The organism is Duganella sp. GW822-FHT06D06 (genome assembly GCF_058799615.1).
Genome location: NZ_JBXALQ010000022.1, coordinates 57,672 through 107,040 on the forward strand (window position 1 = coordinate 57,672; position 49,369 = coordinate 107,040).

The 49,369-nt window shown below is 63.9% G+C and carries 43 protein-coding genes and 1 pseudogene (1 of these 44 running past the window's edge); 19 read left to right on the forward strand and 25 right to left on the reverse strand.

The genetic code is table 11. From position 1 onward, the window contains the following. Window positions 1-741, forward strand: the 3' portion of a protein-coding gene (locus tag AC1RMD_RS27945) for a DNA cytosine methyltransferase (RefSeq protein WP_492931542.1). 570 nt of this gene lie to the left of the window's left edge; 741 of the gene's 1,311 nt are visible here — the last part of the coding sequence; its start codon lies beyond the left edge, outside the window; it ends in the stop codon at window positions 739-741. Between the two features lie 26 nt (window positions 742-767). On the opposite strand, the gene AC1RMD_RS27950 is transcribed toward AC1RMD_RS27945, so the two are convergent. The 4 genes from AC1RMD_RS27950 to dnaA all read right to left on the reverse strand — a co-directional run bounded on the left by AC1RMD_RS27950 (window position 768) and on the right by dnaA (window position 7,093). Further along, window positions 768-1,784: a NotI family restriction endonuclease gene (locus AC1RMD_RS27950; RefSeq protein WP_492931544.1), complete on the reverse strand. Its 1,017-nt coding sequence runs from the start codon at window positions 1,782-1,784 to the stop codon at window positions 768-770. Window positions 1,785-1,911: 127 nt separating this feature from the next. After that, on the reverse strand, window positions 1,912-4,416 hold the full coding sequence (gene gyrB / locus AC1RMD_RS27955) for a DNA topoisomerase (ATP-hydrolyzing) subunit B (RefSeq protein WP_492931546.1): 2,505 nt from the start codon (window positions 4,414-4,416) through the stop codon (window positions 1,912-1,914). Window positions 4,417-4,483: 67 nt separating this feature from the next. After that, window positions 4,484-5,590, reverse strand: a complete 1,107-nt coding sequence (dnaN, locus tag AC1RMD_RS27960) for a DNA polymerase III subunit beta (RefSeq protein ID WP_492931548.1) — start codon at window positions 5,588-5,590, stop codon at window positions 4,484-4,486. A gap of 105 nt (window positions 5,591-5,695) precedes the next feature. Further along, window positions 5,696-7,093, reverse strand: a complete 1,398-nt coding sequence (gene dnaA / locus AC1RMD_RS27965; RefSeq protein WP_492931550.1) for a chromosomal replication initiator protein DnaA — start codon at window positions 7,091-7,093, stop codon at window positions 5,696-5,698. A gap of 386 nt (window positions 7,094-7,479) precedes the next feature. Here dnaA and rpmH point away from each other — a divergent pair, with 386 nt between their 5' ends. From rpmH to AC1RMD_RS28005, 8 genes are all read left to right on the forward strand, one after another. Next, window positions 7,480-7,614 (forward strand): 50S ribosomal protein L34, encoded by a 135-nt coding sequence (gene rpmH / locus AC1RMD_RS27970; RefSeq protein ID WP_040378179.1) that lies wholly within the window; start codon window positions 7,480-7,482, stop codon window positions 7,612-7,614. A gap of 35 nt (window positions 7,615-7,649) precedes the next feature. Beyond that, a complete protein-coding gene (rnpA, locus tag AC1RMD_RS27975; RefSeq protein ID WP_116994020.1) occupies window positions 7,650-8,090 on the forward strand; it encodes a ribonuclease P protein component in 441 nt (146 codons plus the stop codon). After that, complete coding sequence (gene yidD / locus AC1RMD_RS27980) at window positions 8,087-8,350, forward strand: membrane protein insertion efficiency factor YidD (protein ID WP_492931552.1); 264 nt, start codon at window positions 8,087-8,089, stop codon at window positions 8,348-8,350. The genes rnpA and yidD overlap by 4 nt, the downstream gene beginning before the upstream one ends. An 11-nt stretch (window positions 8,351-8,361) precedes the next feature. Continuing rightward, window positions 8,362-10,053: a membrane protein insertase YidC gene (yidC, locus tag AC1RMD_RS27985; RefSeq protein WP_492931554.1), complete on the forward strand. Its 1,692-nt coding sequence runs from the start codon at window positions 8,362-8,364 to the stop codon at window positions 10,051-10,053. Between the two features lie 64 nt (window positions 10,054-10,117). Next, on the forward strand, window positions 10,118-11,497 hold the full coding sequence (mnmE, locus tag AC1RMD_RS27990) for a tRNA uridine-5-carboxymethylaminomethyl(34) synthesis GTPase MnmE (RefSeq protein WP_492931556.1): 1,380 nt from the start codon (window positions 10,118-10,120) through the stop codon (window positions 11,495-11,497). A 58-nt stretch (window positions 11,498-11,555) separates the two neighbouring features. Next, the gene (locus AC1RMD_RS27995) at window positions 11,556-12,203 is read left to right on the forward strand and encodes an AlbA family DNA-binding domain-containing protein (protein WP_492931558.1); all 648 of its coding nucleotides are present in this window, start codon (window positions 11,556-11,558) and stop codon (window positions 12,201-12,203) included. Then, on the forward strand, window positions 12,200-13,192 hold the full coding sequence (locus AC1RMD_RS28000) for an ATP-binding protein (RefSeq protein WP_492931560.1): 993 nt from the start codon (window positions 12,200-12,202) through the stop codon (window positions 13,190-13,192). The genes AC1RMD_RS27995 and AC1RMD_RS28000 overlap by 4 nt, the downstream gene beginning before the upstream one ends. Window positions 13,193-13,227: 35 nt before the next feature. Further along, window positions 13,228-13,893: a glutathione S-transferase family protein gene (locus tag AC1RMD_RS28005; protein WP_492931562.1), complete on the forward strand. Its 666-nt coding sequence runs from the start codon at window positions 13,228-13,230 to the stop codon at window positions 13,891-13,893. Window positions 13,894-13,904: 11 nt separating this feature from the next. On the opposite strand, the gene gcvA is transcribed toward AC1RMD_RS28005, so the two are convergent. Then, window positions 13,905-14,822: a transcriptional regulator GcvA gene (gene gcvA, locus AC1RMD_RS28010; RefSeq protein ID WP_492931564.1), complete on the reverse strand. Its 918-nt coding sequence runs from the start codon at window positions 14,820-14,822 to the stop codon at window positions 13,905-13,907. 100 nt (window positions 14,823-14,922) lie between these two features. Here gcvA and gcvPA point away from each other — a divergent pair, with 100 nt between their 5' ends. From gcvPA to ygjK, 5 genes are all read left to right on the forward strand, one after another. Continuing rightward, window positions 14,923-16,320 carry an aminomethyl-transferring glycine dehydrogenase subunit GcvPA gene (gcvPA, locus tag AC1RMD_RS28015; protein ID WP_492931566.1) on the forward strand — a complete coding sequence of 466 codons (1,398 nt, stop codon included), beginning with the start codon at window positions 14,923-14,925 and terminating at the stop codon, window positions 16,318-16,320. A 5-nt stretch (window positions 16,321-16,325) separates the two neighbouring features. Beyond that, complete coding sequence (gene gcvPB / locus AC1RMD_RS28020; protein ID WP_492931568.1) at window positions 16,326-17,903, forward strand: aminomethyl-transferring glycine dehydrogenase subunit GcvPB; 1,578 nt, start codon at window positions 16,326-16,328, stop codon at window positions 17,901-17,903. Continuing rightward, window positions 17,900-19,033: an ATP-NAD kinase family protein gene (locus tag AC1RMD_RS28025; protein WP_492931570.1), complete on the forward strand. Its 1,134-nt coding sequence runs from the start codon at window positions 17,900-17,902 to the stop codon at window positions 19,031-19,033. Before gcvPB ends, AC1RMD_RS28025 begins: the two co-directional genes overlap by 4 nt. 54 nt (window positions 19,034-19,087) lie before the next feature. Beyond that, entirely contained in the window at window positions 19,088-21,595 is a 2,508-nt protein-coding gene (locus AC1RMD_RS28030) for a TonB-dependent receptor (RefSeq protein WP_492931572.1), read from the forward strand. A 91-nt stretch (window positions 21,596-21,686) separates the two neighbouring features. Next, window positions 21,687-24,044 carry an alpha-glucosidase gene (ygjK, locus tag AC1RMD_RS28035; RefSeq protein WP_492931574.1) on the forward strand — a complete coding sequence of 786 codons (2,358 nt, stop codon included), beginning with the start codon at window positions 21,687-21,689 and terminating at the stop codon, window positions 24,042-24,044. Here ygjK and AC1RMD_RS28040 read toward each other — a convergent pair. From AC1RMD_RS28040 to AC1RMD_RS28055, 4 genes are read right to left on the reverse strand one after another with little or no spacing between them, the layout of a single operon-like run. Beyond that, window positions 23,986-25,431: an amino acid permease gene (locus tag AC1RMD_RS28040; RefSeq protein WP_492931576.1), complete on the reverse strand. Its 1,446-nt coding sequence runs from the start codon at window positions 25,429-25,431 to the stop codon at window positions 23,986-23,988. The two genes, ygjK and AC1RMD_RS28040, sit on opposite strands and share 59 nt — an antisense overlap. A gap of 6 nt (window positions 25,432-25,437) precedes the next feature. Beyond that, window positions 25,438-25,893 carry a beta-galactosidase subunit beta gene (locus tag AC1RMD_RS28045; RefSeq protein ID WP_492931578.1) on the reverse strand — a complete coding sequence of 152 codons (456 nt, stop codon included), beginning with the start codon at window positions 25,891-25,893 and terminating at the stop codon, window positions 25,438-25,440. Beyond that, window positions 25,890-28,868, reverse strand: a complete 2,979-nt coding sequence (gene ebgA / locus AC1RMD_RS28050; protein WP_492931580.1) for a beta-galactosidase subunit alpha — start codon at window positions 28,866-28,868, stop codon at window positions 25,890-25,892. The genes AC1RMD_RS28045 and ebgA overlap by 4 nt, the downstream gene beginning before the upstream one ends. 3 nt (window positions 28,869-28,871) lie before the next feature. Further along, complete coding sequence (locus AC1RMD_RS28055) at window positions 28,872-29,651, reverse strand: SDR family NAD(P)-dependent oxidoreductase (protein WP_492931582.1); 780 nt, start codon at window positions 29,649-29,651, stop codon at window positions 28,872-28,874. Between the two features lie 239 nt (window positions 29,652-29,890). Here AC1RMD_RS28055 and AC1RMD_RS28060 point away from each other — a divergent pair, with 239 nt between their 5' ends. Continuing rightward, window positions 29,891-31,861 (forward strand): S9 family peptidase, encoded by a 1,971-nt coding sequence (locus tag AC1RMD_RS28060; RefSeq protein ID WP_492931584.1) that lies wholly within the window; start codon window positions 29,891-29,893, stop codon window positions 31,859-31,861. A 6-nt stretch (window positions 31,862-31,867) separates the two neighbouring features. On the opposite strand, the gene AC1RMD_RS28065 is transcribed toward AC1RMD_RS28060, so the two are convergent. The 3 genes and pseudogenes from AC1RMD_RS28065 to AC1RMD_RS28075 all read right to left on the reverse strand — a co-directional run. Next, window positions 31,868-32,803 (reverse strand): SMP-30/gluconolactonase/LRE family protein, encoded by a 936-nt coding sequence (locus AC1RMD_RS28065; protein ID WP_492931586.1) that lies wholly within the window; start codon window positions 32,801-32,803, stop codon window positions 31,868-31,870. Continuing rightward, window positions 32,800-33,789 carry a diguanylate cyclase gene (locus tag AC1RMD_RS28070; protein WP_492931588.1) on the reverse strand — a complete coding sequence of 330 codons (990 nt, stop codon included), beginning with the start codon at window positions 33,787-33,789 and terminating at the stop codon, window positions 32,800-32,802. Before AC1RMD_RS28070 ends, AC1RMD_RS28065 begins: the two co-directional genes overlap by 4 nt. Window positions 33,790-33,895: 106 nt before the next feature. Beyond that, window positions 33,896-34,054 (reverse strand): annotated as a pseudogene (locus AC1RMD_RS28075) (ATP-binding protein); the annotation flags it as partial. 23 nt (window positions 34,055-34,077) lie between these two features. Here AC1RMD_RS28075 and AC1RMD_RS28080 point away from each other — a divergent pair. Further along, window positions 34,078-34,440 carry a hypothetical protein gene (locus tag AC1RMD_RS28080; protein ID WP_492931590.1) on the forward strand — a complete coding sequence of 121 codons (363 nt, stop codon included), beginning with the start codon at window positions 34,078-34,080 and terminating at the stop codon, window positions 34,438-34,440. Here the strand turns inward: AC1RMD_RS28080 and AC1RMD_RS28085 are convergent. Next, window positions 34,379-35,050 carry a cache domain-containing protein gene (locus AC1RMD_RS28085; protein ID WP_492931592.1) on the reverse strand — a complete coding sequence of 224 codons (672 nt, stop codon included), beginning with the start codon at window positions 35,048-35,050 and terminating at the stop codon, window positions 34,379-34,381. The two genes, AC1RMD_RS28080 and AC1RMD_RS28085, sit on opposite strands and share 62 nt — an antisense overlap. 336 nt (window positions 35,051-35,386) lie before the next feature. Between AC1RMD_RS28085 and AC1RMD_RS28090 the strand changes: the two genes are divergently transcribed. After that, window positions 35,387-35,593, forward strand: coding sequence for a hypothetical protein (locus AC1RMD_RS28090; protein WP_020706561.1), 207 nt, complete (start codon window positions 35,387-35,389; stop codon window positions 35,591-35,593). 10 nt (window positions 35,594-35,603) lie between these two features. Here AC1RMD_RS28090 and AC1RMD_RS28095 read toward each other — a convergent pair whose 3' ends face one another. Continuing rightward, a complete protein-coding gene (locus AC1RMD_RS28095; protein ID WP_492931594.1) occupies window positions 35,604-36,173 on the reverse strand; it encodes an Hpt domain-containing protein in 570 nt (189 codons plus the stop codon). Further along, window positions 36,170-37,141 carry a CAP domain-containing protein gene (locus tag AC1RMD_RS28100; RefSeq protein WP_492931596.1) on the reverse strand — a complete coding sequence of 324 codons (972 nt, stop codon included), beginning with the start codon at window positions 37,139-37,141 and terminating at the stop codon, window positions 36,170-36,172. The genes AC1RMD_RS28095 and AC1RMD_RS28100 overlap by 4 nt, the downstream gene beginning before the upstream one ends. A 186-nt stretch (window positions 37,142-37,327) precedes the next feature. Here AC1RMD_RS28100 and pssA point away from each other — a divergent pair, with 186 nt between their 5' ends. After that, window positions 37,328-38,083 carry a CDP-diacylglycerol--serine O-phosphatidyltransferase gene (gene pssA / locus AC1RMD_RS28105; RefSeq protein ID WP_492931628.1) on the forward strand — a complete coding sequence of 252 codons (756 nt, stop codon included), beginning with the start codon at window positions 37,328-37,330 and terminating at the stop codon, window positions 38,081-38,083. Window positions 38,084-38,093: 10 nt separating this feature from the next. On the opposite strand, the gene AC1RMD_RS28110 is transcribed toward pssA, so the two are convergent. Further along, a complete protein-coding gene (locus AC1RMD_RS28110) occupies window positions 38,094-39,020 on the reverse strand; it encodes an aldo/keto reductase (RefSeq protein ID WP_492931598.1) in 927 nt (308 codons plus the stop codon). A gap of 206 nt (window positions 39,021-39,226) precedes the next feature. On the opposite strand from AC1RMD_RS28110, the gene AC1RMD_RS28115 reads away from it, so the two are divergent. Beyond that, window positions 39,227-40,522 (forward strand): EAL and HDOD domain-containing protein, encoded by a 1,296-nt coding sequence (locus AC1RMD_RS28115; protein WP_492931600.1) that lies wholly within the window; start codon window positions 39,227-39,229, stop codon window positions 40,520-40,522. Between the two features lie 95 nt (window positions 40,523-40,617). Here AC1RMD_RS28115 and AC1RMD_RS28120 read toward each other — a convergent pair whose 3' ends face one another. From AC1RMD_RS28120 to AC1RMD_RS28160, 9 genes are all read right to left on the reverse strand, one after another. Next, complete coding sequence (locus AC1RMD_RS28120; RefSeq protein WP_492931602.1) at window positions 40,618-41,763, reverse strand: D-alanyl-D-alanine carboxypeptidase family protein; 1,146 nt, start codon at window positions 41,761-41,763, stop codon at window positions 40,618-40,620. Between the two features lie 48 nt (window positions 41,764-41,811). Then, entirely contained in the window at window positions 41,812-42,477 is a 666-nt protein-coding gene (locus tag AC1RMD_RS28125) for an alpha/beta hydrolase (protein ID WP_492931604.1), read from the reverse strand. Window positions 42,478-42,493: 16 nt separating this feature from the next. Then, window positions 42,494-42,811, reverse strand: a complete 318-nt coding sequence (locus AC1RMD_RS28130) for a (2Fe-2S) ferredoxin domain-containing protein (RefSeq protein WP_492931606.1) — start codon at window positions 42,809-42,811, stop codon at window positions 42,494-42,496. Between the two features lie 51 nt (window positions 42,812-42,862). After that, a complete protein-coding gene (locus AC1RMD_RS28135; protein WP_492931630.1) occupies window positions 42,863-44,017 on the reverse strand; it encodes a VanZ family protein in 1,155 nt (384 codons plus the stop codon). A gap of 2 nt (window positions 44,018-44,019) precedes the next feature. After that, the gene (locus AC1RMD_RS28140) at window positions 44,020-44,622 is read right to left on the reverse strand and encodes an ABC-type transport auxiliary lipoprotein family protein (RefSeq protein ID WP_492931608.1); all 603 of its coding nucleotides are present in this window, start codon (window positions 44,620-44,622) and stop codon (window positions 44,020-44,022) included. A gap of 11 nt (window positions 44,623-44,633) precedes the next feature. Next, window positions 44,634-45,572, reverse strand: a complete 939-nt coding sequence (locus AC1RMD_RS28145) for an MlaD family protein (protein ID WP_492931610.1) — start codon at window positions 45,570-45,572, stop codon at window positions 44,634-44,636. Then, window positions 45,572-46,429, reverse strand: coding sequence for an ABC transporter ATP-binding protein (locus AC1RMD_RS28150; protein WP_492931612.1), 858 nt, complete (start codon window positions 46,427-46,429; stop codon window positions 45,572-45,574). Before AC1RMD_RS28150 ends, AC1RMD_RS28145 begins: the two co-directional genes overlap by 1 nt. After that, window positions 46,429-47,556 (reverse strand): MlaE family ABC transporter permease, encoded by a 1,128-nt coding sequence (locus tag AC1RMD_RS28155; RefSeq protein ID WP_492931614.1) that lies wholly within the window; start codon window positions 47,554-47,556, stop codon window positions 46,429-46,431. Before AC1RMD_RS28155 ends, AC1RMD_RS28150 begins: the two co-directional genes overlap by 1 nt. Window positions 47,557-47,624: 68 nt before the next feature. Then, complete coding sequence (locus AC1RMD_RS28160; protein ID WP_492931616.1) at window positions 47,625-49,097, reverse strand: B12-binding domain-containing radical SAM protein; 1,473 nt, start codon at window positions 49,095-49,097, stop codon at window positions 47,625-47,627. Between the last annotated feature and the right edge of the window lie 272 nt (window positions 49,098-49,369).

The window sequence follows — 49,369 nt, forward strand, 5'->3', positions numbered from 1 at the left end:
CAGGCGTTATATCCTGTACCTTCGCATTCCATTAAGGGATTAGCTAATTTCACTACAAAATTACATGGTAAGCCGCTTATTTTTTCAGATAATTATATTGGAAAGAATGCTTCGTATTCTCACACCACCGTGTGGGACGCAATTGGCGATCTTCCTGAGATCGAAAATGGCGGGGGAGCATTAAGTTTCTCATATTCGGCCCCGGCCGAATCATCTTACCAAGATTATTTGCGACAAGAATCAAGCGAGATTGCAAATCATACGACTGCTAGACTTGGCGCAGTCAATATAGCCAGATTGCCATACATCCCACCAGGCGGGTCTTGGCGTGATATTCCGCATGATTTGCTACCAAAAGGCATGCAGCGAGCTCGTAGGTCTGATCATACGAAACGCTATGGGCGACTAACAAAGGAAGGCATTGCAAGTACTATTCTTACGAAATGCGATCCACATTGGGGGGCATATATCCACCCAACGCAGCATCGTGTATTAAGTGTACGTGAAGCCGCCCGATTGCAGTCATTCCCGGATAGAGTTACTTTTTTTGGTAGTGTGACTGAACAATATGAACAGGTAGGGAATGCTGTTCCGCCTCTGTTTGCTCGTGCGATAGGTGATCAAATCCAGGTTATTTTAACAAAAAAAGAAAAGGGCGAAGCTGTGGAAAATTCCTTTTATGGTGTCGGCGCGAGCGCTGAACGACCGATATTCGATTTGATGGACATAAAAAATATCTAAGATTTATTATGCAAAAAAAGTGGAGATCAAATTAGCTCAGTAATTTGATCTTCGAATAAGTCCTCCTGATCCGTCGGTTTGGCCTTGGCTTTGAGAATAGTTTCGCTTATTCTAGACTCGAAGGTTGTTCTTGAGACTGGACGTCCCCCGGTCAATCCCTCCACGGAACGCTCAAGGGTGGTGTAACGAACCGCTTCACGAACAAGACGGGATCGCTTTTCACCAGGCACTTCCTCAAATCGAACGACAAACCAAGCGATATCCGCGTTTGAGATATCCTCTACGTTATCCATTTCGCCTATTGAGTCAAAAAACGATTTATCGACGACAACGGCCATCTTCTTTCCCCAGCGTCGCAATGTTGGAACTTTTATTTGAAGCTGGGGCATTAATCTCTTTGGTCCACTGCTTCGGTAATCTGGCCGGCGTCGGCCAGCTGGGAAGGGAACCCATTCGAGCGAGCTGTCAGAGAAGGCTTTGAATTCGCCGGTCATTGCGTCGCCGGAAAAATAGACTGCCTGAATTTCAACTGCGCACCAATCCATCGGTGCACCTTTTGGAGTGGTGTTGTTTACAAGTACCATGTCGATTCGTCCGACATCATCGCCACCCTCATTGTCAGTTGTAGCGCTAGCTTCCAAGAATCCTACTTCGGCGACTAGTCGAGGATCGGAATCGCCTAGTATAGTCTCTCCAACCCACTTAAAAATGTCCAAGTCCTCATGGAAGCGCCAAGGGCAGGTGGCACGAAGTTGGGATTGTTTTCCTAGGACGGGGACTCCAGCCGCTCTTCCAGTCATCGCATGTTGCTGGTGAGAGTACTGAAGAAGAGAGCATACGCCTCCGCTCTTGCTACACTTTGCATCAGTTTTCTTTGATTGAAATGGGCAAGGCTGTGGAATGCGCTCTTTCTTGTCTTTCAAGACTTCGGTCGCGTAGTGGCGTCGTTCGTCAGGAGTCAATTGAGTTACCAGCTTACCGAACCATTCGCCGATACCAAATCGAGGAGTCAAGTCTTTGACTTTTGTAGATTTTTTTACCATAAGCAATACAGTAGCACAAAGCACCATTACCAGACAATGCACTAGCTTGCCGTATAGCTAATCTCACAATAACAAAAAAAAAGCCAACCGCAGATGGCTGGCTTTCTTGCAATGAGGGAGGCACTGATTAAACGTCAATATTCCCAGCCCGCAGAGCGTTGTTCTCGATGAACGCCCGGCGCGGCTCCACATCATCACCCATCAATGTAGTGAAGATCTGATCCGCAGCAATCGCATCCTCAATCTGCACCTTCAGCAAACGTCGCACGGTCGGATCCATCGTAGTCTCCCACAGCTGATCCGGATTCATCTCACCCAGACCTTTGTAGCGCTGCTTGGACACCACACGTTCCGCCTCGTCACGCAGCCACTGCATCGCCTGGTGGAAGTCGACCACGGCCGATTCCTTGGTGCGCTCGCCTTCGCCGCGGCGCACATACGCGCCTTCGCCGATCAAACCCTTGAACGTGGCTGCCGCGCTGGCCAGTACGTTGTAGTCCGCGCCCTGCACGAAGTCCGCGTCGATCGAGCTGACCTTGATGTTACCGTGATGCATACGCTCGATGCGCAGCGCGTGCTTCTCGGACAGCTCATCCGAAATCACCGTCACTTTAACCGCGATATCGTTGATCTCCGCCACCAGCGCGCGGGCCGACACATCCGCCAGCTCCTGGGTGCTCAGATCCAAGGTCACACCAGTCATGATGGCCGTCAGCGCCGCACGGTCGATCACGCGCGTCAGACGCGTCATGATGACGTTGGCCAGGTTGAACTGACGCACCAGCTCGCCCAGCGGTTCGCCGACGATAGGATCGGCGCCATCGCGCGGCACCAGCGCGGCGGTGTTCAGCGCCACGTTCATCATGTAGCTCGCTTCTTCCGCGTCATCCTTCAGATAACGCTCGTCGCGGCCGGCCTTGACCTTGTACAGCGGCGGTTGCGCGATGTAGATGTGGCCGCGTTCAACCAGCTGCGGCATCTGGCGATAGAATAGGGTCAGCAGCAGCGTGCGGATGTGGGCGCCGTCGACGTCCGCATCGGTCATGATGATGATGCGGTGGTAGCGCAGCTTCTCGACGTTGAATTCGTCCGGGCCGATCGACGTGCCCAGCGTGGCGATCAGCGTGGTGATCTGTTCCGACGACAGCATCTTTTCGAAGCGCGCCTTCTCCACGTTCAAGACTTTGCCTCGCAGAGGCAAAATGGCCTGGAACTTACGGTCGCGGCCCTGCTTGGCGGATCCGCCTGCGGAGTCACCCTCGACGATGTACAGTTCGCACAGCGCCGGATCTTTTTCCTGGCAGTCGGCCAGCTTGGCCGACAGGCCCAGGCCGTCCATGATGCCTTTGCGGCGGGTCAGGTCGCGGGCCTTGCGGGCCGCTTCGCGCGCGCGCGCCGCTTCGACGATCTTGCCGCAGATGATCTTGGCGTCGTTCGGTTTTTCCTGCAGGTAGTCCGACAGCGTCTTGGCGACGATCTCTTCGACCGGGCCGCGCACTTCGGACGACACCAGCTTGTCCTTGGTCTGCGACGAGAACTTCGGCTCAGGCACTTTGACCGACAGCACGCAGGTCAGGCCTTCGCGCATGTCGTCGCCGGAGATTTCCACCTTGGCCTTCTTGGCGAATTCCTGCTCTTCGATGTACTTGTTGATGACGCGGGTCATCGCGGCGCGCAGGCCGGTCAGGTGGGTGCCGCCGTCGCGCTGCGGGATGTTGTTGGTGAAGCACAGCACCTGTTCGTTGTAGGCGTCGTTCCACTGCATCGACACGTCCACCGAGATGTTGGTGCCCTGGTCCGACATGCGTTCGCCGGTGGCCTGGAACACGGTCGGGTGCAGCACGGTCTTGGCTTTGTTGATGTACTCGACGAAGCCGCGGGTGCCGCCTTCGAACGCGAAGATCTCTTCCTTGCCGTTGCGCTGGTCTGTGAGCTTGATGTTGACGCCGTTATTCAGGAACGACAGTTCGCGGATACGCTTGGCCAGGATCTCGTAGTGGAATTCGACGTGGTTGAAGATTTCCTCGTCGGCCCAGAAGTGCACGTCGGTGCCGCGCTTGTCGGTCTCGCCGATGACCTTGATCGGCGAGACGGCGAAGCCGTCCTTCTCCGCCAGTTCGCGGTTCTGCGGCACGCCACGGACGAACTCCATGTAGTGCACCTTGCCGTCGCGGCGGATGGTCAGCTTCAGCAGCTTCGACAGCGCGTTCACGCACGATACGCCCACGCCGTGCAGGCCGCCCGACACCTTGTACGAGTTCTGGTCGAACTTGCCGCCGGCGTGCAGTTCGGTCATGACGATCTCGGCGGCGGAGCGCTTCGGATCGTGCTTGTCGTCCATCTTCAGGCCGGTCGGTACGCCGCGGCCGTTGTCGGTGATCGAGATCGAGTTGTCCGAGTGGATGGTGACGTGGATTTCCGTGCAGTGGCCGGCCAGCGATTCGTCGATCGAGTTGTCCAGCACTTCGAACACCAGGTGGTGCAGGCCGGTGCCGTCCGAGGTGTCGCCGATGTACATGCCGGGTCGTTTGCGGACTGCTTCCAGACCTTCGAGGATCTGGATCGATGAGGCGCCGTATTCTTCGGTGTTGGCCGGTACTGGTACTGGATTCTCTTCTGGGATGGCGGACATGTGCTGCTTTCTCTGTTATCGATTACTGATGTTCTTACGGCGGCTGCAAAGGCTAAGCTGTGATGCGTTAGATACGCATCGGCATGACGACGTACTTGAAGTCGGCATTGTCCGGGATCGAGATCAGCGCGGACGAGTTCGAATCGCCCAGCGCGACGTTGACCTGGTCGCACTTCAGGTTGTTCAACACGTCCAGCAGATAGGTCACGTTGAAGCCGATGTCGACGCTGTCGCCGCCGTAGTCGATTTCCAGTTCCTCCACGGCCTCTTCCTGGTCCGCGTTGGTCGAGCTGATCTTCATGCTGCCCGGCGTGATGATGCAGCGCACGCCCTTGAACTTGTCGCTGGTCATGATGGCGGCGCGTTGCAGCGAACGCAGCAGCTCATCGCGGCCGATCGTGAATTCGTTCTTGTAGCCCTTCGGGATCACCCGCGTGTAGTCGGGGAACTTGCCCTCGACCAGCTTGGAGATCAGCTCGATGTCGGCGAAGGTCAGCTTGACCTGGTTGGCGGCGATGTCCAGCTGCACGGTCTCGTCGTTCTCTTCCAGCAGGCGCTGCAGTTCGATGATGGTCTTGCGCGGGATGATCACTTCCTGGCGCTCGAACGATTGCTCGGTCTCGACCTGGCAGAACGCCAGGCGGTGGCCGTCGGTGGCCACGGCGATCACGTTCTTGCCGTCCAGGACCAGCAGCAGGCCGTTCAGGTAGTAGCGGATGTCCTGCTGGGCCATCGAGAAGTGCACCATGTTGAACAGGTGCTTCAGCGTTTTCTGCGGCAGCGTGACGGAGGCGCTGTAGCTGTCGGCCTGCTGCACGGTCGGGAATTCTTCGGCGGCCAGGGTCTGCAGCGCGAAGCGCGATTTGCCGGTCTGCACCGTCAGGCGCTTGTTCAGCAAGGTCATCGTCACGTCGCCCGATTCAGGCAGCGCGCGCAGGATGTCGAGCAGCTTGCGCGCGGCCACGGTGGTGCCGGCCACTTCGCTGCCGGAACCGATCTCGGCGTTGGTGGTGATCTGGACTTCGGTGTCGGTCGACAGGAAGGATACGCTCTCGCCCTCTTTGCGGATGAGGATATTGGCCAGAATCGGCATAGTGTGCCGACGCTCGACAATACCGCTCACGATCTGCAGTGGCCGGAGAAGGGTATCTCGGGTGGTTTTGACCAATTGCATAGATTATCCTCAATAGTAAAGATTAAACGATATTTTTATAACAATGTTGCCTTGTGAGCAGACGTGCTTTTTTGCCTAGATCATAAGGCCAAACCCTGTGTCAGGCTAGCCCTTCAGCGTTTGCTCCAGCACGTGCAGCTCGTGGTTGCATTCCGGGTTCTTGGTGCGGTCCAGCGCGATCTTGCGCACCGCGTGCAACACGGTCGTGTGGTCGCGGCCGCCGAACAGCTCGCCGATCTCCGGCAGACTCTTCTGCGTCAGCTCCTTGGCCAGGTACATCGCGATCTGGCGCGGCCGCGCGATGTTGGCCGGGCGACGCTTGGAGTACATGTCGGCCACCTTGATGTTGAAGAAGTCCGCCACCGTCTTCTGGATGTTCTCCACCGAGATCTGGCGGTTCTGCACCGACAGCAAATCCTTCAGCGCTTCTTTCACGATGTCGATCGTGATGTCCTTGCCGTGGAAACGCGAGTACGCCAGGATCTTGCGCAGCGCGCCTTCCAGCTCGCGCACGTTGGAGCGCAGGTGCTTGGCCACGAAGAAGGCGACGTCGTCCGAGAAGGTGACCCCTTCCTGCTTGGCTTTCTTGAGCAAAATCGCCACGCGCATTTCCAGCTCCGGCGGCTCGATCGCCACCGTCAGGCCGGAATCGAAGCGCGAGATCAGGCGGTCGTCCATGCCGGTGATTTCCTTCGGATAGGTATCCGAGGTGATGATGATCTGCTTCTTGGCAGCGATCAACGCTTCGAACGCATAGAAGAACTCTTCCTGCGTGCGGCTCTTGCCGCCGAAGAATTGAATATCATCGATCAGCAGCATGTCGAGCGAATGATAGTAGTGCTTGAAGTCGTCGAAGCCCTTGCGCTGGTAGGCCGTCACCACGTCGCGCACGTACTGCTCGGCGTGGATGTAGCGGATCTTGGCGCCTGGCTGGTCGGCCATCACCTGGTTGCCGATCGCATGGATCAAGTGGGTCTTACCCAGGCCGACGCCGCCGTAGAAGAACAGCGGGTTGTACGACACGCCCGGATTGTTGGCCACCTGGATCGCGGCGGCGCGCGCCAGCTGGTTGGCCTTACCGGTGACGAAGCTGTCGAAGGTCAGGTCGGTGTTGATGCGGCTCTGCTCGCGGCGCGGCGCGGTAGAGGCCGGCAACTCCGGCACCGACGGCACCGGGTCGGCCGAACGCATGTGGCCGTTCGGGGCGCCGTCGTTGTAGTCGGGCGCGGGCACCACGGTGGCCGGCTTTTTCGGCAGCGACAGGCGCGGGTCGAGCACGAACTGCACCTCGGTCGGCGTTTCCCAGTACTGGCAGGCCAGCGCCGTGATGCGGCTGGCGAACTGGCTCTTGACCCAGTCCAGCTTGAACCGGTTGGGCGCGGCCACACGCAACTTGCCCGCCTCGTAGTCGAGGGGAATGAGCGGTTTTATCCACGCGCTGAATTGTTGCGGCGTCAGCTCCAGCTCCAGCTGGGCGGAGCAGGTCTGCCAGAAATTTTCCATGAATCTTTATCTATTCTCTACTGCTGATAAGGGTGTCGGCCAACCTGGGTTCGCCACACGTAACGCGCTATTCTACTCTCGCCGGCCCAAGTTATCCACAGGCACGACGCTTATTTTCGCACTTTGGCCGGCCCCCGAATGGCGGGCCGAGACCATCAGTTGTTGACAAGCGGGATCGAAATGCTGATAATTCAGGGTTCCCCGCCCGTATTCCTAGTTTATTCACATGAACGTCAATATGGAGTAAGCGTGGATTTAGCGGGCGATGAGATGGACCCAGCTTGTGCCGGTAGCGTTGGCATGGGTGCGCGAAGTGTCATTGGCACCAAAAACTGACGGGGCCACAACCCGATTTTGCATTTTTTTCTGCTTTTAGCGAGACCAACATGAAACGTACTTACCAACCTTCCGTTGTACGCCGTAAGCGTACCCACGGCTTCCGCGCTCGTATGGCCACCCGTGGCGGCCGCCAAGTGCTTAACGCACGTCGCGCCAAAGGCCGCAAGCGTCTGGCTGTATAAGCCATCGCTTGTTAGCTGATCGCGTGGAAAGCTGTATTTCAAGCGGCTCGACAGGCGAAGGTTCACACGACTTCGCGCGCGTTCGGCGTATCGTTAAAACGGATGAATTTTCATCCGTTTTTCGTTTGCGCCCTACCCAAAAAAGCGCGCACTTCGTGCTCTACACCCGTCTGAATGAATTGCCGCATGCGCGGCTGGGCGTCGTTGTGGCCAAGCGGTTCGCGCCGCGCGCCGTCACGCGCAACACGATCAAACGCGTGACCCGCGAACTGTTCCGCCAGACCGGCCTGCCGGCGATCGACTGCCTGGTGCGCCTGGCTAAGCCGGTCAACAGCAAGGACGGACCGGCCACCACTGCCAAGCTGAAAGCGGCTTTGCGGGTGGAACTGGCACGTCTGTTCGCGCAGGCCAAGGTGGCCAAGCTGCCGAAACCGGCCTTGCCTTCGACGCCGCCGCCTCCACCTGTGGCATCATGAAAAAACTGCTACGCTTACTGCTGCGTTTTTACCAGCTGGCCATCAGCCCGCTGATGACGCCGAGTTGCCGGTTCCATCCGAGCTGCTCGAACTATGCGCTGGAAGCGTTGCAGGTGCACGGCGCCGCCAAGGGCAGCCTGCTGGCGGCCAAACGCGTGTGCCGCTGCCATCCGTGGAATCCGGGCGGACACGATCCGGTGCCCCCCGCGGACGGCAAAACGAATTCCTCTACGACCGCTTGCGGTTGCAACCACTCCTGACAAATAGCCTAATGGATATCAATAAACGTACCATCCTGTGGATCGTGTTTGCCGTGTCGCTGGTAGTTCTTTGGAACAACTGGATGGTCTCGACAGGCAAGCCTTCCATGTTTGCTCCCGCCCCGGCGCAGACCGCCAAGGCCGCGGAAGCGAAGAAATCCGATCTGCCGGCCGGCACCGCCGCCGCAGGCGCCTCCGCATTGCCGGGCGCGCCCGCAGCGGCCGAGGCGTTCAAGAGTGAGCGCATCACCGTCACCACCGATCTGTTCCGTGTCGACGTCGACACCCTGGGCGGCACCATCAAGCGCCTGGAACTGCTGAAGTTCAAGGACGGCGTGGACACCAGCAAGAACCAGGTGCTGTTCGACGTCGACGCCGGCACCGGCAAGACCTACCTGGCCCAAACCGGCCTGATCGGCGCTGCCGGCCTGCCGAACCACCAGACCGGCTTCGTCGCCAAGCCTGGCCCGCGCATGCTGGGCGACGCCAACCAGGTGCAACTGGTGCTGGAAGCGGAATCGGCCGGCGTCAAGCTGACCAAGACCTACACCTTCAAGCGCGGCGACTACGCGATCGACGTGCGCCACGACGTGACCAACGTCGGCGCCGCCCCGGTCAAGCCTGAGCTGTACCTGCAACTGGTCCACGACGGCAACAAGCCGGCCGGCGAATCCTACTTCAACAGCAGCTACACCGGCCCGACGCTGTACACCGAAGCCGACAAGTATCACAAGCTGCAGTTCGAAACGCTGGAAAAAGAAGCCGTCGCCGCCGCCAAGACCGGCAAGGACGCGCTGCAGGATCACCCGACCAAGGCCGACAACGGCTGGTTCGCGATCTCGCAGCACTTCTTCGTCTCCGCCTTCGTCCCGCAGGACAAGCTGGCGCGCACCATCTTCACCAAGAAAGTGACGACCAACCAGTACGCGATCGGCACCATCCAGCAGCTGGGTACGCTGGCGCCGGGCGCCACCGTGACCAACGAGGCCAAGCTGTACTCCGGCCCGCAGGAAGCGAAGCTGCTGGAAAAAGTCAGCCCTGGCCTGGAGCTGGTCAAGGACTACGGTTTCCTGACCATCATCGCCAAGCCTATCTTCTGGGTCATGGACCAAATCCACCAGGTGCTGGGCAACTGGGGCTGGACCATCATCGCCTTCACCATCCTGATCAAGCTGGCGTTCTTCCCGCTGTCGGCCGCCGGTTACCGCAGCATGGCCAAGGTCAAGCTGGTCACGCCGAAGATGCAGGCGATCCGCGAGCGCTACAAGGGCGATCCGGCCAAGATGAACCAGGCCACCATGGAACTGTACAAGGCCGAGAAGATCAACCCGCTGGGCGGCTGCCTGCCTATCCTGGTGCAGATGCCGGTCTTCATCGCCCTGTACTGGGTGCTGCAGGCGTCGGTTGAAATCCGCGGCGCGCCGTGGATCGGCTGGATCACCAACCTGGCCGCGCCGGACCCATGGTTCATCCTGCCGGTGCTGTACGCGATCTCGATGTACATCACCACCAAGCTGAACCCGGCTCCTGCCGATCCGATGCAGGCGAAGATGATGCTGTTCATGCCGCTGGCGTTCTCGGTCATGTTCTTCTTCTTCCCGTCCGGCCTGGTGCTGTACTGGGTCGTGAACAACGTGCTGTCGATCGGTCAGCAGTACGTCATCTCCAAGAAGTTCGCGCCGCCAGCGGCCGCGAACTCCTGATAGCAAGCTTGTTGCAGAAAAGCCCGTGATAATCGCGGGCTTTTTTTTACTTTACAATTCCCCTATGAATATCGATTCTTCCCCCATCGCCGCCATCGCCACCGCACCCGGACGCGGCGGCATCGGCGTGGTACGCGCCTCCGGCAAGAACCTGCAAGCGCTGATCGCCGCGCTGTTTGGTACCACCGCCTTGCAGCCGCGCCACGCCACCTACATCCCGTTCAAGCAGGCCGACGGCGCGCTGATCGACCAGGGCATCGCCATCTGGTTCAAGGGGCCGCACTCCTACACCGGGGAAGACGTGCTGGAACTGCAAGGCCACGGCGGCCCCATCGTGCTGCAACTGCTGCTGGCGCGGGTGCTGGAAGCGGGCGCCGAGCTGGGCCTGCGGCTGGCCGAGCCGGGCGAATTCACCCGCCGCGCCTACCTCAACGACAAGCTCGACCTGGCGCAGGCCGAGGCCGTGGCCGATCTGATCGACGCCTCCACCGAAGCGGCGGCCAAGTCGGCGTCGCAATCGCTGTCGGGCGCGTTCTCGAAGACGGTCAACGCGCTGGTGGACGGCGTGACCGGGCTGCGCATGCTGGTCGAAGCCACGCTCGACTTCCCGGAAGAGGAAATCGACTTCCTGGAAAAATCCGACGCGCGCGGCCAGCTGGCCGGCATCGTCGCCGCGCTGGAGCTGGTGTTCAAGCAGGCGTCGCAAGGCGCGCTGCTGCGCGAGGGCTTGAACGTGGTGCTGGTCGGCCAGCCCAACGTCGGCAAGTCGTCGCTGCTGAACGCGCTGGCGGGCACGGACGTGGCCATCGTCACGCCGATCGCCGGCACCACGCGCGACAAGGTCACCGAGACGATCCAGATTGAAGGCATACCTCTAAACATCATCGACACCGCCGGCATCCGCGCGATCGACGACGGCGTGGACGTGGTCGAGCGCATCGGCATCGAGCGCACCTGGGGCGAGGTCGGCAAGGCCGACGTCATCCTGCACCTGCTGGACGCCGACCACGGCCCGTCGCGCGCGGACGAAGGCATCGTCGCCGCCTTCCCGCCTGGCGTGCCGGTGCTGCGGATCTGGAACAAGATCGATTTGTCGGGCCACAAGCCGGGCGTCGATCCGATGGAGGATGCGACGCATGTGTACCTGTCGGCGCACGAGCACATCGGCATCGACCTGCTGCGCGCCGAGTTGCTGCGCATCGCCGGCTGGCAGCAGACCGGCGAATCGCTGTACCTGGCGCGCGAACGCCATCTGATCGCGCTGAAGAACGCCGGCGCCCATCTGGAGCGCGCCGGCGAGCACGCGGCGCAGAACGATCAGTCGCTGGACCTGTTCGCAGAAGAGCTGCGGCTGGCGCAGGTGCAGCTGTCCAGCATCACCGGCGCGTTCTCGTCGGATGATTTGCTGGGGGTGATCTTCTCCCGGTTCTGTATCGGCAAGTGACCTCCTGCTCGCTCCGCGCGGTTCGACTCTGTATAAATTCAAAGAAGAGATGACAAGCATGATGGATTGGTCGGTCGAGGATTTGTGGCAACAATTGCTGGAATTGGATGAGCATCCAAGAATTGAGGCGAAGCGTGCTCAGTCGATTGGCGATTCGGTGATGGAGACTGTCTGTGCATTCGCCAACGAGCCTGGCTTGGGCGGTGGTTGGCTACTGCTCGGTGTCTGCGAACAGGACGCGGAGCACAATGGATATTGGTTACATGGCTTGGACAATCCAGATACATTGATTGGCGCTCTGAGTAGTAATTGTCGTGAACAATTTGATAACCCGATTCCGGTGCACAGCAAACACGCCCGCATCGATGGCAAACTGATCGTTGCAGTATTTGTTCCTGAGTTGCAGCCGGCTGCGAAGCCCTGTGGTTTTGTCGGGAAATTCGGCACGAAAGTAAAAAAGAAGACCGGTGTTTGGCGCCGTGGTATCAACGGTGACTATGAGTGTACGCAACAGGATCTCGCGCCGCTGCTGCTTGCTAAGGCGGGCGTGAGTTTTGAACAAACGTTACTTGATACTGCCGAATGGAACGACCTTGATCCGGCGGCTATTGAGCTATATCGGCAACTGCGTGGCAAGGTCAAACCGCATGCCGAAGAATTGCAGTCAAGTGACGAAGAAATGTTGTATTACGGGAAGCGGTGGTGAATGCGCTGATGCATCGCGACTATCAGGTCAATGAGGCGACTTTGGTGGTTCGATACAGCAATCGTCTTGAAATACGCAATGCGGGGTATTCGCTCAAGCCAGAAGATCAACTTGGGGAGATGGGTTCGCGCTTACGTAATCCAGCCATTGCCGCTGTTTTATATGACCTTCAGTTTGCGGAAACCAAGGGCTCGGGAATTCGTACCATGCGACGCTTGCTGGAGACGGCAGGCTTAACCGCCCCGGTCTTTGCGTCTGACCGTAGCGGAAATTTTTTCGCCGCGAGTTATTTATTACATCAGCTGATGGGCGAGCGGCAGCTTGCTTGGTTGCAACAATTCACGGGGCTGCAATTAAGTGACAATGAGGCCAAGGCTCTGGTGCTCGCTCATGAGACTGGTGCGATCGACAACGCCGCTTTACGTGCGGTGACAGGACTTGATACCTTGGGGGCGAGTCAAATTCTTCGTCGATTGACTGTCACACATAGGTTACTCGAAAAGGGGAGCGCCGGATCATCGACGCACTATACACTTGCTGCTTCGCTCGCTGGAGCAAGGATAGAGGGAGATTTATTTGCGAGTCACTTCGACGCAAATACGCATAACCTCGATTCAAATGCGAGTAACCTCGATGGAAATACGAATGACTTCGGCGCCAATGCGAGTGACCAGGATAGCAACGTCGATCAATTGCCATCATCGTTAGCAGATGAAATAGCCTTGCTGACAAGCAAGGCGCGCAAGGACAAACTCTGGCCTGTTTTACTCAAATTATGTGAGCTACGCCCTTTCTCTGCGGATCAGATGGCGGACGTCTTAAGGCGCAGCAACTCTTCCTCGTTAAAGGCTAACCATTTGAAACCTATGCGGGATGAGGGGCTGATTACTTATGTGCATCCGGAGGTGATCAATCATCCGGATCAAGCTTATGTGATCACAGAGGCAGGGTTGCAGCGGCTGCATGCGCTATCAACCAAGCTGCAATAATCCAGGTCCCGATTCTTCACGCACGAAGGCCCCTTATGATCCTCTACCACAGCATCGCCGCGCGTTCCTTCCGTCCATTGTGGATGTTGGAGGAATTGGGGCTGACATATGAGTTGCGCATGATGGCTTTCCCGCCGCGCGTGCACCACAAGTCCTACCTCGACATCAATCCCTGCGGCACAGTGCCGGCCTTCTTCGACGGCGATATGCGGATGACGGAATCGGTGGCGATATGCCAGTACCTGGCCGAGCGTCATCCGTCTGCAAGGTTGAACGTCGCACTGGACGAAGCGGACTACGGCGCGTGGTTGAACTACCTGCACTTCGGCGAAGCCACGCTGACCTTCCCACAAACGCTGGTGCTGCGCTACAGCCGCTTCGAATCGCCGGAGCGCTTGCAGCCGCAGGTGGTGGAGGATTATTCGCGCTGGTTTTTGTCGCGCTTGAAAACGCTGACGCCGCGCCTGGAGCAGAACGAGTTCCTGTGTGCCGGCCGCTTCACGGCGGCCGATGTCTCGGTCGGCTACGCGCTGCTGTTGGCCGAGCAGCTTGGATTGCACACATCCTTCACGCCGGCAGTGGCCGCCTATTGGCAGCGGCTGCGCCAGCGTCCCGCCTTCCAGCGCGCGCAGGCCGCCGAGCAGGCTGCCGCATCGGCGCAGGGCGTGTCGTCGCGGCCCGCAACAGAACTGCCGGCGTAGTAGCGCACGAGCTAGCGGTCAGCTTCCTGCTCCCGCGCCTCGTCACGCAAAAAATCCGAAAACCACGTCAGCGCCTCCTGCTCGGTACGGGTAGGGCGCCAGCACATGTAGTAGGCGCCTTGCGTGGATAGCGTCTGGCTGAACGGGCTGACCAGGGTGCCGCGCCGCAGGTCGTCGCGGATCAGTGCCATGCGGCCCAGCGCGATGCCCTGGCCGTTCAGCGCCGCCTGCATCAGCGCATTGCTGTCGTCGATCAGCGGCCCGCGCAGCGCCAGCGACGGCGCCAAACCCGCCTGCTCGAACCAGCGCTCCCAGTCGTCGCAGCTGTCCTCGTGCAGCAGCGTGTAATGCGCCAGATCGGACGGCTCCAGCAACGGCGGGCCGTCCTTCAACATCGCCGGTGAACACACCGGCAGCAGCTCGGTGCCGAACAGGCGTTCGCACTCCACGCCCGGCCACTTGCCGTCGCCCCAGCGTATCGCCAGGTCGATGCTGTCGCGCCCCAGGTCCGTATGCATCACCGTGTGCACCAGCCGCACCTCAAGCTGGCTATGCGCCGCCAGAAAACGATCCAGCCGATGCACCAGCCAGCGCGAGCTGAAGGCAGGCGTCACCGCCACCGTCAGCCGCTTGCGCGCGCGTCCCTCCCCCTGCGCCAATTGCGCCAGCACACGGTCGATGCGGCCGAAGGCGTCCACCAGGCTGCGTTGCAAAATCGCCCCCTCGCCGGTCAATGTGATGGCCCGCGTCATGCGCTTGAACAGCTTGATTTGCAGCGCGTCTTCCAGCGTCTTGATCTGGTGGCTGACCGCCGCCTGCGAGATGCACAACTCGTCGGCGGCACGGGTAAAACTCATGTGCCGCGCCGTGACTTCAAACGTTTTCAACTGCCGTAACAGACTGGAAGAATGAACCAAGGCGTTCTCCATGCATGAATTTTTCTAATGTATCGCATGCATACTGATCATTTGTCAATGTTATTTCGCTCCTACAAGATGGGGTATCCGCCCTCGATCAACAGGAAATGACATGGAACCTGGTAAGCCCTTCATCCACCCCTACATCCCCAACTCGGTCCCCGCCGTGCGTGACGCCATGTTGCGCGCCGTGGGCGCCACCAGCACCGAAGACTTCTTCGCCGACATCCCCGCCGCCCTGCGCATGCAGGCGCCGCTGGCGATCGCCGCGCCGCACCTGTCCGAGGCGCGCCTCAAGCGCCACGTGGACGGCCTGCTGCGCAAGAACAGCCACTGCGCCGGGCAGCTCAGCTTCCTGGGCGGCGGCTGCTACCAGCACCACGTGCCGGCCGTCTGCGACGAGATCAACGGCCGCAGCGAGTTCGCCACCGCCTACGCCGGCGAACCGTATGACGACCATGGCCGCTTCCAGTCGCTGTTCGAATACTGCAGCATGATGGGCGCGCTGCTGGAGATGGACGTGGTCAACGTGCCGGTCTACGACGGCATGCAGGCCGCCGCCACCGCCGTGCGCATGGCAGGCCGCCACACCGGCCGCCGCCGCGTCGTCGTGGCCGGCCACGTCAACCCGGACAAGCTGTCCATGATGAACACCTACGGCCGCGCCGATCTCGATTTCATCAGCGCGCCGTTCGATCCGAAAACCGGCCTGCTCGACCTGGCCACCGTGAAGCAGCTGCTCGATAAAGACACCGCCGCGCTGTACGTCGACATCCCATCCTTCCTCGGCACCATCGATGACGGCGCCGCGCTGGCTGCCGCCGCGCGTGCGGTGGGTGCGTTGTTCGTGGTCGGCGTCGATCCGGTGTCGCTGGGCGTGCTGGCGCCGCCGTCCAACTACGGCGCCGACATCGTCTGCGGCGACATCCAGCCGCTCGGCATGCACATGAACTACGGCGGCGGCCAGGGCGGCTTCATCGCCAGCCACGACGATCCCGCCATCGTCATGCAGTACCCATCGCGGCTGTTCGGCATCGTGCCGACCAGCGTGCCCGGCGAGTACGGCTTCGGCGACGTCGCCTACAGCCGCACCTCGTTCGACAAGCGCGAGAACGGCAATGAGTTCGTCGGCACCGCCGCCGCGCTGTGGGGTATCACGGCCGGCGTCTATCTCGCGCTGATGGGGCCACAAGGCATGACCGAACTGGCCACCGGCATCGCCCAGCGCACCGCCTACGCCAGGCAGCGCATGGCGCGCTTGCCCGGCGTGCGCGTCACGCACGCGGACAGCTGCCATTTCCGCGAGTTCGTCGTCAACTTCGACGGCACCGGCCTGCCGGTGGCCGCCGTCAACGCCGCCTTGCTGCAGCTGGGCGTGTTCGGCGGCCATGACCTGAGCGCCGCCTTCCCCGCGCTGGGGCAGTCGGCCCTGTACGCCTTTTCCGAAGTCCACACGCAGGAAGACATCGACCTGCTGTGCGCAACGCTAGAGAAAGTCCTCACCCAATGAACGCCATGGATAACATCGCCCACCACCGCAAACAGCAGATGCGCCGCTACCACCAGGCGCGCTGGGACGAACCCGTCATCTTTGAACTGAGCCAGCCCGGCGAACGCGGCATCCTGGTGCCGGAAGTGGAGCCGGACATCGTGCGCGCCGCCGGCCAGCCGCTGGCCGGACTGCCCGCCAGCATGCTGCGCCAGACCGCGCCGGCGCTGCCGGAGATGTCGCAGAACCGCGTGCTGCGCCACTACCTGCGCCTGTCGCAGGAGACGCTGGGCGCGGACCTCAACGTGGACGTGGGGCAGGGCACCTGCACCATGAAGTACAACCCGAAGATCAACGACCAGCTGGCGCGCCAGCCCGGCATGGCGGAGCTGCATCCGCGCCAGGCCGACAGCACCGTGCAAGGCATGCTGGAGGTAATGGACAAGCTGGAAGGCGTACTACGCGAAGTGTCCGGCATGGATGCCGTATCGTTGCAGGCGCGCGGCGGATCGCAAGCCATTTTCGCCAACATGGCGATGGTGCGCGCCTGGCACGAGAGCCGTGGCGAAGCGGGCCGGCGCGATGAAGTCATCACCACCATCTTTTCGCACCCGTCGGATGCCGCCTGCGCCAAGCTGGCCGGCTACAAGGTCATCACGCTCTACCCGGACGCCAACGGCTACCCGGACCTGGCGGCGCTGAAGGCGGCCGTGTCGCCGCGCACGGCGGCGCTGGTCATCACCAATCCTGAGGACACCGGCATCTTCAACGGCCGCATCCGCGAATTCGTCGACGTGGTGCACGCGGCCGGAGGCTTGTGCGTGTACGACCAGGCCAACGCCAACGGCCTGCTGGGCATCGCCCGCGCGCGCGAGGCGGGTTTCGACCTGTGCCACTTCAACCTGCACAAGACCTTCGCCACGCCGCATGCCTGCGGCGGTCCGGCGGTCGGCGCGGTGTGCTGCACGGCGGCGCTGGCGCCGTTCCTGCCCGGCCCCCTGGTGCGGCACAAGGACGGCCGCTACACCCTGGTGGACGGCGCGGTGCAATCGATCGGCAAGATCAGCAGCTTCACCGGCACCGCCTCCATCATGCTGCGCGCCTATGCGTGGATCATGAACCTGGGCGCCGAGGGCTTGCGCACCGTGTCCGAGATCGCGGTCCTGAACAACAACTACATGATGCACGAGCTGCTGAAGATCGACGGCATGTCCGCGCCCTACGCGGCAGGCAAGCGCCGCATCGAGCAGGTGCGCTACAGCTGGGCGGGCCTGACCGAGGCCACCGGCGTGACGTCGGAAGAAATCGGCCTGCGCGCCGCCGACTTCGGCGTGCATTACTGGACCAGCCACCATCCGTATGTGGTGCCGGAGCCGGCCACCATCGAGCCGACCGAATCCTACTCGCGCGCCGACCTCGATGAATTCATCGGCGTGATGCGCCACATCGCTGGCGAGGCGCACAGCGATCCGGACCTGGTCAAGACCGCGCCGCACAACTGTCCGGTGCACCGCGTGCAGGGCGAGATGCTGGACGATCCGGAACGTTGGTCCATCACCTGGCGCGCCTATCAACGCAAGCTGGACGAGCGCGGATTGGTATGAAGATCGGGCTGGTGGTCAATCCCTGGGCCGGCATCGGCGGTCCGGCGGGGCTGAAAGGCTCGGACGGCGCCGACAGCGTGCAGGCCGCGCTGGCGGCCGGCGTCCTGCCGCAAGTCGGCGCGCGCCTGGCCGCCATGTTCGGGGCCTGCGGCTGCGCGGCGCAGGCGGTCAGCTGGTACACGGCCGATGGCCACATGGGCCTGCACGCTTTGCACGCGGCGGGTTTGCAGGCCAGTGCCGTGGTGCCGGTTGCGTCCCCGTCGCAGGCGGTGGATACGCGCCGCGCCAGTTGCATCCTGGCCGGCATGGGGATAGACCTGCTGCTGTTCGCCGGCGGCGACGGCACCGCGCGCGATGTGCTGGATGGCCTGCGCGACGCCGGCGTAGTGGCCACCCTGCCGGTGCTGGGCGTGCCGGCCGGCGTGAAGATGCAGTCGGCGGTATTCGCCAACCATCCAACCGCAGCAGGGTTGCTGCTGCGCCAGTTGCAGCAGAACGGCCTGGCCATCTGCAGCGACGCCGAAGTGATGGACCTCGACGAAGACGCGCTGCGGCGCAACCAGATCGTGCCGCGCCTGTACGGCTACCTGCAACTGCCAATGGCGCCATCGCTGACGCAGGGCGGCAAGTCGCGCCATGCCAGCGGCAGCGGCGCGCAGCGCATGGCCATCGCCCGCAGCTTTGCGGAAGGCATGCAGGAGCGTTCGCTGTACCTGATCGGTCCCGGCTCGACCACGCAGGTCTTGCTGTCGCTGCTGGGTGTGGACGGCACCCTGCTGGGTGTGGACGCGGTACTGGGCGACGGCACGCTGCTGGCGCGCGACGCCTCGCGCCGCGAGCTGGAAGACCTGGCCGACAGCTGGCAGTCGGTCCTGCACCTGGTGCTGTCGCCGATCGGCGGACAAGGACTGGTGCTGGGACGCGGCAACCAACAGATCTCACCGCGCCTGCTGCGCGCGGCCGGCAAGCGCGGGCTGCATGTGCTGGCGCCGCAGGACAAGCTGATGTCGCTGCACGGCGGCGTGCTGCGCATCGACAGCGGCGACGCGGAACTTGACGCGCAATTCAATGGGTATTTGCCGGTGACGACCGGCTACCGGGAGCAGACCATGTGGCCGGTCTCGGTGTAGCGGCAGTAAAAGAGCAAAGCAGCAAACATAACGATAACTATCTGGAGACTCCAAATGATACAAAGAACCGGGTTGACCCTTTCGGTCGCCACCCTGGCCCAGCTGGCGGCCATGCACGGCGCGCAGGCGCAAACAGCGCCCGATGCGGGCGCCACCGACAAGGGGGCGCCCATTCAGGAGGTGGTCGTCACCGGCACCACCGCCAGGAATCGCACCAAGCTGGAATCCTCGGTCGCCATTACCACCGTGGACCTGGCCAAGCTGGAGAAGCTCGCGCCGCATAGCCTGGCCGATTCGCTGCAACAGGTTCCCGGCCTGTGGGTGGAAGCGTCCGGCGGCGAAGTGTCGAACAACGTCTCCCCGCGCGGCTTGAGCGGCGGCGCCGCGTTCCAGTTCATCAGCCTTCAGGAAGACGGCCTGCCGGTGATCTACGACGGCGAACTGGTGGACGTGCTGATGCGCGAGGACGTCACCATCAAGCGCTTCGAGGCGATCCGTGGCGGCACCTCGGCCATCCTGTCCACCAACGGCCCGGCGGCCATCGTCAACTTCATCAGCCAGAAGGGCACGCAAACGCCGCAGGGCGAGGCCAAGGTCACCATCGGCGACTACGGCATGGTGCGTACCGAGGGCGTGTATTCGGGCCCGATCAACGACGACTGGACCTATGCGATCGGCGGCTACTACCGCGAAGGCAAGGGTGTGCGCCCGATCGGCATCACCGCCGACCATGGCGGCCAGCTGCGCGCGAACCTGACGCGCAAGCTTGAACGCGGCGAGCTGACGCTGTCGGCCAAGTACGTCAACGACCACAACACCTTCTACCTGCCGATCCCGTTGACCAATCCCGGCAACCCGACCGGCGTGCCGGGCGTGAATCCGCACTACGGATCGCTGGACGGCCCGGACGTGGCGCGCATCAGCAACCAGACCAGCAATGGTCCCGTGACCACCGACCTCAATACCGGCTTCCACGTGCTGGCCAAGGTGATCGGCGCGGACCTGCAGCATGAACTGGGCGGCGACTGGTCGTTCCGCAACAACGCGCGCTACACCCGTTACGACGTGTCGCCGCAGTCGGTGTTCAATGGCCCGAACAGCTATCTGGTCCGCGCCAGCAACCGGCTCGATCCGGCGCAGTCCAGCGACGTCGCCGCGCTGCTCAAGCGTTTCGGCGGCACCGCCAAGCTGGCCTACGCCGGCACCGGTCAGCTGATCAACGACCCGTCCACCCTGAACGGCAACGGCTTCACCACCGACGCCGTGGCCGAGACGCGCTTCCGCTCACTGGGCCACTTCATCGACAAGCTGTCGGTGACGAACGAGAACGACAAGAACAGCTTCACCGCCGGCATCCTGTTCGCCGCGCAAAAGCTGTATGACGATTCCGACTACGGCGCCCGCATCATCACCGACGTGCGCGACCAACCGAGCCGGCTCGATATCGTCGCCGTCGATGGCAACAACAAGATCCTCGGCTACCTGTCGGACAAGGGCGTGCTGCGTAACAGCTACTTCTACGAACGCCACAAAGGCGATATGAAGTCGATGTCCTACTTCGTCAACGACGAGTGGAAGGTCAGTAGCAAGCTGCGCCTCGACGCCGGCGTGCGCTACGAAGTGGCGCGCTACGACGTGCAGGACGAAGGCGTGCTGGCGGCAGGCGACGATCTGCCGGGCGACAACCTGACCGAAGGCGCGATCATCCCCGGCGCCTTCAATGCGGACGGCACCGACAAGGACAACATCATCGCCAACAACTACATGCGCCGCGCCGGCACCGGCGTGTGGACCCGCAAGCAGAAGACGATCAAGGAAGCCTCGTACACGGCGGGCTTCAACTACGCCTTCAACGACCACGTCGCGACGTATGGACGTTACGCCAGCGGCACCAACATGCCGACCCTGTACAGTGGCGACAGCTTCGTCGACGGCGCCAGCCGGCTCAGTTTCACCGAGGCGGGCGTGCGCTACATCTCGCCGTTCTGGACCACGTCGGCCACGGTGTTCCGCACCAAGTTCGACAACCTGTCCTTCGGCGAAACCAACCAGGCCACGGGCGACTTCCGCCAGGTGTTCGTCAAGACGCTGTCGACCGGCATTGAGCTGGAGGGCGTCATCAATCCGTTCAAGCAGTTCTCGCTGGAGTACGTGGCGACCTTGCAGAAGGCCACCATCAACGGCATCGATCCGGGCGCTGAAGAGGCCAGGCAAAACGGCAACCAGGTGATGCGCACACCGAACACGCAGGTGCGACTGATCCCGACGCTGCATTTCGGCTTCGGCGATGTGTTCCTGGTCTACAGCCATGTCGGCAAACGCTTCGCCGATTTTGAAAACGCGCTGGCGCTGCCTGCCTACCATGTGATCGACATGGGCGCCGAGATCAAGATCGACAAAAAGTGGAAGCTGAACCTGAAAGTGAACAACGTGAGCAACTCGATCGGCCTGACCGAGGGCAATCCACGCAGCGGCTTTAACCAAAGCTCGAACGGCAGTCTGTTCTACGCGCGGCCTATCCTGGGGCGCAACGCCACGGCCTCGCTGTCCTATCGTTTCTGATCTATCGCTTCTGATGCACCGGGGCCGGGCGCCTTAAACGCCCGGCCTCATCGTGTTACCCTTCCTGACAACTCGTTCTCATTCCCCGCCTATGTCCTCATCTGTTCGCAACCTGCTGCTGATTGCGGCATGCACCGCCGCCTGGGCCGCGCACGCGCAATCGCCCTCCATCAACCGATACGGAACCCCGACCGCCGCGCGCGATTTCGACGCCGAGCAAAACCAGCGCTTCAATCCCATGTTCGACGCCGGCAGCTGGCACGGCTACCTGCTGCCCGATGCACCGGCGCTGGCCGGCGCCTTCAGCGGCCCGCTGGTGATCGCCGAGGAGTACAGCCTCTTTATCGCCTCCGCGCTGGAGCGGCTGGACCTGGCCGATCGCCGCTCCGGCCGCAACTTCCGGCCGGAGCAGGCCCGCTGGACCAGCTCCGCGCGCCCCGGTGTGTTGAGTCAGCGGCTGGTGTGGCCGGGCTTGCAGCTGGACGTGGATCTGCATTTCGTCAGTTCCAGTAGCGCGTTGGTGCGCTACCGTTTGCGCAACACGTCCGCCAAAGCGCTGTCGCTGAAGGCGCACTGGCAGGGCGACCTGATGGCGCAATGGGGCAAGGATGGTTCGGTGGCCGCGCACCAGCCGGCGTGGAAGCCGCAGCTGGTGCAGGATGCCGGCGGTATCAGCATCACCTTCGGCAAGGTGCGCGATGCCGGCAACGTGATGACCAGCGGCCGCTCGCGCTACCGCATCGAGCGCAGTGTGCGCGCGCGGGACAGCGTGAGCAGCCAGCACTACGACAGCAACGCCGACTTGCCGCTGCTGGCCGCCGGCCGGCAGCAAACGATCTATAGCGCCTACAGCTACCAGCTGGACGACACGGATGCTGCCGCTGCACATGCGGCCTCGTTGCTGTCCAGCCCCGCGCGCGCCGAGCAGGCGATTGCGGCGAACGAGCGCCGTTGGGCCGCGTGGCAAGCCAAGCTTCCCGCATCCACCCTCGGCACCAAGGCGTTGGAAACCCTGATCGGCAACTGGCGCGCGCCGCGTGGCGCCTTCCGCCATGATGCAATGGTGCCGTCCACCACGGCGCGCTGGTTCAACGGCGCCTGGACCTGGGACACATGGAAGCAGGCCTACGCGCTTGCGGCCATCGATCCCGCGCTGGCCGCGAACACGGTCCGCTCGCTGTTCGACTACCAGATACAGGCCAGCGATGCGGTGCGTCCCCAGGATGAGGGCATGGTGCCCGACAACGTCTTCTACAACCTGGACGCCGCGCGCGGCGGTGACGGCGACAACTGGAACGAGCGCGATACCAAACCACCGCTTGCCGCTTGGACGGTGTGGGAAATCTACCGCCAGTCCCGCGACCGCGCCTGGCTGCAAGAGATGCTACCCAAGTTGGAGGCCTACCATCGCTGGTGGTATCGCAACCGCGACCACGATCACAACGGCCTGGCCGAATACGGCGCAACCGTGCACCCGCTGCACAACGACGACGCTGGCCAATTGCGTTTCCGTGTCAAACCACTGTCGCCGGCGCCGCTCGACGGCTGCGGAGCGGAACAGGAAGGCATGCGCGATTGCCTCGGCCTGGCCGCCTACAGCCGCATCGTCGATACCGGACAGTACGCGGCCATCGAGCTGCCGGTGCAACAGGCCGCCGGCTACGAATCGGGCATGGACAACGCGGCGCGCTTCGGCTTCATCGAGTCAGCCGCCTTGCAGCGCTATGCCGACAAGGTCCATGGCGGCGATCTGGCCGCCGCGCGGCGCGACTGGCAGGTACGCGTGGTCGAGAACCGCGACAGCCAAGACAAGCTGCTGGGCTACTCCATCGACCAGGAATCGGTCGACCTGAACGCCTTCCTCTATCGCGAAAAGCTGATCCTGGCGGACATCGCGCGGGAGCTGGGCGACCAGGCCGCCGCGCGCACGTGGCGCGAGCAGGCGGTGCATCTGCGTGGGCTGATCAACACCAGCTTTTTCGATCCCGCCAGCGGCTTTTACTATGACCGCAAACTCGGCGGCACGCCGCTGGCCATGCGCGGACGCGGCCCCGAAGGCTGGACCGCGCTATGGGCCGGCGCCGCCGAACAGCGGCAGGCCGACGCGGTGATTGAGAAGATGCTCGACCCGGCCGAATTCGGCACACCCATCCCTATGCCGACGGCGGCCGTCTCCAATCCATCCTACGATCCGGAGATCTACTGGCGCGGCAGGGTATGGCTGGACCAGGTCTATTTCGGCGCGGCCGGCCTGCGCAACTACGGCCACGCCGCTGAAGCTGACGCCATCGCCAAGCGCTTCACGACTGGCGCGGAAGGCCTGCAAGGCGACGCGCCGATCCGGGAGAACTATCACCCCATCACCGGCCGCATGCAAGGCGCGACGAACTTCAGCTGGAGCGCCGCACACCTGCTGATGCTGGCGCGGGATGCAAAACCCCGGAAGTAATCGCAAGGCCGCGCTCATACAGGCGGTACTTCCACAACGCCCAACCCAGGAACAGGACCACGCCGCCCACGTTGTAACCCAGCGTGAGCAGCAGGTTCTGGCCGGCCGGGAAAATCGCGGCGATGAAGGCAATGCCAAAGAACGCCAGCAGCACGCTGGTGATCGCCAATCCTACGCGGCGCGATCCCATGCGGAAGTCGCGCGGCAGATGGTCCAGCCGCAGACGCAGGTGGAAGTAGGCGGCCATGATGATCAGCGGCGGCAGCAACGCGGTGGCCGCCGTCATGTTGATCACCACATTGAGCAGCTGGTTCACATTGGACGACCCCAGCGCAGGGATCACCAGCAGCGGCACCACCACGCAAAACTGTATCCACGCGGCGCGCTCCGGCATGTCATGACGGTTCAGGGCGATGGCGCGCTCGCCGAAGATTCCTTTCGGGATCTCCGAGAACAGCGCCTTGACCGGCGCGGCGGTCCACACCATCAGCGTGCCGAAGGAGCCGAGCAGCATTACCGCGCCGACCAAACGGTTCAGCAGCATCGGCGATACCTGATGGTGCGCGCCCAGCGCGCCGAACACCTGGAACACGCCGGAGGTGTAGCTCAACTTGGAAGCGGGCACGTACAGGTTCAGCACCAGCGCCGACACCGAATACAGCACGCCGATCAACAGGCCCGCGAAAACGATGGTGCGCACAAAGGTCCTGGCGCCGCCCCGCACGTCGTTCAAAAACACGCCCACCGATTCGGCGCCGCCGGCGGCAAACAGTATCCACGCCATCACGCCCATGAAACCCCAACTGAACGTCGGCGTCATCGCGGCGGCGGTGATAGGCGCGGCGGGCACCACGCCGCCCATCCAGTCTGCCAGGCTCAAGCCCACGAAGCCGAACGCCATCAACAACACCAGGGAGCTGCCGATGGACGTCACGCGGCCTACCCACGTCGCGCCCTTGGTGGAGACCCAGGTGGCAAAGGCAAACAGCACGATCGACAACAACACCGTCACCAGCGACGAGAACTGGTACTCGTAGCCGAGCCATGCATACGACGAATACACCAGGATATTGGGCAGCACCGACGTGAAGTAAAACAGGTTCACGAACCAGTAGCAGTAAGCGCCGACGAAGGCCCATTTGTCGCCCATCGACGAGCGTATCCACTGGTAGATGCCGGACTTGGCGTCCTTGTTCAAGCTGACGAATTCCGCGATGATCAGCACATAGGGAATGAAGAAGGTGGCCGTCGCGAAGAGGAAGGACGGCACCGCCACCATGCCGATGGCGATATTGCTATTGACGACATTGCGGATGTTGAAGATCGCCGCCACCGCCATCGACAGCAGCATGAAGCGGCCGATTTGCGCGTTACTCGAAATAGCCATGTCCACTCACTTATTGTGAAAAGTCGCACCTTCTATCGTCACCATCAGCACTATTTTGCGCAGATGATCGGAGCCCAGCGGCCGGTAGGCGTAGTCGTTGTCGAAGATGAGCAGCTGACCGGGACTGGCGGTGTGGCGATGGGCGGCATCGCCGCTGAAGGTCTCGCGGTCGGTTTCGTCGCTGTAGGGCGCAAGGCCGGCCAGCGACGGCTTGGCCGCATACGCGATGGTCTCGCTGCCGGACAGGTAGTAGTGCATCTCGACGTAGCGGCGGTTGCCGGTGAGGCTGGGCGCTGCGGCGGCAGGGCCGTCCACCAGCCGGTAGACCAGCGAATCGCCGATGGAATGGCACACGCCGGGCTTCAGCGCTGGCAGGTTGGCGATGGCCTCGAAGCAGCGTTGCCACTTGCGGGCGGAGTGGTAGCGCTGGCGGAATTCGTCCACGCTGTTCAGGATAATCACAGGCTGTCCTCCCCATTCAGCGGCGACAGGTCCACGCTGTAGCTGAACGCTTCCAGATAGACGCGGTACGAATCGAGCACCTCGGAACCCCAGGAGTTGGAACCGAGCCCGCTCATTCTGTGATCGAGATTGACGGTCCAGAAGTCTTCTTCACGCAGTTCGTTGTCATGCCGCGTGACGGCGATCTGCCCGGCGCTGTAGGGCCATACGCTGAAGTGGATGCCTTGCGGCGCCTGGATGAGCAGGCCCTTGCCCTGGCTGTCGCGCATCGATGCCCACGTGACGTCCTGGCGGTTGCCGTTGTCCTGCGGCTTGGGATAGTGCTCGAACATGTCGGCAGCGCTGCTGCGGTAACGGTCGATGATGCTGCATGCCTTGCTGTCCGGGTAGTTCTCGCCCGGGCCACGGCCGAAGTATGCAACCTGGTCCAGTTGGCGGTTCAGTCCCAGCGTCATGCCGATCTTGGGGATCATGTCGCGGAAGCCACCGTAGGGCGTGCCGGACAAGGTTAGCCGCAGCTTTCCCGAGCCGTCGACGTGATAGTGGTAGCGGCATCGCATGCCGTAGCCGAGCACCGGTGGCGCGATCTGGCAATCGACGATGATTTCCACCGCCGTATCGCCGCGTTTGATTTCCATGCCGCGCAGATGCTCCTGCATGATGTTCAGGTGCTGCGGCAGCCACAGGGCTTCGTTCTCCTGCTTGTGGTTGTCGATGCAGGGTTTGTAGAACGTCAGCTGCGGCGGGCGGGCGAGCATGGGTGATCCACGTGCCACCCATTCCTTGAGCTTCCCGGTGAGTTTGCAGAACACCATGTGGAAGTCATGGCCTTCGATGCGGTATTCAAGGCGATGCTCGGTGAGCTTGGGCGCGGCGGAAGCGGCGGGCCGTGTGGCAGGCGAGGGCGTGGACGGCAGCGCGAACTGGTACACCGCCAGCTCGTGCTGCGGCGCGCTGTAGGCGGTGGCCTGGTCGCGGACCACGCGTACGTTCAGATAGCGCCGGCCGCTGCCCGATGGCGGCTCGGGGATGCGGATCTCCTGCTTCTGGCCCGGCGGCAGCGGCGCCAGCGGCACGCGTTGCAATCGGAGCGACTCGCCATCGGCCTTGGTTTCGATCAGCAGCGTGAGGCAATCGAGGCTGCTGAACCAGTAGCGGTTCTCCACTTCCAGCCGGCCGGCGGCGGCGTCGATGGCGCGCACCTTCACCGGCGCGATCACCTGCTTGTATTCGCGCAGGCCGGGGCCGGGGCGCTGGTCCGGGTAGACCAGGCCATCGCAGCAGAAGTTGCCGCTGTTCGGATAGTCGCCGTAGTCGCCGCCGAAGGCGTAGAACGGCCGTCCCGCCACCTCCGGTTGTAGTATCGCGTGGTCGCACCACTCCCACAGGTAGTGGCCTTGCAGGTGCGGATGGCGGTCCATCACGGCCTGGTATTCGCTCAGGCCTCCCGGCCCGTTGCCCATCGCGTGCGCGTACTCGCACAGGATGCGTGGCTTGTCCATCGGGTACTCGCCGAAGGCATTCATCATCTGCACGCGCGAGTACATGGTGCTGACCACGTCGCACACCTCGGCGTCGCGGTCTTCCTCGTAGTGGATCAGGCGTGTCGGATCGATCTGGCGGCAGCGCGCGGCCATCGCGCGGATATTGCAGCCGTAGCCGGACTCGTTCCCCAGCGACCAGATGATGATGGACGGATGATTCTTCTGCGCGTGTACATGGCGCTCGATGCGGTCGACGAAGGCGGCTTTCCACGCCAGATCGTCGGTGATCTGACTGAGGTTGCCGACGTTGACGAAGCCGTGCGTTTCCACGTCCGTCTCGGCCATCACGAACAGGCCATACTGGTCGCACAGTTCGTAGAAGCGCGGATCGTTGGGATAGTGCGCGGTGCGCACCGAGTTGATGTTGTGCTGCTTCATCAACACGATGTCCTGCTCCACGCGCGCCATCGTCACGGCGCGGCCGCGCAAGTGGTCGTTGTCGTGGCGGTTCACGCCGTGCAGTTTCAGATAGCGGCCGTTCACGTACATCAGGCCATCCTGCACGCTCACTTCGCGGAAGCCGACGCGCAGCGGCACCACTTCCAGCAGCTCGTCGTCGGCGTCGTACAGGGAGATTTCGAGGCGGTACAGATAGGGATCTTCGGCGTTCCACTGGCGCGGGGACGGCACGTCCACCTCCCATGCCAGCGCCTGGCCGCTGCCTTGCTGCAACGGGCGCATGCCGTCGTACAGCGCCCAGTCGATCCGGTAGCCGTCCTGCGCCGACACGGTCAGCGCGCAGGACAGGCGCGCATCGCGGCAGGCGTCGTCGAAGCGGGTCTGCACGCAGACGTCCTGCACGTGGATGGCGCCTTTGCCTATCAGGTAGACGTCGCGAAAAATGCCGGCGGTCCACCACATGTCCTGGTCTTCGAGGTAGCTGGAATCGGCCCATTGCAGCACGCCCACGCTGAGCAGGTTTTCGCCCTCCACCAGCAGCGCGGTGATGTCGAATTCGGCCGCCAGCCGGCTGCCCTTGCTCATGCCGGCGTAGCGGCCGTTGACGTGGATCTCGAAGTAGGTCTCGACGCCGTCGAAGCGCAGGATCACGCTCTGGCCGCGCCACTCCGGGCCCAGCGTCCAGCGGCACTGGTAGGCGCCGGTCGGGTTGGCCGACGGGACGTAGGGCGGGTCGACCGGGAAGGGCATGCCGTCGTCGGTGTACTGCAACTGGCCGTGGCCTTGCAACTGCCACATGCCGGGTACTTCGATGCTGCCCCAGTGCGCCATGTATTCGCTGTTGAACTGCGTCGGCACCTGCAGCGGGTGGCCGAAGAAGGCGAAGCGCCACTGCCCGCTCAACGACAGGAAGCGGCGGCTGCGCTCACGCTCGAAGCTGCGCGCCGATTCGGCGTCCTCGTAGGCAAAGAAGTAGGCGTGCGGAGGCAGCCGGTGCTCCTCCAGCAGCTGGGGGTTCTCCCACTTGTTCACGGTTTATGCCGATCCGGCCAGGCCGCCGCCGTCCACCACCAGCGCGTCGCCGGTCACGAAGGAAGCGCGATCCGATGCGAGGAACAGCACCGCCTGCGCGATCTCGCGCGGTTGGCCCACGCGCATCAGCGGCCGTCCCGCACCCGCCGTCACCAGCGCGGTTTCCTCAAGCCCCAGCTGCTGCGCTTCGTTGCGCAGCATCGGTGTGTCGGTGTCGCCGGGGCAGACGCAGTTGACGCGGATGTTTTGCGGGCCGTGGTCCACCGCCATGGCCTTGGTCAGTATCACCACCGCGCCCTTGGAGGCGCAATAGGACACGGCGTCCTTGCCGCCCACCAGGCCCCAGCCGGAAGCGGTGTTGATGATGCTGCCGCCGCCTTGCTGCTGCATCACCGGCACCGCGTGTTTGCACATCAGGAAAATCGATTTGACGTTGACCGCCATGACCTGGTCCCATTCCTGCTCGGTGGTGTCGATCACGTTGGCGCGGCGGGTGATGCCGGCGTTGTTGAACAGGACGTCGAGCCGGCCGTAGCGCGACACCGCCGCCGCCACCGCCGCCGCACAATCGGCGGCCATGGCGACGTCGGTGCGGATGAAGGAGGCGCGCGCGCCGGCCTCGATCAGCGCCGCCACCGTCAGTTCGCCCGCCGCGCCGTCGCGGTCGGCGATCAGCACGGTGGCGCCTTCGCGCGCAAACAATTCCGCCGTGGCGCGGCCGATGCCGGACGCGCCCCCCGTGATCAACGCCACTTTGCCTGCCAGTTCGCCTTGCTGATGCATGTGCTGTCTCCATTTTATGGGTTATGCGCTATGTTGCCCTTTTTTTGCCCAGGTTGACAAATGAATACTCTGCATGGCATGCATAACTCCAGCTAATGCATTAAACACCGTTGCGTCGTCGCGCAGGCATGCATGGAGTTGATGGATGCGACAGCCTGAAACAATTGCTCTTGTGATAAAAGTTGCTTTGAAGGATACTTTGCGCGCTGTCTTTGATTCTTAACCTTACAGAGGACCCCATGTCAAAAACACTGCCCGTACTGCGCTTGTTGCTGTTATCGATGCTGAGCGCTTCCGCGCTGGCCGACGATGCCGTCCTGGCGCCGCCCGCCGCGCTGGTGATGGAAAACGTGCCGCCGGTGCCTGCCGCGCTGGCCGGCCAGCTGACCAAGTACACCGAGTTCAAGCCGACCAGCTTTACCGACTGGCATCCGACCAGGCAGGAAATGCTGGTGGTGCGGCGCCACAAGAACACGCCGCAGATCTACCGCGTGGCCAAGCCCGGCGCTCCGCTGGAGTTGCTGACCGACTATGCGGAACCGGTGCGCGGCGCCAGCTTCCAGCCCAAGCATGGCAAGTTCTTCCTGTTCATCAAGGATAGCGGCGGCAATGAAGTGTTCCGCGCCTACCGCCGCGACGTCGCTGGCGGCGAGGCCGTGCCGTTCACCCCGGACGGCCAGCGCGTGCAGGACCTGGTGTGGAGCAGCAGCGGCAAGCAGGTGTTGTATGTGACGGTGCCGGTTGGCCGCGCCGGATCGGCCGACAAGATCAATTCCACCATTGCCATCGTCGATCCGCTGAAGCCGGACGGGGCGCGCACGCTGACCGAGCTGGCCGGCGGCGGCTGGGGTGGTTTCCAGTTCTCGCCCGACGACAAGCAAGTGGTCTACGGCGAATATGTGTCGGCCAACGAAAGCTATCTGTGGCTGATGGACCTGGCCACCGGCAAGACGCGCCGCATCACCGGCAAGAACGGCGACGAGGTGGTGTCCTATTCCGCCACGCTGTTCAGCAAGGACGGCAAGGGCCTGTATGTCGTCACCGACTCCGGCAGCGAATTCAAGCGTCTGGCGTATATCGACCTGAAGACCATGAAGTCCACCGTGCTCACCGCGGATATTCCATGGGACATCAGCGGTGTCGCGCTGTCGGAGGACAACAAGCTGATCGCGTTTGTCGCCAATGAAGACGGCACCAGCGTGCTGCGGGTGATGCGCAGCGCCGACCACCAGCTGCTGCCCGCGTTCAAGCTGCCGAAGGGCACCATCGCCAACTTCGAGTGGCACAAGGACAGCCGCAACCTGGCGGTGGCGCTCACCTCGGCCACCAGCCCGTCGGAGGTGTACGCGGTCGACGTCAAGACCAACGCGGTCACGCGCTGGACCGAGCATGAGAAGATGGACATCGACAACAGCAAGTTCGCCGAGCCGACCATCGCGCGCTGGAAATCGTTCGACGGCAAGGCCATCTCCGGCTTCCTGTACCGTGCGCCGGCGGCCAGGTTCCCCGGCAAGCGGCCGGTGCTGATCAACATCCACGGCGGACCGGAAGGCCAGTTCCAGCCCGGCTTCATGGGCCGCAGCAACTACTACACCGACGAGATGGGCATCAGCATCATCTATCCGAACGTGCGCGGCTCGGATGGCTATGGCAAGACCTTCCTCAAGCTGGACAACGGCATGCGGCGCGAGGACTCGGTCAAGGATATCGGCGCTTTGCTGGACTGGATCGCCACCCAGCCGGACCTGGACGCGTCGCGCGTGGCGGTGATGGGCGGCAGCTACGGCGGCTATATGTCGCTGGCGGTGTCGACCAACTACGCCGACCGCATCAAGGCGTCGGTCGACATCGTCGGCATCTCCAACTTCGTCACCTTCCTGGAGAAGACCGAATCCTACCGCCGCGACCTGCGCCGGGTAGAGTACGGCGACGAGCGCGATCCGGACATGCGCAAGTACATGGAGCAGATCGCGCCGCTCAACAACGCGGCCAAGATCAAGCAGCCGCTGTTCGTGGTGCAGGGCAAGAACGATCCGCGCGTGCCTTACCAGGAAGCCGACCAGATCGTCGCCACCGTCAAGCAGAACGGCACGCCGGTCTGGTACATGATGGCCAACGACGAGGGCCACGGCTTCAACAAGAAGGCCAACGCGGACTATCAGTTCTACTCCACCATCAACTTCCTGAACCGGCACCTGCTGGCGCAGTAAGCCGCCTTAGTACGGCGAACCGGTGACGTCCAGGTCCAGGGACCAGATGGCGCCGGCGCCGGTGATGTAGAGCGTCTTGCCACTAACGCCGCCGAAAGCGGCGTTAGTCACGTTGGCGTCCACCTTGATGGTGGCGATCTGCTTGCCCTGGGGCGTGAACACGCGCAGGCGCTGGTCGGTATGCTCGGTGACGTAGATGTTGCCGTGGCAATCGACCGCCATGCCGTCCGGGATGCCCAGCCTGGCGACCAGGTCGTGTCCCTTCTGCGGCTTGCCGTTGACGATGGCGTAGGACCGCAGCACGCCGTGGTCGCCCACCATGCCGTTCACATACAGCACGTCGCCGTTGGGCGACAGCGATACGCCGTTGGGATTGACCAGGGTGTCTTCCACCACCGTCACGCCGCCGTCCACCGCCACGCGGTAGACGCGGGTCTGGTCCTGTCCGCCCGGCGCGGCATCGCGCTGGAAAGCCGGATCGCTGAAGTACAGCGTGCCGTCCCTGGTCATCGCCATGTCGTTGGGCGAATTGAACACATTGCCACGGTACTGGCCGGCCACCACGCTGCGCTTGCCGTGCAGCGTGTAGCGCGACACGCTCTTGTACTTGTGGGTGGCGGCCAGGATGTTGCCGTCGTTGTCCACCGCCAGGCCGTTGCTGCCGCTGTCCTCGATCACCGTGCTGACCTGGCCCGCCGCGTCGAGCTTGCGGATGCGCGAAGGGAAGCCGGGACCGAAGGTGAAGTCGGAAAAATACAGCGCGTCCTTGATCCAGACCGGGCCTTCGTACAGGCCGGGTTCCTTGCTGGTGGCGTTGGCGGCGACGACGCGCTGCGCCACCAGAGTGCCCGCGGGCGCCTTGCCGGTGCAGGACGCGGCCTGCGAGGAGGGCGCCGTGGCACAGACGGCGATGACGACGATCGCGATGGTATTGCGCATCATGCCGCCTGCTCGGTGGGATTGTGGACGATCACGCAGTCGCGGCCGGCGCGCTTGGCGGCGTACAGGCAGGCGTCGGCGGCGGCCAGCAGGGGGGCCGCGTCGCACAAGCGGTCCTTGTCGTAGGTGGCCACGCCGATGCTCATCGTCACGTGCGGACGGTTGGCGGCCGGCGCGTGCGTGATTTCCAGCGCGGCGATGCGGGCGCGGATCGTCTCGGCGTGCCGGGCCGCCTGTTCCGGGCCGGTGTCCGGCAGCACGGCGGCGAACTCCTCGCCGCCGTAGCGCGCGGCCAGGTCGGCCGGGCGTTGCAGCATGGCGGCGAACGCTTCCGCCACCAGGGTCAGGCAGGCGTCGCCCTGCTGGTGGCCGAAGTGGTCGTTATAGGCCTTGAAGGAATCGATGTCCATCAGCAGCAGCGACAGCTGGCCGTTGTTGCGCTGCGCCCGCCGCAGCTCGCGGTCCAGCGCGACGTCGAAGTGGCGGCGGTTGGCGATGCCGGTCAATCCATCCACATACGATTGCGCGCGCAGCGCCTCGGCCTGGCCGCGCAGCTGGCGCTCGCGGCCGACGGTGGTGCTGATGTCGCTCACTTCGATCAGGCAAAAGCGTTCCTTGCCTTCCGTGAAGGGCGTGATCGACACCGCTTGCTCGACCCGTTCGCCGCCCCAGGTGCCGCTCGGGTACAGCGGGAAGGGCGAGCGGTTCAGCGCCGGCGACAGTTGCTGCGGCAGGTTGCTGTGCAGCGCGCTGTGCAGCGCCTGCTCCAGCCGCTGGCCGCGCAGTTCGGGAAACTGCTCGAACAGCTCGCTGCCCTGCACGCGCTGGGCGGACAGGCCGGAGTGGCTGGCCAGCCACTGGTTCCACATGACGATGCGGCCGCCGGCGTCGAGCACCATCAGTCCCAGGTTGGCCAGGCCGAGCACGCGCCCGGACAGGTGGGCGTGGCTGCCGGCGGCAGGCGGGGTGACGGTGGTGTTTGCTTGCATGCGCTGTTTTCCTGGCGTGACCGTGTAGTGGCTGTGGCGTGACCACGCGATTATAAGCGCAGCGGCGCCGCGGCCGCCCTTTCCAGGCCTCGGCCATGCGGTGGCCGACTGGCAGCGTCACGCGGGAGGTGCTGCCCCGGCCCGGTGTGCTCTGCACGTCGATGTGGCCGTGGTGGTTTTGCACGATGCCGTACGACAGCGACAGCCCCAGCCCGGTGCCCTTGCCGATCGGCCGGGTGGTGTAGAAGGGGGCGAAGATGCGCGCCTGTCCTCGCTGTGGCTGAGGGTGTGCTGGACGGCGGCGCGGTCGTCCGGATGCACCTTGGCCAGCAGGTCGGCCAAGGTCAGCGCTGGTTCCGGCGCGAAGCCGAACAGCGCGCGCCACTGCTCCGAGCACCAGAGGTTCGGCTCGCGCAGCTCGCGGGTCCAGATGCCCAGGTGGGCGGCCTTGGCCGCCAGCGCCAGGCGCTGCTCGCTTTCGCGCGTGTCGGCGTGGGCCTGCCGCACGCTGAGCGCGGCGTCGCGCAGGGCATGGCCCAGCTCATTGGCTTCGCGGAAGTGCAGGCCAGCGTGCGGTACAGGCTGGCCGTCAGCTGCTCGCGCGGAATGCCCAGCACGGCGCTCCAGCCGGTGCGGGTCGAGCGGCTGTAGACCACGTACACGTCCTGTCCGTCCAGCGTGCGCGTCTCCATGCCGGATTCGCTGGCGCTGGCCAGCTGCCGGCGCAGCGCGGCGCTGACCTGGCGGCCGGCGTAGAGGTCCTGGTCGCGCGAGCGGGTGACCACCCGGCCTTCGGTGTCGAGCACGCTGGCGCGCCAGTTGGCCGGCCGCTGGCCAGGATCCGTTGCAGCAGCGGCGCCCGCCCCAGCTTGGGCAGCGGCGCGCCGTAGGGGCGGCGGGTCGACAGCAGCAGGCTGCCGTCGGCATCGAGCAGGACGATGCTGTCGGCGCCCAGCTGCTCGACCAGGCCGGCGGCGCGCTGATGGAAGCCGCGCAAGTCCTGGTTGCGCAGCATGTGCGAAGTGCTCAGCGTTTGCAGCGCCAGCTGGGTGCTGGCGATGTCGCGGTCGGTAGCGGTGATGATGGCGCGGGCGCGGCTGACGGTGTGCTCGATCAGCTGCGCCCGTTCCCGCTGGTAGAAATGGACGATCAGGAAGGCGGTCACGGCGGCCACTGGCAGGATGCAAGCGATGGCCAGCAGCGCAAGACTGGCGCGCACGCCGGGAGCGTGGTGCCGGGTCGGGGCGGGCGCGGAAGTCATGGATCGCTGGGGGCTTTATCGGCGGCGTCGGGACGGCGGGAGTGCCGGTCGATGGTGATCGAGTTTGCCCCGAGAGCGCCGGCAAGTCACGATAAATCGTGGCCGGATGTTGCCTGCCGGACTCACTATCATGGTTGACTTTTCCATTAATAAATTTTTCTTCATTCTACGGCGCTGGCGCTGCGGCTGGACGGCCACGGTTTTGGGCTTTTGACGCATGGGGCCGCTACGCCGAACCTGCTATCATGATTTGGTTGAGAATTCTCATACATCGGATATTCCGCTGAAGTAATCTTGCAAACGTGGACCTGAGCACTGCCTGGAAAGGAGGCGATCGTGGAACCGACACAAGAGAGCGTACCGGATGATGGCGCCGGCGCTGCGCCGTCCGCCACGGCGCCGCCCGCGCCCGCGCGCACCCGGCAGACGCTGCCGCCCAAGGGCGCCTGCTGGTATTGCGACAAACCGTTGGACAATGTGCGCCGCTTCTGCGACAAGGAGTGCGCCGACGCCTTCGACGAGGAAAAGGAATATACCCGCTGAGTTCCAGCGCTTAGCCCGGCCCGGCGCGCAGCTGGGCCAGCGCCGTCTCGAAATCGAACTGGTGGGCCGCGCTCGTCACTTGCGCGAAGCGCGCCACGCCCAGCGCGCCGGCCAGCAGCGTGGCCGACTGTTCCAGCACATCGATCGCCGCCCCGTCGCCTTCCTCCAGCAGCCGCGCCAGATGCCGCAGCAGCATGCGCGCGTCCGGCGCCGGCGCGGCCGCGGCGGGCTGCTCGTCGGCCGCGGGTGCGGCCGACAACAGCGTGGCGATCGCCTGCAGCAACTGCGCCAGCGCCTGTTCCAGCGGCGCCAGCGGCGCGGCGCAGGACGCCGCCTCCAGTGCGGCCGCCAGCCGCTGCACCTGCTGCGCGCCTATCATGCCGGCCGCGCCCTTGACGGTGTGGACGATGCGCAGCGCGCCGGCCTGGTCGCCGGCCGCCAGCGCCGCGCCCACCTCGGCCGCGGCCGCGTGGTAGCGCTGCTGGAAGCGGCGCAGGATGTTCAGGTACAGCCGGTAGTCGCCCATCAGCTGTTGCAGGCCGCTGGCGACGTGCAGCACGGCGTCGGCGGGCGCGTTCATCGGGTGGTGAACGACCAGTTGCGCGTCACCGCCACGCCGGCCACCACGCCGCGGAAGCTGACGTCGTAGACGGTGGCGCTCTTGAGCGGCGCCAGCGGCACGATGGCGGCGGCCGTCTCGGGCGTCTGGGCGTCGGCGGCGTGGCTGAGCAGGCGCGCCTCCAGCGCGGCGCCGCCGCGCGGCGCCACCGTGAAGCTTTGCACCGTCACGCCGACGCCGATGCGGACGGTGTCGGCGTGGACGCTGATCGGATAGCCGACCTCGTTGCGTCCCGGCACCGGGTCGGGCGATTCGCTGTCGCTGAAGAAGTTGACCGGCACCCCGGCCTGGTTGGCGGCCGGGTAGTTGACGATGCGGCCGGCGCCCAGGCCGGCGCCGTAGCCGCCGACGGCGGTCAGGTCGGCGGTGAAATAGGTGTAGCTGGCGCTGGTGGTGGCGGCGCCGGTGCCGATTTCCTTGAACACCGGCTCGAACATCACGAAGCGGTGGTAGATCGCGGTGATCAATTCCTCCGCCTGGTAAAAGCCGGACGGGTTGCTGGTGGCGGAAATCACTTCGCCGATCGCATACGGCTGCGGCACCTGGTAGCCGGCGCCGCTCAGGCGGTTGAGCAGGGTGACGCCGGTGAAGCCGGGCAGGCCGGGCGTCTGCTCGTGGCTGACGGTGTTGTTCAGGCGCAGGTAGTTGGAATGGTTTTGGGCGGCGGCGTCGACGCTGGCGTTGCGCGCCAGGATGGACAGGCCCAGCAGCGCGCGCCGGTAGTTGATCCAGTTGTAGCCGTCGAGCGCGGTGTTGCCGCTGTAGCTGGGCGCGCCCGGCGCCTGGGTCAGGTCGGGCGGCGCGACGCTGGCGCTGCCGCTGGTGGCGGCGCCGCCGCCACCGCCGCCGCAAGCGGACAAAAGCAGACTCAACAGCGGGGCCAGCAGCAAGGCGGACAGCGCGGGCGCGCGGCGACGGTGGGTCATCATGGAAACTCCTGTGCAGTGTGCCGCCGGGCCGTGGCCGGCTGTTGCAATTTTATGCCAGATTTCAGTCCGGCAGCACCCGGTATGAACAAGGAGGGCGCCGGGTTAAAATGGTAAGCTTGCCGTTTGCTGCGAACTGCGGCGTTTTTTGCGATTGCCCCCAATTTGAAGCCATTACACCATGCGCGCGTGCAGCGCGCCAAGTTCGCCCTGCCCAGCCTGGTCACCCTGATGTCGATCGCCTGCGGCTTCGGCAGCATCGTGATCTCGGTCGACAACGCCCTGGTCGGGTCGGCCGACGACTACCGGCTGGCCGCCGTGCTGCTGGTGCTGGCCGGGGTGTTCGACGCGCTCGACGGCCTGGTGGCGCGCGCCACCAACACCGCCTCCGCCTTCGGCATGCAGCTCGACTCGCTGGCCGACATGATGAACTTCGGCTGCGCGCCGGCCTTGCTGTTGTATTGTTACGGCTTCGTGCAGCTGGGCGTGGACCATCCGACCCTGCTGCGGATCGGCGGCATCGCCAGTTTCTTTTTCGTCGCCTGCGGCGCGCTGCGGCTGGCGCGCTTCAATGTGAATGTCGGCCGTACCGATCCGCGCTATTTCGTCGGCATGCCGAGCACGGCGGGCGCGGCCTGCGTGGCCTCGGTGGTGGTGGCGTGGCCCGACCCGGCGGCCTCGGTGCCGCATGGCGGCCTGATCGTCGCGCTGCTGTTCGTGGTGGGCGCGCTGATGGTGACCACCGTGCGCTTCCCCAGCTCCAAGCAAAAGAAAAGCAAGGCCGCGCTGCTGCTGCTGGTGGTCAACCTGGGCTTGCTGGCCTGGCTGCAGGCGATGTACTTCGCGCTGTTCTTCGCCGTCTACATCGCCGGCACGCTGGCGCTGAACCTGGCGTGGCGGCGGGGCTGGCGCGGCATCGCGCCGCCGCTGGTCTATGCAGATTGAGGCGTAGAACTCAAGCGACTTCGTGACCGCGCGCCGCGCGCAGGATCGCGAACCACTGGCTGCGGCTCAGGCTGAACTGGGTCGCCTCCACCGCCTCGGCCACCGCCTGGATGCGGCCCGAGCCGGTCAACGGCAGCGGCCGGCTCGGCAGCTGCATAATCCACGCCAACACCACGCTGCCGAACGGGCGCCGCAGTTCGTCGGCCACCTGCTGGATCGCCGCCCGCACGCGGCTGCCGTCGGCGTCGTCGCGGCTGAACAGGCGGCCGCCGGCCAGCGGCGACCAGATCATCGGCGCCACGCCCTGGTCTTGCAGACCGTCGAAGGTTTGATCGAACAGCGGCGCCATGCACAGCGGCGAGAACTCGACCTGGTTGGTCGCCAGCGGGATGCGGCGGTGCAGGCATTCGAACTGGTGGCGGCTGAAGTTGGACACGCCGAAGTGCTTGACCTTGCCGGCCCGGCGCAGCTGCTCGAAGGCGCCGGCGATCTGGTCGAAATCCATCAGCGGGTCGGGGCGGTGGATCAGCAGCAGGTCCAGGTGGTCGGTGCCCAGTTGGCGCAGCGACTGCTCGGCCGAGGCGATGATGTGGCTGGCGCTGGTGTCATAGTGCTGGATGGTGTGCGCCGGACGCGCCTCGTTGACCAGCTTGATGCCGCACTTGCTCACCAGCTGCATGCGCGCGCGCAGCGACGGTTGCAGCGCCAGCGCCTCGCCGAACAGCGCCTCGACGCCGTAGCCGCCGTAAATGTCGGCATGATCGAAACTGGTGACGCCCAGGGCCAGGCATTGCTCGAGGAAGCCGAGCCGTTGCTGCGGCGTCAGCTTCCATTCATTCATGCGCCACATGCCGGCCACGATGCGCGACAGGGTCAGCCCGTCTTTGCTGGTGGCGACGGCGGGGCAGGACAAGTCGTTCGGCGGGGCGTAGCTCATGGTCGCACTTTCTGGGGGAGGGGAGTGACGGAGATTATAGCGGCAAGCTTGTACTTTAGTTACGCGGACCTGTGTTTGTCCGGCAATGAATTTTTCGGCGAGGGCGATTTTCGTCCGGTTTTTCATTGTATGATCGAAATTAATATTCGGTGATGGAGGGTAAGCAAGTGGGCTTCTTATCGTTTCTAAAAACCAAACCGGAACCCGTGCCCGCCGCGGCCGTCGCGCCCGCCAAGGCGGCGCCCGTGCCCGCCCCTGCGGCCGACCCCGAAGGCGATCCCGAGGCGATCGTGGTGCGTACCGAGATCGTCGACGAGCGCCACCGCCTGTGCGGCTACCGTTTTTCCGTGCCCTTCGGCGGCAACCGCGCGCCGCTGCCGGAGCCGGTGCTGATCGAGACCCTGGTCGCGGCCCGGCTGCCGCAGTTCGCCCAGAACCGCATCGCGCTGGTGCAGCTGAGCATGGACGCGGTGATCTTCAAGCGCCATGCGCCGCTGGTGGCGCCGCACACCATATTCATGCTCGACCGCAAGGGCGTCGGCCTGCCGGTGGAGCAGATCGCCGGCCGCATGACGGCGCTGCGCGAGACCGGCTGCAAGGTGGCGCTGCGCGGCGTGTCGCTGGACCCGGCCGACGCGCCGCTGCTGGCGGTGTGCGACGTCGCCATGCTGTCGCTGGGCGAGCATACGCTGGCCGACTTCCAGTCCCTGATCAAGCAGTTGCGCATGCGCTATCCCGACATGAAGCTGGCGGTCGACGGCGTCGAAACGTGGGACGAACAGCGCATGTGCATGTCGTGGGGCTGCAATTACTTCATGGGCCACTTCCTGACCACCAGCGACAAGGTGGACCCGGACGCCAAGGTCGACCAGAGCCGCATGACCTCGATCGAGCTGCTCAACCTGCTGCGCACCGACGCCGAACTGCCGGCGATGATCGAGGTGGCCAAGCGCGATCCCGGCATGACCTACCAGGTGCTGCAATGGGCCAACGCGCCGAGCAACGGCCAGACCACCAAGGTGACCAGCTTGCAGCAAGCGTTCATGGTGCTGGGGCGCAATCAGCTGTACCGGGGCTTGACGGTGTCGATGTTCCGCCTGGGCGGCGGCGCCAACCAGGCGCGCGATGAGTCGCTGCTGGAAGTGGCGCTGACGCGCGCGCGCTTCCTGGAGACCTGCAGCAAGCTGCCGCAGGCCCAGCGCGACGAGTTGTTCCTGGTGGGATTGCTGTCGTTGTTCGACGTCCTGCTGGGCGTGCCGATGGCCAACCTGGTCGACAAGATGCATCTGTCGGACGATATCCGCGACGTGTTGCTCAACAGTGATGGGGTCTACGGACCGTATCTGACGATCGTGCTGCTGCTCGAACGCGACAAGGTCGATCGGGCGCTGGAGATCGCCGAGAAGGAGGGACTGGATATGGATGGCCTGGGCATGGTCGGCCAGGCGGCCTTCAAATGGGCGCAGGAATCGATCCAGCACACCCACGCCAACGACGACTAACAGCGGGGGTCAAGTCTGACATTCGGACACGGGCTCTGCCGTAACCTGCGTTATGGCAGAGCCCGTGTCCGAATGTCAGACTTGACCCCCGGGGTTTACTTCAGCCAGAGGCGGATCGAATCCCAGGCGCGGCCGAAGATCGAGGCTTGATCGACGGTTTCCAGCGCCACCACCGGCAATTCCAGTAGCGGCTTGCCGTCCACCATCATCTTCAGCGAACCGACGCGGCTGTTCTCGGCCAGCGGCGCGACCAGCGGGTCTTTGCGCTCCAGCAGCGGCTTCATCTTGGCTGCCACGCCTTTCGGCACCGTCACCAGCACGTCGTTGGCGAAGCCGATCTTGACCACGCCCTTGGAACCCTTCCAGATCTCCGGCGTGGCGATGGCCTGGCCCTTGGAGTACAGCTTGACCGTGTCGAAGTTCTGGAAGCCCCAGTTCAGCAGCTTCTGGCTTTCCTGCGTGCGCGACTGGTCGGACGAGGTGCCCAGCACCACCGACACCAGGCGGCGCTCGCCGGCGCCGTTCGGACGGTGCGCCGAGGCGATCATGCAGTAGCCGGCCGCTTCGGTGTGGCCGGTCTTCATGCCGTCGACGGTCGGATCGAGCCACAGCAGGCGGTTGCGGTTGGGCTGGGTGATCTTGTTGTAGGTGAAGCTCTTGACCGAATCGATCTTGTAGAACTCCGGGAAGTCCAGGATCACGCGCTTGGCCAGCACCGACAGGTCTTGCGCGGTCGAATAGTTCTCCGGACTCGGCAGGCCGTGCGGGTTGGCGAAGCGGGTGTTGGTCAGCCCCATGCGCTGGGCTTCCTTGTTCATCATCACCACGAAGGCGGACTCGTCGCCGGCGACCGCTTCGGCCAGCGCCACCGCGGCGTCGTTGCCCGACTGCACCATCAGGCCGTACAGCAGGTCGTTGATGCTGACCGGCGTGGCCGGGTCGATGAACATCTTGGAGCTGCTGGCATCGACCTTCCACGCCTTGGTGGAGACGTTGACCATCTGTTTCAGGTCAATTTTCTTGTCGCGCAGCGCGCCGAAGGTGACGTAGGCCGTCATGATCTTGGTCAGCGAGGCCGGTTCGATGCGGGCGTTCGGGTCTTGCGAGGCGATGATCTGGCCGCTGGTGGCGTCCAGCAGCAGCCAGGATTTGGCGGCGATGGTCGGCGGCGGCAGGGTTTGGGCGACGGCGGCGGACATCAACATCACACTGGTGGCCAGTGCCGCGATAATTTTTTTCATGGGTTGCTTTATTCGGTAAAAAGTTAAAGGCGCAGCGATTATAGGACCTTAGTCGGCCGCTGCGGTGTCCGTTTCCGTCTCGGCAACATCGGCGCCGCGCTGCCAGAGCTGCGTCACCCAGCTCTTGATGTGCTGGAGTTTGCGGTGGAAGAAGTGGTCGGCGCCGGGGATCACGATGACCGCTATGTCCTGCGGACGCAGCCAGTCCAGCACGTCGATCAGCGGGATGGTGTCGTCGTTTTCGCCGTGGATCAGGATGGTGTCGGCCGGGATCGCGGCCATGTCCCACTTCTTGGCGGCGGCGCCGACCAGCACCAGGCGCTCGGCCGGCGTGCCGGCGGCGGCCAGGCGCGGCGCCAGCTGCGCTTGCACGAAGGTGCCGAACGAGAAGCCCGCCAGCGCCACCGGCAGGCCCGGATATCTTGCCGTCATCCAGGCGTGCAGCGCGGCCATGTCGTCGGTCTCGCCGATGCCGTGGTCATGCACGCCCTCCGAGGCGCCGACGCCGCGGAAGTTGATGCGCGCCACCACGTAGCCCAGGTTGACGAAGGTGCGCGCCAAGGTGACGGCGACCTTGTTGTCCATGGTGCCGCCGTACAGCGGATGCGGATGGGCCACCAGCGCGATGCCGCGCGGCGCTTCCTTCGGGTAGTCGAGCACGCCTTCCATTTGGCCGGCGCCGCCGGCCAGGGTGAATTTTTCGTTCTTGTTCATGAGCTGTAGAGTGGGTTCAGATTTTGAGACGGTCGACGACCTTGCCCTGCACCAGGTGGGTGTCGATGATTTCATCGATGTCGCTGGTGTCGACGTAGGTGTACCAGGTGCCTTCCGGATAGACCACCAGCACCGGGCCTTCTTCGCAACGGTCCAGGCAGCCCGCCTGGTTGATGCGGACCTGGCCCTGGCCGTTGATGTTGAGTTCCTTGCAGCGCTTCTTGGCGTGCTTTTGCGCGGTTTCCGCGCCGTGGTCGCCGCAGCTGTTGCGGCCGTCGTCACGCTTGTTCATGCAGAAAAAGACGTGGTGTTTGAAATAGGGTGTATCGCTCATCGCTGTGTCTCGGGGGTATGGGTAGCCGCTATGATACCCGCTAACCCTTAGTCAGGGCTTATTGAGCTTGTGAGAAGGCAGCCACAGGAACCAGACCGCGAAGAAGGGCCACAGCAAGGTCAGGAACTGCGCCGCGCCGTTGAAGTTGAGGAACTTGCCCTGCACCCAGGTCTGCAAGGTGGCGACGAAATACGGGTTGGCCGGGGTGGTGTTGACGATCACCAGGCTCAGCAGCAGGGTGGTGACGGCCAGCCGCCGCTGCGCCACGTGCGGCGCGAACGCCAGGCCGGCCAGCATGATGGCGCCGATCAGGAAACCGCCCTCGGCGCCCGGCGTGACCCAGACAAAGGCGTTTTCCGGCGAGAACAGCAGCGCCGTCGCCAGTGCCTTGACGACGATGGCGGAACCTATCATGGCGATCACCAGCAGGCCGCGCGGGGCCGGCTTGCGCAGCAGGCACAGCAGCGTCAGCGCCGCGCCCACCATGCCGCAGGCGGTGATGATGGTTTCGGACAGCCAGTATTGCTCCACCGTCAGGATGGCGTCCGGCCGCACGTAGCTGGCCAGGTCGATCTCGCTGTCGAGCAGCTGCGACAGCCATTCCGACAGAATCGGCAGCAGCTGGCCCAGGCCGAACAGAAAGCTTTGCGGGTACATCTGCGCCAGCGGCCACAGCGCCAGCAGCACCAGGCCCTGGCTGGCGTGCGGCGCGAACCAGGCCTGGCGCAGGCGCTGCAGCTGGCTCTGGTCCAGCAGGCGGCGCACGGTCAGCACGCCGATCACCGCGCCCAGCGCGCCGCCGGCGGCGTTGGTGTAGAAGTCCAGGTTGGAGGACACGCGGCTGGGCAGGTAGGTCTGCACGCCCTCCATCAGGCCCGAGATCAGCACGCCGCCGGCGGCGGCCATCAGCCAGGCCGCCATGCCCTTGAAACGCGGGTACAGCGAGTAGACGATCAGCGTCCCCAGCGGCAGGTAGCCGACCACGTTGATGATGGCGTCGAACTTGGTCCAGTAGCGCGGCATGCTGGTGTTTTCCAGGAAGATCAGCGGCGACAATCCCTGGTTGTGCCAGCCCGAGAACGGGAACCAGCTGGCGTAGATGATCAGCAGCACATAGGCCAGCAGCGCCGCCCGCGTGAACGGCGACGGCTTGCTGGCCGGCTCCGGCGCTGGCGGAGGCGGCTTGACGGTGGTGGTCTCCGCCATGCCTACCGCGGCGGCAGCGCCGTCAGCCATGCCAGCACATCGGCGGTGACGGCGTCGGTGGCGGCGGCCAGCGCGTGGGCGCCGCCGGCGGCGTCCGGGCTCGGGGCCGGGCTGCTGCGGGTGAAGGTCTTCTGGTCCACCAGCCTGTGGCTGCGGAACAGCGAGGCGCGCAGGCTGATGGTGCCGGCGCTGCTGGTGGCGCTGTCGAAGTTCTGCGCGAAGTCGTTGACCTCCATGCGCAGCACGGTGGGACTGGCGGCGGCGTCGGTGGTCGACAGCACCTTGACGCCGGCCTGCGCGATGCGCGCCTTCATGCGCTGGGTCATCAGCTGGAACGGCGTGGCGGTCCACTGGTTGTGGGCGTAGGGGCGCGACTGGCGGGCGTCGGCGTACAGCAGGCGGTATTGCATGCGCTCGGTGTCCAGCGCGGCGGGGCCGACGATATCGGCCACGATGAGCGCGCCGATGTTGGCGCCGGTTGCTGCCTGCGCCTGCGGCAGCGGGCCGAAATCGTACTGCGCGGTCGACTGGCCCTTGCTGGCGCAGGCGCCCAGCAGCGCGCCGATGGCGGCGACGAGGATGGCGTTGCGGATGGCGGTGGTCATCTCAGTGATCCTTATTTGGACGAGGCGGTAAAGCCTTCTTCGCCGGGACCCGGCGGCGTGCCGGGCGAACCGAAGATCAGGCTTTGCGGACGGTCGTTAATCTTGTTCATGGTCTTGCGCAGCGCGCGCATCGAGGCCTTGGTGTCGTCGGACAGCGAGTTCACCTGCGGCAGCGTGTCGAGTTCGATGCCGCCGGCCACCGCCTCCACCGAGCCGCCGATGCGGTCGGCGGTGGCGGCGATGCGGGCGATCGGGCCGTCCGGCGCCTGCAGGGTTTTGACCAGACGGTCGGAATCGTTGGCCAGCGTGTTGAAGGAGCTCAGTGTGCGCTGCGTCTGTTCGGCCAGCGCCGGCAGCTTGGCGATGGTCGGTTCCAGCTTGGCCGGCAGTTCGCGGTAGGCGTTGGCGGTGGCGCTGACGTCGGCGAAGGCGCCGAGGATGGTCTTCTGGTTTTCAGGGCTGAGCAGATTATTGAGTTTGCGCGTCACTTCCTCGGACTGGGTCAGGATTTCCTTGCCGCGCTTTTCCAGCTGGTCGAAGAAGCCGGCGCGCAGCGGTATGCGGGCCGGGTTGTCGCTGTTGGTGGCCAGCAGCGGCGAGCCGACCTTGTCGTCGTCCAGCTGGATGAAGGCGATGCCGGTCACGCCCTGGTAGCCCAGCGTGGCGAAGGTGGTCTTGGTGATCGGCGCGTCGGTGTTGATGTTGAGGGTGACCAGGATCTGGCCGGCCATCTTGGGATCGAAGGCGATGCCGGCGACCTTGCCCACTTCCAGGCCGCGGTAGCGCACCGGCGCCTGCGGGTTCAGGCCCGGCACCGACTGCGCGGTGGCGATGACGTAGGGCGCGCGTTCGACGCGGTCGCGGTTGAACCACAGGCCGAACAGGATGGCCGCGATCAGCAGCGTGAGCGTGAAGAAGCCGGTGGTGAGTGCGTGGGATCTGTTTTCCATCAGTGGGACTCCGTATTGGTTTTTTCGTCCAGCGCTTCCAGCGCGCGGCGGCCGCGGTCGCCGAGGAAGAACTCCTTGATGAACGGGTGATCGATGTTCAGCAGGTCGCGCAGCGGGCCAAGCGCGATCACGTGTTTTTCGGCCAGCACGGCGATGCGGGTCGACAGCGCGAACAGCGTGTCGAGATCGTGGGTGACCATCACCACCGTCAGCCCCAGCTCGCGGTGCAGCGATTTGATCAGCGAGACGAAGGCTTCCGACAGGTCGGGATCGAGGCCGGCGGTCGGCTCGTCGAGGAACAGCAGCTTGGGTTCGAGCGCCAGCGCGCGCGCCAGCGCCACGCGCTTGACCATGCCGCCGGACAGGTCGGACGGCATCTTGTTCGCGTGTTCGGGGCCCAGGCCCACCATGTTCATCTTCAACAGCACGGCGTCGAGGATCAGGTCTTCGGGCAGCGTGTGCAGCTCGCGCATCGGCTGGGCGATGTTGTCGAACACGGTCAGCGCCGAATACAGCGCGCCCTGCTGGAACAGCATGCCCCAGTGATTGCGCAGCTGCTGCAATTGTTCGGAGCCGACTTCGCTGATGTCTTCGCCGAACACGCGCACGCAGCCGCGCGCCGGCGTCTCCAGGCCCAGCATCTGGCGCAGCAGCGTGGTCTTGCCGGTGCCGGAGCCGCCGACGATGGACAGGATCTCGCCCGGTTCGATCTCCAGGTTCAAATCCTGGTGGACCACGGTGCGGCCGTACTTGGTCCACAGGCCGGTGATCTCGACGATCGGGCCGCTGCCGTCGAGCGTCAGTTCGCCGCTGCCGGGGCCGCAGGATTTTTCGGGGACGAGCGCGTGACTGACCATCAGAACCCCACGCCGCTGAAGACGATCGCGAACACGGCGTCGGCCAGGATCACCGCGGTGATCGCGGTGACCACCGAGGTGGTGGTGCCGCGTCCCAGGCTTTCCGTGTTCGGTTTGATGCGCAGGCCGAAATGGCAGGACACCAGCGCGATCAGGATGCCGAACACCACGCCCTTGCCCAGGCCTATCATGTAGTTCGCCAGCGGCACCGCGTCCGGCAGCTTGAGGATGAAGTACTGCGGCGACAGATTCAGTTCGACCTTGGCCGACACCATGCCGCCCAACAGCGCGATGGTGTCGGTCCAGATCACCAGCAGCGGCATGGCGATGGCCAGGGCCAGCACCTTCGGCATGATCAGGCGGAAGCCGTGCGAGATGCCCATCACCAGCATGGCGTCGAGTTCCTCGGTTACGCGCATCACGCCCAGTTGCGCGGTGATGGAGGAGCCGGAGCGGCCGGCCACCAGGATCGCCGCCAGCAGCGGGCCCAGTTCGCGGATGATGCTCATGCCGAGCAGGTTGACCAGGAAGATGTCGCCGCCGAAGTTGCGCAGCTGTTGCGCCGACAGATAGGAGAACACCACGCCGATCAGGAAGCCGACCAGCGCCGTGATGCCCAGCGCCTGGAAGCCGGCATGGAAGATGTTCGCGGAGATTTCCTTCCACGGTCCGCGCATGGGCGCGCGCGCGAAGCGCCAGAATTCCTGCACGACCTGGCCGATCAGCGTGGTCAGCGCGATCAGGTGCTCGATGAACAGCAGCATCGCGAAGCCGAGTTTCATCACCCAGGTCAGGCGCTGCGCGCGCGGGCGCGGCAGTTCGAGCTTGCCGGTGGTTTCGAGCCGGCTGAAGAATTCTTCCTGGCCGGGCGCCAGTTGCAGCTCGGCGGGGCGGGTCTTGCCCCAGGCGTTCCACAGTAGTTGGGCGCCGATGTGGTCCATGCTGTCGATCGCCGTCAAATCCCATTTGACGTTGTCGGCCTTGAGGGTCTTGATCAGCGCCGTGATGGTGGCCATGGTGCGGCCCTGCGCCAGCGCGTGCACTTGCCACGTGCCGCCTGCGGCGACCGAAGGCCCCTTGGCGGCACCGGGATTGAGAGTGAGTGTGGGCTCTTTGGCAATAGGCATTTCGTCAGTTTAAGGGAGTTTCGCCCCGGCGGCTACCAATGGATGTGCAGCGGGACGGGCTACCCCGCTCAGGCGGCCAGCCTGCGGGCCTGGCGCTTGGGCGCCGGCGTCTCGACCGGTTTCGGCTTGGCGCCCGCATAATCGCTGGCCAACAGCGCTTCGGCGGCGTCCTTGTCCATGCCCTGGCTTTGCAGGTATTTGCACACCATCGCCACCAGGCGCTCCAGCGCGATGCGGTGGGTGGCGTCGGTATTGGCGTACAACCAGTCGGCAAACGCCATGAATCGGCCGAAGGCGTCGTCGCCCAGCAGCACCGGCAGCGTGTGGCCGAAGCGGCCGGAGTTGGCCACCAGGTCCCAATAGCGGGCGAAGCGCACCAGCCGTTGCATGGTCGGGAAGTCGATGTCGCGGTTGGCGAGGATGGTGTACGGCGCGTACGGCTCGAACACCAGGCCGAATTCCTGGGTGTGGCGGATGATGGGCGTGCCGCGCAGGCGCTTGAGGATGCCGAACTGGATCTCGTGCGGATTCAAGGCCCACAGCTTGTTGAAGCCGGCGGCGAAGCTCTCCACCGTTTCGCCGGGCAGGCCGGCGATCAGGTCCACGTGCATGTGGGCGTTGGAATGGTCGGTCAGCCAGCGGATGTTGTCGGCGGCCTTCTGGTTGTCCTGCTTGCGGCTGACCAGCGTCTGCACCGCCGGGTTGAAGCTCTGGATGCCGATCTCGAATTGCAGCGCGCCATGCGGGAATTTGCTGATGCCCTCTTTCAGTGCGTCCGGCAGGTGGTCCGGCACCAGCTCGAAGTGGGCGTAGACCGGATCGTCCGGGTTGGCTTCCAGCTTATCGAGGAAGAACTGCATGATCTTCAGGCTGGTCTTGATATTCAGGTTGAAGGTGCGGTCGACGAACTTGAACAGCCGCGCGCCGCGTGCGTGCAGTGACTCCATCTCCGCCAGGAAGTTATCCAGTGCGAACGGCCACGCCGTCTTGTCCAGGGCAGACAGGCAGAACTCGCACTTGAACGGGCAGCCGCGCGAGGCTTCCACATAGATGGTGCGGTGTTTGATGTCGTCGTCGGTGTACAGCGAGTAGGGCAGCTTGATCTCGGCCATCGGCGGCTGCACGCCGGCGTGGACCTTCATCAGCGGCTTGGGGCCGTGAATGATCTCGCCGCACAGCTTGGGGAAGGTGACGTCGCCCCAGCCGGTAATCAGGTAATCGGCCAGCTTGACGATTTCCTGCTCATTCGATTCGTAGGACACTTCCGGCCCGCCCAGAACCACCACCACATGCGGCGCCACGCGCTTGAGCATGGCGACGACTTTGGTGGTTTCCTCGACGTTCCATATATAGATGCCGAAACCGACGATCTGCGGCGCATGCGCCAGGATGCGTTCGACGATCTCGGTGGTCTTCGCGCCGATGACGAATTCCTGCAAGCGGGTCTGCCCCTGCAGCTCTCCCATATTCGCTAATAGATAGCGCAGTCCCAGCGAGGCGTGGGTGTAGCGGGCGTTGAGAGTAGTGAGCAGAATGGACATGACGTACTTATGTTTCGGTGAAACCGCTATTTTACCCTTGCCAGCGTGGATGCCCTTTGCTATAGTTCGCCTCCCCGCAAAACGCAGCATGTAAATGCAGCGAAGAGCGGAGAAAAAGAAGGTTGACGAAATGCTGAAAACGCCTCATAATCTTCCTTCTTCGCAACTGACAAACACAACGCTTTGTCAACGGTTGCAAGCAGTACCGAATAAGTTCTTTAAAAATTTACAGTCGATAAGTGTGGACGTTTGATGAAAGTGCACAGCAGGCT

Excerpts from the sequence above, each read along its gene's own strand:
- AC1RMD_RS28100 (WP_492931596.1), bottom strand. The coding sequence starts at position 37,141 with ATGATGACCCACCGTCGCCGCGCGCCCGCGCTGTCCGCCTTGCTGCTG.
- gcvPB (WP_492931568.1), top strand. The coding sequence starts at position 16,326 with ATGGATAACATCGCCCACCACCGCAAACAGCAGATGCGCCGCTACCAC.
- AC1RMD_RS27995 (WP_492931558.1), top strand. The coding sequence starts at position 11,556 with ATGATGGATTGGTCGGTCGAGGATTTGTGGCAACAATTGCTGGAATTG.
- dnaA (WP_492931550.1), bottom strand. The coding sequence starts at position 7,093 with ATGGAAAATTTCTGGCAGACCTGCTCCGCCCAGCTGGAGCTGGAGCTG.
- mnmE (WP_492931556.1), top strand. The coding sequence starts at position 10,118 with ATGAATATCGATTCTTCCCCCATCGCCGCCATCGCCACCGCACCCGGA.
- rpmH (WP_040378179.1), top strand. The coding sequence starts at position 7,480 with ATGAAACGTACTTACCAACCTTCCGTTGTACGCCGTAAGCGTACCCAC.
- dnaN (WP_492931548.1), bottom strand. The coding sequence starts at position 5,590 with ATGCAATTGGTCAAAACCACCCGAGATACCCTTCTCCGGCCACTGCAG.
- AC1RMD_RS28120 (WP_492931602.1), bottom strand. The coding sequence starts at position 41,763 with ATGAAAAAAATTATCGCGGCACTGGCCACCAGTGTGATGTTGATGTCC.
- AC1RMD_RS28160 (WP_492931616.1), bottom strand. The coding sequence starts at position 49,097 with ATGTCCATTCTGCTCACTACTCTCAACGCCCGCTACACCCACGCCTCG.
- AC1RMD_RS28135 (WP_492931630.1), bottom strand. The coding sequence starts at position 44,017 with ATGGCGGAGACCACCACCGTCAAGCCGCCTCCGCCAGCGCCGGAGCCG.
- AC1RMD_RS27950 (WP_492931544.1), bottom strand. The coding sequence starts at position 1,784 with ATGGTAAAAAAATCTACAAAAGTCAAAGACTTGACTCCTCGATTTGGT.
- yidD (WP_492931552.1), top strand. The coding sequence starts at position 8,087 with ATGAAAAAACTGCTACGCTTACTGCTGCGTTTTTACCAGCTGGCCATC.
- AC1RMD_RS28085 (WP_492931592.1), bottom strand. The coding sequence starts at position 35,050 with ATGACTTCCGCGCCCGCCCCGACCCGGCACCACGCTCCCGGCGTGCGC.
- AC1RMD_RS28055 (WP_492931582.1), bottom strand. The coding sequence starts at position 29,651 with ATGCATCAGCAAGGCGAACTGGCAGGCAAAGTGGCGTTGATCACGGGG.
- AC1RMD_RS28070 (WP_492931588.1), bottom strand. The coding sequence starts at position 33,789 with ATGCAAGCAAACACCACCGTCACCCCGCCTGCCGCCGGCAGCCACGCC.
- AC1RMD_RS28110 (WP_492931598.1), bottom strand. The coding sequence starts at position 39,020 with ATGAGCTACGCCCCGCCGAACGACTTGTCCTGCCCCGCCGTCGCCACC.
- gyrB (WP_492931546.1), bottom strand. The coding sequence starts at position 4,416 with ATGTCCGCCATCCCAGAAGAGAATCCAGTACCAGTACCGGCCAACACC.
- AC1RMD_RS28125 (WP_492931604.1), bottom strand. The coding sequence starts at position 42,477 with ATGAACAAGAACGAAAAATTCACCCTGGCCGGCGGCGCCGGCCAAATG.
- ygjK (WP_492931574.1), top strand. The coding sequence starts at position 21,687 with ATGTCCTCATCTGTTCGCAACCTGCTGCTGATTGCGGCATGCACCGCC.
- AC1RMD_RS28155 (WP_492931614.1), bottom strand. The coding sequence starts at position 47,556 with ATGCCTATTGCCAAAGAGCCCACACTCACTCTCAATCCCGGTGCCGCC.
- AC1RMD_RS28095 (WP_492931594.1), bottom strand. The coding sequence starts at position 36,173 with ATGAACGCGCCCGCCGACGCCGTGCTGCACGTCGCCAGCGGCCTGCAA.
- yidC (WP_492931554.1), top strand. The coding sequence starts at position 8,362 with ATGGATATCAATAAACGTACCATCCTGTGGATCGTGTTTGCCGTGTCG.
- AC1RMD_RS28145 (WP_492931610.1), bottom strand. The coding sequence starts at position 45,572 with ATGGAAAACAGATCCCACGCACTCACCACCGGCTTCTTCACGCTCACG.
- AC1RMD_RS28060 (WP_492931584.1), top strand. The coding sequence starts at position 29,891 with ATGTCAAAAACACTGCCCGTACTGCGCTTGTTGCTGTTATCGATGCTG.
- gcvPA (WP_492931566.1), top strand. The coding sequence starts at position 14,923 with ATGGAACCTGGTAAGCCCTTCATCCACCCCTACATCCCCAACTCGGTC.
- gcvA (WP_492931564.1), bottom strand. The coding sequence starts at position 14,822 with ATGGAGAACGCCTTGGTTCATTCTTCCAGTCTGTTACGGCAGTTGAAA.
- AC1RMD_RS28025 (WP_492931570.1), top strand. The coding sequence starts at position 17,900 with ATGAAGATCGGGCTGGTGGTCAATCCCTGGGCCGGCATCGGCGGTCCG.
- AC1RMD_RS28040 (WP_492931576.1), bottom strand. The coding sequence starts at position 25,431 with ATGGCTATTTCGAGTAACGCGCAAATCGGCCGCTTCATGCTGCTGTCG.
- AC1RMD_RS28130 (WP_492931606.1), bottom strand. The coding sequence starts at position 42,811 with ATGAGCGATACACCCTATTTCAAACACCACGTCTTTTTCTGCATGAAC.
- AC1RMD_RS28150 (WP_492931612.1), bottom strand. The coding sequence starts at position 46,429 with ATGGTCAGTCACGCGCTCGTCCCCGAAAAATCCTGCGGCCCCGGCAGC.
- AC1RMD_RS28065 (WP_492931586.1), bottom strand. The coding sequence starts at position 32,803 with ATGATGCGCAATACCATCGCGATCGTCGTCATCGCCGTCTGTGCCACG.
- AC1RMD_RS28005 (WP_492931562.1), top strand. The coding sequence starts at position 13,228 with ATGATCCTCTACCACAGCATCGCCGCGCGTTCCTTCCGTCCATTGTGG.
- AC1RMD_RS28140 (WP_492931608.1), bottom strand. The coding sequence starts at position 44,622 with ATGACCACCGCCATCCGCAACGCCATCCTCGTCGCCGCCATCGGCGCG.
- AC1RMD_RS28030 (WP_492931572.1), top strand. The coding sequence starts at position 19,088 with ATGATACAAAGAACCGGGTTGACCCTTTCGGTCGCCACCCTGGCCCAG.